The sequence below is a fragment of the Streptomyces sp. NPDC005393 genome, assembly GCF_040606675.1.
Lineage (GTDB): Bacteria > Actinomycetota > Actinomycetes > Streptomycetales > Streptomycetaceae > Streptomyces.
In genome coordinates this window covers 1-47,161 of record NZ_JBEXFG010000034.1, presented here as the reverse complement: position 1 = coordinate 47,161, position 47,161 = coordinate 1, and the positions used below count along the sequence as shown (strand labels likewise).

General features: G+C 71.3%; 40 protein-coding genes and 1 pseudogene. 27 read left to right on the top strand and 14 right to left on the bottom strand.

Translation table 11 applies throughout. The features are described 5' to 3' along the window. Positions 1-243: 243 nt before the first annotated feature. Positions 244-738: an inorganic diphosphatase gene (locus ABZS71_RS24990; RefSeq protein WP_355842129.1), complete on the bottom strand. Its 495-nt coding sequence runs from the start codon at positions 736-738 to the stop codon at positions 244-246. Between the two features lie 86 nt (positions 739-824). Between ABZS71_RS24990 and dacB the strand changes: the two genes are divergently transcribed. From dacB to folE, 6 genes are all read left to right on the top strand, one after another. Further along, positions 825-2,357: a D-alanyl-D-alanine carboxypeptidase/D-alanyl-D-alanine-endopeptidase gene (dacB, locus tag ABZS71_RS24985; protein WP_356213727.1), complete on the top strand. Its 1,533-nt coding sequence runs from the start codon at positions 825-827 to the stop codon at positions 2,355-2,357. A gap of 75 nt (positions 2,358-2,432) precedes the next feature. Further along, the gene (locus ABZS71_RS24980) at positions 2,433-3,569 is read left to right on the top strand and encodes a zinc-dependent metalloprotease (RefSeq protein WP_355841787.1); all 1,137 of its coding nucleotides are present in this window, start codon (positions 2,433-2,435) and stop codon (positions 3,567-3,569) included. Positions 3,570-3,753: 184 nt separating this feature from the next. Next, positions 3,754-4,842 carry a tRNA lysidine(34) synthetase TilS gene (tilS, locus tag ABZS71_RS24975; protein WP_356213725.1) on the top strand — a complete coding sequence of 363 codons (1,089 nt, stop codon included), beginning with the start codon at positions 3,754-3,756 and terminating at the stop codon, positions 4,840-4,842. A gap of 60 nt (positions 4,843-4,902) precedes the next feature. After that, on the top strand, positions 4,903-5,442 hold the full coding sequence (gene hpt / locus ABZS71_RS24970; protein WP_355842132.1) for a hypoxanthine phosphoribosyltransferase: 540 nt from the start codon (positions 4,903-4,905) through the stop codon (positions 5,440-5,442). Between the two features lie 258 nt (positions 5,443-5,700). Then, complete coding sequence (gene ftsH / locus ABZS71_RS24965; protein ID WP_356213723.1) at positions 5,701-7,743, top strand: ATP-dependent zinc metalloprotease FtsH; 2,043 nt, start codon at positions 5,701-5,703, stop codon at positions 7,741-7,743. A 124-nt stretch (positions 7,744-7,867) separates the two neighbouring features. Continuing rightward, positions 7,868-8,473, top strand: coding sequence for a GTP cyclohydrolase I FolE (gene folE, locus ABZS71_RS24960; protein WP_355841796.1), 606 nt, complete (start codon positions 7,868-7,870; stop codon positions 8,471-8,473). 38 nt (positions 8,474-8,511) lie between these two features. Here folE and ABZS71_RS24955 read toward each other — a convergent pair whose 3' ends face one another. The 6 genes from ABZS71_RS24955 to ABZS71_RS24930 form a co-directional block, all read right to left on the bottom strand. Next, positions 8,512-9,009 (bottom strand): DUF3180 domain-containing protein, encoded by a 498-nt coding sequence (locus ABZS71_RS24955; protein WP_355841799.1) that lies wholly within the window; start codon positions 9,007-9,009, stop codon positions 8,512-8,514. A 60-nt stretch (positions 9,010-9,069) separates the two neighbouring features. Next, the gene (folK, locus tag ABZS71_RS24950; RefSeq protein WP_355841802.1) at positions 9,070-9,663 is read right to left on the bottom strand and encodes a 2-amino-4-hydroxy-6-hydroxymethyldihydropteridine diphosphokinase; all 594 of its coding nucleotides are present in this window, start codon (positions 9,661-9,663) and stop codon (positions 9,070-9,072) included. Next, a complete protein-coding gene (gene folB, locus ABZS71_RS24945) occupies positions 9,660-10,019 on the bottom strand; it encodes a dihydroneopterin aldolase (RefSeq protein WP_356213721.1) in 360 nt (119 codons plus the stop codon). The genes folK and folB overlap by 4 nt, the downstream gene beginning before the upstream one ends. A gap of 204 nt (positions 10,020-10,223) precedes the next feature. Next, the gene (locus ABZS71_RS24940; protein ID WP_355841808.1) at positions 10,224-10,709 is read right to left on the bottom strand and encodes a nuclear transport factor 2 family protein; all 486 of its coding nucleotides are present in this window, start codon (positions 10,707-10,709) and stop codon (positions 10,224-10,226) included. Further along, entirely contained in the window at positions 10,706-11,584 is an 879-nt protein-coding gene (folP, locus tag ABZS71_RS24935; protein WP_356213719.1) for a dihydropteroate synthase, read from the bottom strand. Before folP ends, ABZS71_RS24940 begins: the two co-directional genes overlap by 4 nt. 52 nt (positions 11,585-11,636) lie before the next feature. Beyond that, positions 11,637-13,469, bottom strand: a complete 1,833-nt coding sequence (locus ABZS71_RS24930; protein WP_356213717.1) for a phosphatidylglycerol lysyltransferase domain-containing protein — start codon at positions 13,467-13,469, stop codon at positions 11,637-11,639. A 143-nt stretch (positions 13,470-13,612) separates the two neighbouring features. On the opposite strand from ABZS71_RS24930, the gene ABZS71_RS24925 reads away from it, so the two are divergent. Continuing rightward, positions 13,613-14,743 (top strand): alpha/beta hydrolase-fold protein, encoded by a 1,131-nt coding sequence (locus tag ABZS71_RS24925; protein ID WP_356213715.1) that lies wholly within the window; start codon positions 13,613-13,615, stop codon positions 14,741-14,743. 17 nt (positions 14,744-14,760) lie between these two features. On the opposite strand, the gene ABZS71_RS24920 is transcribed toward ABZS71_RS24925, so the two are convergent. Then, complete coding sequence (locus ABZS71_RS24920; protein ID WP_356213713.1) at positions 14,761-15,918, bottom strand: betaine/proline/choline family ABC transporter ATP-binding protein; 1,158 nt, start codon at positions 15,916-15,918, stop codon at positions 14,761-14,763. 141 nt (positions 15,919-16,059) lie between these two features. On the opposite strand from ABZS71_RS24920, the gene ABZS71_RS24915 reads away from it, so the two are divergent. The 4 genes from ABZS71_RS24915 to ABZS71_RS24900 all read left to right on the top strand — a co-directional run bounded on the left by ABZS71_RS24915 (position 16,060) and on the right by ABZS71_RS24900 (position 19,707). Then, a complete protein-coding gene (locus tag ABZS71_RS24915) occupies positions 16,060-16,740 on the top strand; it encodes an ABC transporter permease (protein WP_355841824.1) in 681 nt (226 codons plus the stop codon). Further along, complete coding sequence (locus tag ABZS71_RS24910; protein ID WP_356213767.1) at positions 16,740-17,477, top strand: ABC transporter permease subunit; 738 nt, start codon at positions 16,740-16,742, stop codon at positions 17,475-17,477. The genes ABZS71_RS24915 and ABZS71_RS24910 overlap by 1 nt, the downstream gene beginning before the upstream one ends. Before the next feature lie 85 nt (positions 17,478-17,562). Continuing rightward, positions 17,563-18,522 (top strand): ABC transporter substrate-binding protein, encoded by a 960-nt coding sequence (locus ABZS71_RS24905; protein ID WP_356213711.1) that lies wholly within the window; start codon positions 17,563-17,565, stop codon positions 18,520-18,522. A 120-nt stretch (positions 18,523-18,642) separates the two neighbouring features. Beyond that, positions 18,643-19,707 (top strand): hypothetical protein, encoded by a 1,065-nt coding sequence (locus tag ABZS71_RS24900; RefSeq protein ID WP_356213709.1) that lies wholly within the window; start codon positions 18,643-18,645, stop codon positions 19,705-19,707. Between the two features lie 49 nt (positions 19,708-19,756). Here the strand turns inward: ABZS71_RS24900 and ABZS71_RS24895 are convergent, their stop codons facing one another. Together ABZS71_RS24895 and ABZS71_RS24890 are read right to left on the bottom strand one after the other, a co-directional pair. Beyond that, positions 19,757-20,899 (bottom strand): NADH-quinone oxidoreductase subunit D, encoded by a 1,143-nt coding sequence (locus tag ABZS71_RS24895; RefSeq protein WP_355841833.1) that lies wholly within the window; start codon positions 20,897-20,899, stop codon positions 19,757-19,759. Positions 20,900-21,146: 247 nt separating this feature from the next. Continuing rightward, on the bottom strand, positions 21,147-22,196 hold the full coding sequence (locus ABZS71_RS24890) for an SAM-dependent methyltransferase (RefSeq protein WP_356213707.1): 1,050 nt from the start codon (positions 22,194-22,196) through the stop codon (positions 21,147-21,149). A 109-nt stretch (positions 22,197-22,305) separates the two neighbouring features. Here ABZS71_RS24890 and ABZS71_RS24885 point away from each other — a divergent pair, with 109 nt between their 5' ends. Both ABZS71_RS24885 and ABZS71_RS24880 read left to right on the top strand, forming a co-directional pair. Further along, on the top strand, positions 22,306-23,502 hold the full coding sequence (locus tag ABZS71_RS24885; RefSeq protein WP_356213706.1) for a sensor histidine kinase: 1,197 nt from the start codon (positions 22,306-22,308) through the stop codon (positions 23,500-23,502). Positions 23,503-23,570: 68 nt separating this feature from the next. Further along, the gene (locus ABZS71_RS24880) at positions 23,571-24,251 is read left to right on the top strand and encodes a response regulator transcription factor (protein WP_356213705.1); all 681 of its coding nucleotides are present in this window, start codon (positions 23,571-23,573) and stop codon (positions 24,249-24,251) included. Positions 24,252-24,423: 172 nt separating this feature from the next. Here the strand turns inward: ABZS71_RS24880 and ABZS71_RS24875 are convergent, their stop codons facing one another. Beyond that, positions 24,424-25,581, bottom strand: a complete 1,158-nt coding sequence (locus ABZS71_RS24875) for a beta-eliminating lyase-related protein (RefSeq protein WP_356213703.1) — start codon at positions 25,579-25,581, stop codon at positions 24,424-24,426. 148 nt (positions 25,582-25,729) lie between these two features. Between ABZS71_RS24875 and ABZS71_RS24870 the strand changes: the two genes are divergently transcribed. The 10 genes from ABZS71_RS24870 to ABZS71_RS24825 all read left to right on the top strand — a co-directional run bounded on the left by ABZS71_RS24870 (position 25,730) and on the right by ABZS71_RS24825 (position 34,239). Further along, a complete protein-coding gene (locus ABZS71_RS24870; protein WP_355841848.1) occupies positions 25,730-26,665 on the top strand; it encodes a DUF2520 domain-containing protein in 936 nt (311 codons plus the stop codon). 95 nt (positions 26,666-26,760) lie between these two features. Further along, positions 26,761-27,648: a pantoate--beta-alanine ligase gene (gene panC, locus ABZS71_RS24865; protein ID WP_356213765.1), complete on the top strand. Its 888-nt coding sequence runs from the start codon at positions 26,761-26,763 to the stop codon at positions 27,646-27,648. Then, positions 27,645-29,393, top strand: coding sequence for an L-aspartate oxidase (locus ABZS71_RS24860; protein WP_356213701.1), 1,749 nt, complete (start codon positions 27,645-27,647; stop codon positions 29,391-29,393). Before panC ends, ABZS71_RS24860 begins: the two co-directional genes overlap by 4 nt. Then, positions 29,390-30,433 carry a carboxylating nicotinate-nucleotide diphosphorylase gene (nadC, locus tag ABZS71_RS24855; RefSeq protein ID WP_355841854.1) on the top strand — a complete coding sequence of 348 codons (1,044 nt, stop codon included), beginning with the start codon at positions 29,390-29,392 and terminating at the stop codon, positions 30,431-30,433. The genes ABZS71_RS24860 and nadC overlap by 4 nt, the downstream gene beginning before the upstream one ends. A gap of 2 nt (positions 30,434-30,435) precedes the next feature. Further along, a complete protein-coding gene (locus ABZS71_RS24850) occupies positions 30,436-31,233 on the top strand; it encodes a type III pantothenate kinase (RefSeq protein ID WP_355841857.1) in 798 nt (265 codons plus the stop codon). Positions 31,234-31,656: 423 nt separating this feature from the next. Next, the gene (locus ABZS71_RS24845; RefSeq protein ID WP_356213699.1) at positions 31,657-32,400 is read left to right on the top strand and encodes a hypothetical protein; all 744 of its coding nucleotides are present in this window, start codon (positions 31,657-31,659) and stop codon (positions 32,398-32,400) included. Positions 32,401-32,451: 51 nt separating this feature from the next. Then, on the top strand, positions 32,452-32,631 hold the full coding sequence (locus ABZS71_RS24840; protein ID WP_356213697.1) for a hypothetical protein: 180 nt from the start codon (positions 32,452-32,454) through the stop codon (positions 32,629-32,631). 112 nt (positions 32,632-32,743) lie between these two features. Further along, positions 32,744-33,139 carry a BlaI/MecI/CopY family transcriptional regulator gene (locus tag ABZS71_RS24835; protein ID WP_355841863.1) on the top strand — a complete coding sequence of 132 codons (396 nt, stop codon included), beginning with the start codon at positions 32,744-32,746 and terminating at the stop codon, positions 33,137-33,139. Positions 33,140-33,161: 22 nt separating this feature from the next. Then, complete coding sequence (locus tag ABZS71_RS24830; protein WP_355841866.1) at positions 33,162-33,683, top strand: amino-acid N-acetyltransferase; 522 nt, start codon at positions 33,162-33,164, stop codon at positions 33,681-33,683. 220 nt (positions 33,684-33,903) lie between these two features. Continuing rightward, positions 33,904-34,239, top strand: a complete 336-nt coding sequence (locus tag ABZS71_RS24825) for an Lsr2 family protein (protein WP_355841869.1) — start codon at positions 33,904-33,906, stop codon at positions 34,237-34,239. A 5-nt stretch (positions 34,240-34,244) separates the two neighbouring features. Here ABZS71_RS24825 and ABZS71_RS24820 read toward each other — a convergent pair whose 3' ends face one another. Beyond that, positions 34,245-34,829, bottom strand: coding sequence for an SCO3374 family protein (locus ABZS71_RS24820; protein ID WP_356213695.1), 585 nt, complete (start codon positions 34,827-34,829; stop codon positions 34,245-34,247). A 463-nt stretch (positions 34,830-35,292) separates the two neighbouring features. Between ABZS71_RS24820 and ABZS71_RS24815 the strand changes: the two genes are divergently transcribed. After that, positions 35,293-37,818: an ATP-dependent Clp protease ATP-binding subunit gene (locus ABZS71_RS24815; RefSeq protein WP_356213693.1), complete on the top strand. Its 2,526-nt coding sequence runs from the start codon at positions 35,293-35,295 to the stop codon at positions 37,816-37,818. A gap of 197 nt (positions 37,819-38,015) precedes the next feature. Here the strand turns inward: ABZS71_RS24815 and ABZS71_RS24810 are convergent, their stop codons facing one another. Then, on the bottom strand, positions 38,016-40,496 hold the full coding sequence (locus ABZS71_RS24810; RefSeq protein WP_356213691.1) for an NACHT domain-containing protein: 2,481 nt from the start codon (positions 40,494-40,496) through the stop codon (positions 38,016-38,018). Positions 40,497-40,684: 188 nt separating this feature from the next. Continuing rightward, the gene (locus ABZS71_RS24805) at positions 40,685-42,526 is read right to left on the bottom strand and encodes a bifunctional metallophosphatase/5'-nucleotidase (RefSeq protein ID WP_356213688.1); all 1,842 of its coding nucleotides are present in this window, start codon (positions 42,524-42,526) and stop codon (positions 40,685-40,687) included. A 220-nt stretch (positions 42,527-42,746) separates the two neighbouring features. On the opposite strand from ABZS71_RS24805, the gene mshD reads away from it, so the two are divergent. The 3 genes and pseudogenes from mshD to ABZS71_RS24790 form a co-directional block, all read left to right on the top strand. Then, a complete protein-coding gene (mshD, locus tag ABZS71_RS24800; RefSeq protein ID WP_355841884.1) occupies positions 42,747-43,679 on the top strand; it encodes a mycothiol synthase in 933 nt (310 codons plus the stop codon). A 426-nt stretch (positions 43,680-44,105) separates the two neighbouring features. Continuing rightward, positions 44,106-46,358 carry an RNA degradosome polyphosphate kinase gene (locus ABZS71_RS24795; RefSeq protein ID WP_356213686.1) on the top strand — a complete coding sequence of 751 codons (2,253 nt, stop codon included), beginning with the start codon at positions 44,106-44,108 and terminating at the stop codon, positions 46,356-46,358. 88 nt (positions 46,359-46,446) lie between these two features. Next, a pseudogene (locus ABZS71_RS24790) lies at positions 46,447-46,758 on the top strand (CHAD domain-containing protein); the annotation flags it as partial. Positions 46,759-47,161 lie beyond the last annotated feature (403 nt).

Here is a 47,161-nt window from a genome sequence, read left to right as displayed (position 1 = left end):
GTCGTCCCACGGGCCGCCGCGCCGCCAAGCGCACGGCTTCTAGCGTCGTCCCGGGTCGGGGTTCACCGCCGGGTGCGGCTTTCGTCTCGCCTGATGTGTTGGAGCATCGGGCGGGCTGAGGGCCGGCCCACGGCCTCGCCGGATGACGGGCCGGTGGGGGTCCCGGTGGCGCGGCCCGGGGAAAACGGGGCGGGCGGGGCACCCGTGGGTGCCCCGCCCGCCATCGCGTCGCAGATCAGCAGATCAGTGGTGGCCGCCGGACGCCTCGAGTCGCTTGATGGAGGCCTCTACCTCGGCCTCGGCCTCGGCGCGGCCCACCCAGTCGGCCCCCTCGACCGACTTGCCCGGCTCCAGGTCCTTGTAGACCTCGAAGAAGTGCTGGATCTCCAGGCGGTCGAACTCCGAAACGTGGTGAATGTCACGCAGGTGCTCCACCCGGGGGTCGGAGGCCGGGACACAGAGCAGCTTGTCGTCGCCGCCCGCCTCGTCCGTCATCCTGAACATGCCGATGGCGCGGCACTTGATCAGGCAGCCGGGGAACGTCGGCTCGTCGAGAATGACCAGGGCGTCCAGCGGGTCACCGTCCTCGCCGAGGGTGTTCTCGACGAAGCCGTAGTCCGCGGGGTAGCTGGTCGAAGTGAAGAGTCGACGGTCAAGACGGATGCGGCCCGTCTCGTGGTCCACCTCGTACTTGTTCCGCGAACCCTTCGGGATCTCGATGGTGACGTCGAACTCCACGGGTGGCTCCTCCATGATCAACACATACGTCTGGTGATTAAGTGTCCCCCACGCAGGTGTGTGGTGGCGAAAGGGGCTGGTCTGTCGTGCCTGAAGCCAGATCGTGGCAGGTCAGGGAGTGGCTGAGCTGCGGGCGGAGCCGTGTGCGGAGCCAGTGGCGGCAGGCCACACGGGCGCAGCGGCAGACCTGGCAGCTGGTGGCGGTCTCCGCGGTGGTCGGCCTCGCGGTCGCGGCCGGAGCGGTGCTCGTGGCCGGGCCGTGGGACTCGGGTCAGCGTACGGCCGAACGCGCCCGCGCCGCCGGGAGAACGGCGACAGGTGGCGAGCGTCACGGCGGCTCGCGGAAGCCCGCGCCCGGCGCCGCGCCCGTACTGGCCGCCCTCGGCGCGGCGGCCGCCCCGCGGTCGCCGGACAGCGGTGAGGACGCGGTGCCGCCGCCCACCGGGCCGGGGCTCGCCGACACGCTGGAACCGCTGCTGGACGACCCGGCGTTGGGAAATGAGCGCTCGGTGTCCGTGATGGACGTGACGACCGGTCAGCAGGTGTTCGGGGCCAAGGCGGGCACGGCCGCGACCCCCGCGTCGACCGTCAAGCTCGCGACCGGCGCCGCCGCGCTCTCCGCCCTCGGCCCGGACTACCGGATCAAGACGACGGTGGTGCGGGGGACGGGCGAGAAGGACATCGTGCTGGTCGGCGGCGGCGACCCGACCCTCACCGCCCGCGCCGTCAAGGGCTCCGACCACCCGGCCGCGCTGCGCCAACTGGCCGACGACACCGCCCGTGCGCTCAAGAATCGCGGCACCGACACGGTCCGGCTCGGCTATGACACCTCGCTCTACTCGGGACCCGAGCTGCACCCGATCGGCCCCAACGAGAACATCTCGCCCGTCACCCCCCTGATGGCCGACGAGGGCCGGCTGGACAACAGCGACCACGGCCCGGCGCCGCGCGCCGAGGACCCGGCCGCCGATACGGCCCGTACGTTCGCGTCGATGCTGCGCGACCGCGGTGTGGACGTATCGGGCGAACCGCGGTCACGGGAGGCGGGGAAGCACCCCCGGGCGGTGGCCGCCGTCCGATCCCAGCCGCTGTCCGCGCTCGTCGAGCGGATGCTGACGACCAGCGACAACGACATCGCCGAGGCCCTGGCCCGGCAGACCGCCATCGCCGCCGCCGAGCCCGCGAGCTTCGACGGCGCGGCGAAGGCCGTGACCGCCCGGCTGCGGGGGCTCCGGCTGCCGCTGGACGGCGCGCGGATCGCGGACGGCAGCGGGCTGGACCGCGACGACCACGTGTCGGCCGCGCTGCTCTCCCAGGTGCTGGTGCGGGCCGCCGACCGCGGCCACCCCGAGCTGCGGCCGATCCTCACCGGGCTGCCGGTGGCCGGTTTCACCGGCACCCTGCGCACCCGCTACGCGCAGGACGGGGTCGGCCGGGGCGTGGTCCGCGCGAAGACCGGCACCCTCACCGGGATCAACACCCTCGCGGGCACCGTCGTGGACGCGGACGGCCGACTGCTGGTCTTCGCCTTCATGACCAACGGCACCACGGACGCCCTCGGCGCCCAACGCGCCCTGGACACGATGGCCTCGGCCCTCGCCAACTGCGGCTGCCGGTGACGGAGCACCAGGCGCCCGGGTGTGCGGTGACCTCGTCCGCTCCCGCATGACGCGCGGGCCACGTACCGTGAAGCCATGACGAGCATCGGTGGTGTGGAGATGGTCGACTGGAATCTCGCGGTCGCGACCGCGACACGGCTGGTGCGCCCGGGGCCCGACGTCAGCCGCGACGAGGCCCGGGCCGTCGTCGCGGAGCTGCGCCGGCACGCCAAGTCGTCCGAGGAGCACGTCCGCGCGTTCACCCATATGGCCGTCTCCGGCGGCCCGGCGTCCGACACTCCCGTCCTCGTCGTGGACCGCGCGGGCTGGATCAAGGCGAATGTCGCGGGCTTCCGCCAGATCCTCAAGCCGCTGCTCGGCAAGATGCAGGACCGGCGCGGCGGACTGCCCGGCGGGGCCGTGCTCGGCGCGGTCGGCGGCAAGGTGACCGGCGTCGAGCTGGGGATGCTGCTGTCGTTCCTCGCCTCCCGGGTGCTCGGCCAGTACGAGACCTTCGCGCCCGCGACGCGTGAGCTGCCCGCCGGCGCCCCGGGCGGCGGCAGGCTGCTGCTGGTGGCGCCGAACATCGTCCATGTGGAGCGCGAGCTCGATGTGGCCCCGCACGACTTCCGGCTGTGGGTGTCGCTGCACGAGGAGACGCACCGCACCCAGTTCACGGCCGTGCCATGGCTGCGCGACCACATCGAGTCGGAGATCCAGGCGTTCCTGGGCGAGACCGATGTGGATCCGGCGACCCTGCTGGAGCGGGTGCGCGAGGCCTTCCAGTCGCTGAGCGGCCACCGCCCGGAGGGCGAGGAGGCGGGGGAGCGCGGCGCGCCCAGCATCATCGAGCTCGTCCAGACCCCGGCCCAGCGCGAGATCCTGGCCCGGCTGACCGCCGTGATGTCGCTGCTGGAGGGGCATGCTGACTATGTGATGGACGGGGTCGGCCCCGAGGTCGTGCCGTCCGTCGCGGAGATCCGCGAGAAGTTCCAGAAGCGGCGGGCGAGCGGCGCCGGCCGGCTCGACCAGGCGCTGCGCAAGCTGCTGGGGCTCGACGCCAAGCTGCGGCAGTACCGTGACGGTGAGCGGTTCGTACGGGCCGTGGTGAACGAGGTCGGCATGGACGGCTTCAACCGGGTGTGGACCTCGCCGAACACCCTTCCGACCAAGTCGGAGATCAGCAAACCCACGGAGTGGGTCGCGCGGGTGCACCGTAAGGCGGAGTCGTAGAACCGGCTCACTCGGAGTCGGACGAACGCCCCCCTTAATCACTCGTCCGAGGGACCGTTAGCGACGGGTAGGCGTGCGATGCTCGGGGAACAGCTCGCTTCTGTCACCATCGACATACTCAGCGTGACGACATCTCGTACGCCCCCGAGGTACACCCCCCTCGCATGACAGATGGGAAACGGACATGGGTCCCCATCCAGCGGTCGCCGCGATACGCCTGGCGGTCCGCCGCGTCCTCCACGACGTCCTCGTCGCCTACTCGGCCTCGCCCCGCTCCCGCCCGGCCTCCGCCCCCCGCGGCTCCGTCCCGCGGGGCGGAAAGCTCCGGGGCGACGAGCCGCTCGTGCTCGCCGCCTGCTCGGGCGGCGCCGACTCCATGGCGCTCGCCTCCGCGCTCGCCTTCGAAGCCCCCCGGCTCGGGCTGCGCGCCGGCGGTGTCACCGTCGACCACGGTCTGCAGCAGGGATCCGACGCGCGCGCCTCCGAGGTCGCCGACCGCATGCGCGACCTGGGGCTGGAGCCCGTCGAGTCCATCGCCGTGTCCGTCGGCCGCGACGGCGGTCCAGAGGCCGCCGCCCGCGACGCCCGCTACGCCGCCCTCGACTCCGCCGCCGAGCGCCATGGCGCCGCCGCCGTCCTGCTCGGCCACACCCGTGACGACCAGGCGGAGACGGTTCTGCTGGGGCTCGCCCGAGGCTCCGGCACCCGCTCGCTGTCCGGCATGGCCGGGGTCTCCGGGGCCGGCGGCCGCTACCGCCGCCCCTTCCTGCAGCTCGACCGGCACACGGTCCGCAAGGCGTGTCTGGCCCAGTCGCTGCCCGTCTGGGAGGATCCGCACAACGCGGACCCGTCCTACACCCGCTCCCGCGTCCGCCACGAGGCGCTGCCGGTTCTGGAGAAGGCGCTCGGCAAGGGCGTGGTCGAGGCGCTCGCCCGCACCGCCCAGCTCTCCCGCGACGACGCGGACGCCCTCGACGCCTGGGCCGCCCGCGCCGAGGCGGATGTGATGACCACCGCACGGGCGGCGACCGGAGGCACCGAGGCCGTCCAGCTGGACACCGTCGGACTGCACGGGCTGCCCACCGCCGTCCGCCGCCGGGTGCTGCGCCGTGCCGCCATCGCCGCGGGCGCGCCCGCCGGTTCGCTCTTCGCCCGCCACATCGAAGAGGTGGACCGGCTGATCACCGGCTGGCGGGGTCAGCGGGCCATCAACCTCCCCGGTCGGGTCGAGGTCCGCCGAGAGGGTGGCAGACTGGTCATTCGGCAGGGCTGATCCGCCTGGGCCGATGAGCGGGATTGTCGAGCGAGAGTGGCGCGGGTGGACGACAAGGACATGGGCACCGACCTCAAGTCGGTCCTTATCACCGAGGAAGAGATCAAGGCGAAGCTGGCCGAGCTGGCCGCTGAGATCGACGCGGAGTACGCGGGCAAGGATCTGCTGATCATCGGAGTCCTCAAGGGCGCGGTGATGGTGATGGCGGACCTGGCGCGCGCGCTGTCCACCCCCGTCACCATGGACTGGATGGCCGTGTCGTCGTACGGCGCGGGCACCCAGTCCTCGGGCGTGGTGCGTATCCTCAAGGATCTGGACACCGACATCAAGGGCAAGCACGTCCTCATCGTCGAGGACATCATCGACTCCGGTCTGACACTGTCCTGGCTGCTGTCGAACCTGGGCTCGCGCGAGCCCGCCTCACTGAACGTGTGCACACTGTTGCGCAAGCCGGAGGCGGCCAAGGTCGCCATCGACGTGAAGTGGGTCGGCTTCGACATCCCGAACGAGTTCGTCGTCGGCTATGGCCTGGACTACGCGGAGAAGTACCGCAACCTGCCCTTTGTCGGCACCCTCGCACCGCACGTCTACGGCGGCTGAGGCATACCGCGGCCCCCTGGGCCCCGCGGGGGGAACCCGACAGGGTTTCCCGCCGTTGGAGCAGGGGAAGGCGGTTTTGTTAACAGTCCACGGCGGCGTCGGGTGACAATGCTGGGGTACCGTCCGAAGGTCAGTCTTTTTCGAGACTGAGGATTACACAGCTCATACACCGCAAATACACCGCACGCACAGGCGGCCCCTCCAGGGCTGCCGTGCCTCACTGTGGCAGGAGGGACGGGGCGCTTTCGCCCCGTATGGATGGACGTGAAGCGCTACTTCCGTGGGCCGGTCATGTGGATCGTGCTGGCCGTCCTCGCCGTGGTCGTGTTGATGCAGGTCGTCGGCTCGTCCGGCGGCTACAAGTCGGTGGACACCAGCCAGGTCGTCAAGGCGATCAATAGGAACCAGGTCCAGTCCGCCGAACTGACGACCGGCGACGAGCACAAGATCAAGATCAAGCTCAAGGACAATGTCGCCAAGGTCTCGGGCAGCGACAAGCTCCAGGCCACCTACATCGGTGACCAGGGCGTCGACCTCGCCCGGACCTTGCAGGCCAATGCCCAGAAGGACAACGGGATCCCCGACGGGTACAACGTCTCGACGTCGAAGCAGAACCCGTTCGTCGGGATTCTGCTCTCGCTGCTCCCGTTCGTGCTGATCGTCGTGGTCTTCCTGTTCCTGATGAACCAGATGCAGGGCGGCGGCTCCCGGGTGATGAACTTCGGGAAGTCGAAGGCCAAGCTGATCACCAAGGACACGCCGAAGACGACCTTCACCGATGTGGCGGGGGCGGACGAGGCGGTCGAGGAGCTCCAGGAGATCAAGGAGTTCCTGCAGGAGCCGGCGAAGTTCCAGGCCGTCGGCGCCAAGATCCCCAAGGGTGTGCTGCTCTACGGCCCGCCCGGTACGGGTAAGACGCTGCTCGCGCGCGCCGTCGCAGGCGAGGCGGGTGTCCCGTTCTACTCGATCTCCGGCTCCGACTTCGTCGAGATGTTCGTCGGTGTGGGTGCCTCCCGGGTCCGCGACCTGTTCGAGCAGGCCAAGGCCAACGCCCCGGCCATCGTCTTCGTCGACGAGATCGACGCCGTCGGCCGGCACCGCGGCGCGGGCATGGGCGGCGGCCATGACGAGCGCGAGCAGACGCTGAACCAGCTGCTCGTCGAGATGGACGGCTTCGACGTGAAGGGCGGCGTCATCCTGATCGCCGCCACCAACCGGCCCGACATCCTGGACCCGGCGCTGCTGCGCCCGGGCCGCTTCGACCGGCAGATCGCCGTCGACCGCCCGGACATGCAGGGCCGTCTGGAGATCCTCAAGGTCCACCAGAAGGGCAAGCCGGTCGCGCCGGACGTCGACCTGTCGGCCGTCGCCCGCCGTACCCCCGGCTTCACCGGTGCCGATCTGTCGAACGTGCTGAACGAGGCCGCCCTGCTGACGGCCCGCAGCAACGCGAAGCTGATCGACAACCACTTCCTGGACGAGGCGATCGACCGTGTCGTGGCCGGCCCGCAGAAGCGGACCCGGATCATGAGCGACAAGGAGAAGAAGATCACCGCGTACCACGAGGGCGGTCACGCCCTGGTCGCGGCGGCTTCTCCGAACAGCGACCCGGTGCACAAGGTCACAATCCTCTCCCGCGGCCGGGCCCTGGGCTACACCATGGTCCTGCCGGACGAGGACAAGTACTCGACCACGCGCAACGAGATGCTGGACCAGCTCGCCTACATGATGGGCGGCCGGGCGGCCGAGGAGCTCGTCTTCCACGACCCGACCACGGGTGCGTCCAACGACATCGAGAAGGCGACCGCCACGGCCCGCGCGATGGTCACGCAGTACGGCATGACCGAGCGGCTCGGTGCGATCAAGTTCGGCTCCGACAACGCCGAGCCCTTCCTGGGCCGTGAGATGGCTCACCAGCGCGACTACTCCGAAGAGGTCGCCGCGCTGGTCGACGAGGAGGTCAAGAAGCTCATCGAGACCGCGCACAACGAGGCGTGGGAGATCCTCGTCGAGAACCGCGACGTCCTGGACAACCTGGTCCTGGCGCTGCTGGAGAAGGAGACGCTCAACAAGGAGCAGATCGCCGAGATCTTCGCCCCGATCGTCAAGCGCCCGGCCCGCCCGGCGTGGACCGGCTCCTCGCGGCGTACGCCCTCGACCCGCCCGCCGGTGCTCTCCCCCAAGGAGCTGGCCCCGGCGAACGGCTCCCAGCCCACCTCGGCGGCTTCGCTCGCGAAGACCCCCGCCCCGGAGGACGGCGTGGAGCGGCCCGAGGAATCGGGCTCCGGCTCCGAGAGCTGACCGAGGTCACCGGGGGCGGATACGCCCCGGGTGGCCCCGGAATGAATGCCGCGTCCCCCAGGTTCTAGCCTGGGGGACGCGGCATTCCGCATTTGTGTGTGTACATGAGGAACGAGGCAGCTCCATGACCGACCCGGTGACTCTGGACGGTGAGGGCACCATTGGCGTGTTCGACGAGAAGCGCGCGGAGAACGCGATCCGCGAGCTGCTGATCGCCGTCGGCGAGGACCCGGACCGGGAGGGGCTGCGGGAGACGCCGGGGCGGGTGGCCCGTGCGTACAAGGAGATCTTCTCGGGGCTGTGGCAGCAGCCGGAAGACGTCCTGACCACCACGTTCGACCTGGGCCATGACGAGATGGTGCTGGTGAAGGACATCGAGGTGATGTCCTCCTGCGAGCACCATCTGGTGCCCTTCGTGGGCGTCGCCCACGTCGGCTACATCCCGTCCAATGACGGCAAGATCACTGGGCTGTCCAAGCTGGCCCGGCTGGTGGACGTCTTCGCCCGCCGCCCCCAGGTCCAGGAGCGGCTGACCACGCAGATAGCCGACTCCCTGATGCGGATACTGGAGCCGCGCGGGGTGATCGTCGTGGTCGAGTGCGAGCACATGTGCATGACGATGCGGGGCGTCCGTAAGCCCGGGGCCAAGACCCTCACCTCGGCCGTGCGCGGCCAGCTGCGGGATCCCGCCACCCGGGCCGAGGCGATGAGCCTCATCATGGCCCGCTGAGGCGGCGCCGAGCCCGCTGGGGCCGCGCCGAGGGCTCCTCAGGCGCGGGCCGCCGCGCTGGGCCCGTTCCCGTTCTTGTCGTCGTCCTCCGGGAGCTTGCAGACGCGCTCCAGGAAGAACGCGGCCGCGATCACGCCCGCGCCCGCCAGGACGGACGCCGCCGCGTAGATCGCCTGGTCACGGCGGATCGGCACATCCAGCTGCTCCATCGCCAGGAAGGCGCCCACTCCGCCGTACATCCCCGAGATCAGGGCCGCGACCAGTGCGCTCGCCTGTCCGAAGACCACCGCGCGGGCGGCCACCAGCGGGTCCACGCCCTTCGCGCCGGGCCTGCGCTCGCGCTGGGCGCGCAGCCGCGCCCGCAGTGAGAGCGCGGTCGCGGTCAGCACGACCGCGATCAGGGCCAGCACGATGGGCGCCGCCACCGGCACGCCCGGCAGCGACCCCACCGTGTCCCACAGCCGGGCCCCCGCCCACGACACCACACCGGCCACGGCGAACAGCCCGACCAGCACCCCGATCCGAAGTTGCTTCACCGAGCGGTCGCCCCTCAATTCGTACGTGCCAACGTCCCCGGAACCTACCGGGATCAACGTCTATTCGGGCAGTCGCAGTTCCAGGTCCGTCCGCACCTCTACGCCGTCCCGGCCCACCTCGGCCAGCAGCGCCGAGATCGCCCCGCGCCCCGGGAACTCGGCCTGCGGGTCCACGTCGAACCACGGCACCAGGACGAACGCGCGCTCATGGGCGCGCGGATGCGGCAGGGTCAGCTCCGGGTCGTCGGAGACCACGTCCTGATACGCGACGATATCCACGTCGATGGTGCGCGGGCCGAAGCGCTCGTCCCGCACCCGCTCGAACGCCTCTTCGATGGCGTGGCCGCGCTCCAGCAGCGAGGAGGGCGGCAGCGTGGTCTTGATCAGCACCACCGCGTTGAAGTACGTCGGCTGGCTGCCGGGCTCCACGCCCCACGGCTCCGTCTCGTACACCGGCGATACGGCCTTGACCCGCAGGCCCGGGGTGTCCCCCAGCGCGTCGATCGCGCCCTGCAGGATCTCCAGGCGGTTGCCCAGATTGCTGCCGAGCGAGATCACCGCCCGTTTGGGGTTGCTCAAGGTCACATCGGCGGCGTCCACCCGCTCCACCACGGAGGTGGGAACGGGCTGCACGGTCGGGTCGCTGCTGCTCATGCTCGGCTCCGGGTGATGGTGATGGTCACGTCGTCAAAGGGCACGGTGATCGGGGCCTGCGGCTTGTGCACCACCACCTCGACTTCCCGCACCACGTCGTGCTGGAGGCACCGGTCCGCGATCCGCTCGGCGAGCGTCTCGATCAGATCGACCGGCTCCCCCCGCACCACGTCCACGACCTCCTCCGCCACCACTCCGTAGTGGACGGTACGGGTGAGGTCGTCGGCGGCCGCGGCGGGCCGAGTGTCCAGGCCGAGCACGAGGTCCACGACGAAGTCCTGGCCCTCCTCGCGCTCATGGGGGAACACCCCGTGGTGCCCGCGAGCCTTCAGGCCGCGCAGCGCGACACGATCCACCTGAATCACTCCTGCTGGTCGTCGGTACGCGGGCACGTCCCGACGTGTCCGGAACGCACCACCGTCCCCTGCCTGCTGCGGGGGTACCTCCCTCGAATCTACCTGCGAGCCTCGGCGGCACTCGCCCACGGGGGCGCGGCGCTCCTGCCACGGCCCCGCGCCACAGTCCTCTACCCGCACTTCGCGAGGCTCGAACGGGGTCCGTCAGTCCGGCATCAGCCGGTCGTCGTCGTCCGGTCCCGTGGGGCCGTCCGGCCCGTCGTCACTCTCCGCGAGCACCGGGGAGCCGTGGTGTGACCACACCTTCCAGCCGTCGTCCGTGCGACGGAACACATTCGTGGCCACGACCAGCTGCCCCACCAGCGGGCCGAGCTGGCCCTCCTCCTCCGCCGGGGCGCCGCTGAGGATGTTCTCGGTGCAGGTCACCAGGGCGGTGTCGGCCATCACCGACACCTCGACGTCCGTCAGGAAGAACTGGATGTAGTCCGTATTCGCCATGATCAGCGCGTATGAGCGGAGCACCTCGCCCCGGCCGCGCAGCACCGGCCAGCCGGGGTGCACACAGGACACCTCGGTATCGCGTGAGTCCAGCCACAGCCGCTCCAGCGCCCCGTGGTCGCCCTGCTCCATGGCCTCGTACAGCGCGGTGTTCACCAGTGCCACCCGCTCGCTGTCCGTAAGGGAAGTCACAGTGCTCCCACCGGGTTCCCGGCGGCTTCGATGGCCCGTGCCACCCGCACCGCGTCCGCGCTCGCCCGCACCTCGTGCACCCGCACCGCCCATGCGCCCTCGCGCGCCGCGATGGCGGTGACCGCCGCCGTCGCGGCGTCCCGCTCCCGGGCGGGCGGCGGGCTGCCGCCGTCCCCGGCCAGCACCCGCCCCAGGAACCGCTTGCGGGATGCCGCCACCAGCAGCGGCCGGCCCAGCTCCCGCAGCGCGGAAAGATGGGCGAGCAGCGTCAGGTCGTGCCCGGCGTCCTTGGCGAAGCCGAGGCCCGGGTCGATCACCATCCGCTCCGGGTCGATACCGCCCGCGACCGCCCGCTCCACGCCGGTGCGCAGCTCGGCGACGACCTCGCCGACGACGTCCTCGTACACCGCCCGGTTGTTCATGTCGATCGACTGGCCGCGCCAGTGCATCACCACGAAGGGCACCCCGGCCGCGGCCACCACCGGCACCATCGCGGGGTCGGCGCAGCCGCCGCTCACATCGTTGACCAGCCGGGCGCCGGCCTCCACGGCCCGCTCGGCGACCGAGGCCCGCATGGTGTCCACGCTCACCTGTGCTCCGGCCGCGACCAGCTCCCGTACGACCGGGACCACGCGGCGCAGCTCCTCGGCCTCGTCGACGCGCGCGGCGCCCGGCCGGGTCGACTCGCCTCCGACGTCCACCAGGTCGGCCCCGGCCGCGACCAGGTCGAGCCCGTGCTTGACGGCCAATTCGGTGTCGAACCACTGGCCGCCGTCGGAGAAGGAGTCGGGCGTGACGTTCACCACGCCCATGACCGCACACCGGTCCCATTCCGGCAGTCCGGCCACCCGGCCCCGCTCACGCAACGTCCTCATGCCCCCAGCCTAGGCGTACCCGGGCCGACGACGGGGGACGCGGGGGGCGGGCTCAGGCGGCCTGCTCGAGCTCGCGGCGCCGGGCGGTGTGCTGATGGGCACAGGGCTTGGGCTCGTGGCGCCGCCCGCGGCGCAGCAGCCGGGGCAGGGCCAGCGAGACGAAGCCCTCGGCCTGCATCGCCGCCAGGCCGATGCGCGGCAGATCGCGGGTGTTGCGGAAGACCACGAAACGCGGCTCCCAGCGCGGCTGGAACTTCGCGTTGAACTTGTACAGCGACTCGATCTGGAACCAGCGGGAGAGGAAGACCAGCAGCGCCCGCCAGCCGCGCAGCACCGGTCCCGCGCCCAGCTTCTCGCCGCGCGCCAGCGCCGAGCGGAACATCGCGAAGTTCAGCGACACCCGCTCCACGCCGAGGGTCGGGGCGGCCTGCAGCGAGGCGACGATCAGCAGCTCGTTCATGCCCGGGTCGGCGCCGCGGTCGCGCCGCATGAGGTCCAGCGACATGCCGTCCGCGCCCCACGGCACGAAGTGCAGTACGGCCTTGAGGTCCCCGTACGGGCCCTCGTCGGCGCCGTCCTCGGCGGCCTTGTGGGCGGTGGCGATGACCGAGTCCCCGTCCGCCGGGTCGCCGATCCGGCCGAGCGCCATGGAGAAGCCGCGCTCGGTGTCGGTGCCCCGCCAGTCGGCGGCGGCGCGGCGGATGGTCTCCAGCTCCTCCGGCTCCAGATCGGCGGCGCGCCGCACCCGGGTCTCGTAGCCGGCCCGTTCGATGCGCTTGACCATCTGGCGCACATTGCGCATGGCGCGCCCCGAGAGGGTGAAGTCCGCGACGTCGACGATCGCCTCGTCGCCCAGCTCCAGCGCGTCCAGGCCGGTCTCCCGGGTCCACACCTCACCGCCGGTCTCGCTGCACCCCATCACCGCGGGGGTCCAGGAGTGCGCCCGCGCCTCGTCCATGAAGCACGCGATGGCGCCCGGCCAGGCCTCGACGTCGCCGACCGGGTCACCGCTGGCGAGCATCACCCCGGAGACCACGCGGTAGCAGACGGCGGCCTTGCCGCTGGGGGAGAAGACGACGCCCTTGTCGCGGCGGAGCGCGAAGTGGCCGAGTGAGTCGCGGCGTCCGTGGGCGGCGAGCAGGGCGCGCAGCCGCTCCTCGTCCGCAGGGGTGAGCCGGGCGGCGGGGTGCTCGGGGCGGAAGGCGAGATAGGCGGTGGTCGCGACGGTCAGCAGGCCGAGCGCGCCGAGCGAGTAGCCGACGGTGTAGTCCGCGCCCTCGCGGTAGCCGACCGGGCCCTCGAAGCCGAAGAGCCCCCACAGCACATGCTCCAGCTGCTCGCTGAGCGACGGGTTTCCTTCGATGGTGTCCGGATGCGAACGGACGATGAGCAGTCCGAGACCGACGCTGACCCCGCCCATGATGACGAGGTTGGCCAGCGCCCACCAGCGGCTGCGCGGGTCCGGCAGCGCCGCGAACTCGTCGCGGTAGCGCAGCAACACCGCCATGAGCACGAGCGAGAGGGCCATCCCGACGATCGAGTGACGGTAGAGCAGCTGTGCGGCCGCGCCGACGGGCAGCAGCCCCACCGCCGCCACCCAGGCCCGCCGCTTACGCCGCTTCAGACCGTGGGCCAGCATGAGCAGAAGCAAACCCACGACGATCGACGCGGCGGCGGCCAGCGAGCTCACCGCGCCCGGCAGCAGCTCCGCGAGCGCGTGCACCCTGCTGTAGCGCAGCCGGGGGAAGACGATGTCCAGCAGCCCGATCAGCGTGCAGGCGGTGCCGACCGCGGTGGGCACCGCCTCCGGCCTCGGCCCGCGCAGCAGGCGCCGTATCCGGCTGGGAACCCCTCCGGACTTTTCGGCATCTTGACTGTCAGACATTTGCATTCCCGTCGCTTCGGTCAAGAGGATCTTTGGTTCTCTGACGCAGCATCTGCACGATTTGCGCCCATCAAGACGGCGTTTGAGGGGGCGGGGTTCCATCCGCGGCACGGGGGAGCCGGCCGCCCGGCAGAAAGATAGTGATGGGTCTCACGAGCAACAACATCGTCATCGTGGCTGTCGTCGCGGCGGTGCTGGTGTTCGCAGCCACGATATGGCTGTGGCCGCGGCTGGCCGGGCGCGGGGTGACCCTCGTTCTCGGCCGGGTCGGCATGCTACTGGCAACCCAGCTCACCGTGTTCGCTGCGTTCGGATTGTTCGCCAATCAGTCGTTCGGCTTCTACGGCTCGTGGTCCGACCTGTTCGGTACCGAGAACGAGCCGGGCGTGGTGGTGGACCACGACACCCCCGGTACCCGGGTGCGGGTCACCGACACCCGCCATATGACCATGGATGGGGGCTCCGCGCCCAGGGTCGCCGGGCGAATCGAGAAGGTGAACATTCAGGGACCGGTCTCGGGGATCGCCAGCCCGGCGTACATCTATCTGCCGCCGGAGTACTTCCAGCCCGAGTACGCCAAGCGGGCCTTCCCGGCCGCGCTGGTGCTGACCGGCTATCCGGGCACCACCGAAGCCCTGATCAATGGCCTGAAATACCCTCAGAACTCGCATAAGTTGGTCAAAGAGGCGAAGATGCAGCCGATCATCCTCGTGATGATGCGGCCGACGGTCGCGCCGCCGCGCGACACCGAGTGCATGGACGTCCCCGGAGGGCCGCGGACCGAGACGTTCTTCACCAAGGACCTGCCGAAGGCCGTGTCCGAGCACTACCGGGTGGGGAAGCAGGCCCGTAACTGGGGCGTCATCGGCAATTCCACCGGCGGCTACTGTGCCTTGAAGATGGCGATGCGCCACCCCGACGCCTTCTCGGTGGCCGTCGGCCTCTCGCCCTCGTACAAGGCCCCGGCCGACGCGACCACGGGCGACCTCTTCGGCGGCAGCACGCGGCTGGAACGTGAGAACGATCTGATGTGGCGCCTGGACCACAAGCCGGCCCCGCCGGTGTCGCTGCTGGTGTCCAGCAGCGAGCACGGCGAGAAGAACTACCGGGACACGGTGCGGTTCGTGAACAAGGTGAAGCGACTGAACCGGCGGGGGGAGCCGACCAGGATCTCGTCGATGATCCTGGGCACGGGCGGCCACAACTTCAACACCTGGAAGCGGGAGGTCCCGGGGGCGCTGGAGTGGCTGGGCAGCCGCCTGAGCGACCGCTGACCCGCTCGGCCGTATCGCTACGCGTCGGCGACCGTCTGGAGTTCGACGTCTCCCCGCGCGATACCGCCCGCGTCCGCGTCGATCGACTTCCGCAGCGCCTCATGGAGGCGGGCCGGGGTGAGGACGCCGAGGAAGCGGTCGCCGTCGAGGACCGCGATCCAGCCCGCGTCGTGCTGCAGCATCGTGGAGAACGCCTGCTTGAGCGGCGCCCCGACCGGCAGCCACGCCTCCATCCGCCGTGCGTGGTCCCGTACGGTCCCGGTGGAGCCGTCGGCCGCTTCCGCCGGGATCCAGCCGTGCAGTCGCTCCGCGTCGTCCAGGACGACGGCCCAGCGCGCCCCGTCCGACGACAGCCGGGCGGCCGCCTTGGGGAGCGGGTCGTCGAGGTGGACGACCGGCGGCTGTTCGAGATCGCCGGGCTCGATGGGGGTGATGGACAGCCGCTTCAGCCCCCGGTCCGCGCCGACGAAGTCGGCGACGTACGGCGTGGCGGGGGCGCCCAGCACCGAGGCCGGGGTGTCGAACTGTTCGATCCGGCCCGAGCCGTAGACCGCGATGCGGTCACCGAGCCGGACCGCCTCCTCGATGTCATGCGTCACAAAGAGCACTGTTTTACGCACCTGCGACTGAAGCCGCAGGAATTCGGTCTGCAGATGTTCCCGTACGACCGGGTCGACGGCGCCGAACGGCTCGTCCATCAGCAGCACTGGCGGATCCGCCGCCAACGCGCGGGCCACGCCGACCCGCTGGCGCTGGCCGCCGGAGAGCTGATCCGGGTAGCGGTCGCCGTAGACGGTCGGGTCGAGCCCCACGAGGTCGAGCAGCGCGGCGGCGCGCTCGCGCCCCTTCTTCCGCTGCCAGCCCAGCAGATGCGGCACGGTGGCGGTGTTCTCCAGCACGGTTTTGTGCGGGAAGAGACCGACCTGCTGAATGACATAGCCGATACGGCGGCGCAGCTTGACCGGGTCCGCCCGGGCGATGTCCTGGCCCTCCACCAGAATCCGGCCGGAGGTCGGTTCGATGAGCCGGTTCACCATTTTCATGGTGGTCGTCTTGCCGCAGCCCGAGGGCCCGACGAGCGTGACCAGCTCACCCTCCGCCACCTCGAAGGACAGGCCGTCCACGGCCGTCGTGCCATCGGCGTAGCGCTTGGTGACATCCTCGAAACGGATCATGGCTCCCCATTGTTGCCGCATTCGTGGCAGACATTGTTGCTGTTGTGTGGCGATCGGACGAGATTGTCATCGTCCGGGGTTAGGGTCACCCAGGAATTGCGACGACCGGATGGCCCGCGGCCCGACGGGGGAGGTGAGCGTGTGGCGGACCGGAACTGCCTGATCAGTAACGAGTGGATATGCGGCGAGTATGTGCGCACCCGCGGCCAGGAGCTGACAGACGCAACGCTTCAGCATGTGGGGATCACACTCGCTTCGGTCGCGATCGGCCTGGTGGTCGCCTTCCCGCTCGCGCTGCTGGCCCGCAGATGGCGGGCGGTGGCGGGGCCGGTGCTGGGGCTGACCACGATCCTCTACACGGTGCCGTCGCTGGCGATGTTCTCGCTGCTGCTGCCCGTCTTCGGGGTGTCGATGGCGGTGGTGATCACCGGACTGGTGCTCTACTCGCTGACGATCCTGGTGCGCAACATCATGGCCGGACTCGCCTCGGTGCCCGAGGAGGCGCGGGAGGCGGCGCGGGGCATGGGATACGGGCCGCTGCGGCTGCTCTTCGGCGTCGAGCTGCCCCTCGCGCTGCCCGCGCTGATGGCCGGTCTGCGGATCACCACCGTCTCCACGGTCTCGCTCACCACGGTCGGCGCGATCATCGGCTACGGCGGTCTCGGCAATCTCATCTACGAGGGCATGCGCAGCTTCTTCAAGGCGGAGGTGCTCACCGCTTCGGTGCTGTGCGTGGCGCTGGCGGTGGTGGCGGATCTGCTGCTGCTCGGGGTCCAGCGGCTGCTGACGCCGTGGGCGCGCAAGAGGAGGAAGACCGTCTGATGGGCGTCCTCGGCAAGGCGTGGACCTGGCTGGCCACCGGATCGCACTGGTCGGGCACCGACGGGGTGTGGCACCGGCTCGGCCAGCATCTGTTTCTGACGTTCGTCTGCCTGGTGATCTCCTGCGCGGTGGCGCTGCCGATCGCCGTGCTGCTCGGCCATATCGGCAAGGGCGGCGCCATCGCGATCAACATCTCCAACGCGGGGCGCGCCGTGCCCACGTTCGCCGTGCTGGTGCTGTTGCTGCTCAGCCCGCTGGGGACGCATGGCCAGTGGCCGACGATCATCGCGCTGGTGCTGTTCGCCGTCCCGCCGGTGCTCACCAACGCGTATGTGGGGGTCAGCGAGGCGGACCGGGAGGTCGTCGAGGCGGCCCGCGGGATGGGGATGACGGGCGGCCAGCTGATCCGCAGGGTTGAGCTGCCGCTCGCCTTTCCACTGATCATGACGGGCGTACGGACCGCCGCGGTGCAGGTCGTGGCCACCGCGACGCTCGCGGCGCTGCCCGGCGGCGGCGGTCTCGGCCGGATCATCACGGCGGGCTTCCGGATCACCGACACCCCTCAGGTGGTGGCCGGGGCGGTGCTGGTCGCGGCCCTCGCGCTGCTGGTGGAAGGCGTGTTCGTCGTCCTCGGGCTGGTGCTCGACCCGATGCGGCGCAGGACGGGACGGCCGTCGGCCGCGGCCCGCCGCCCGCCCGCCGACCAGGCGCCGAAGTCACCGGCGCTGACGACGTAGAAGCTGCGGATATCGCGGATACCGGGGATCACCGCGGACAACACCCCGCGGACAACACCCGCGGACAACTATGGATGGGGAACCCATGAGCAAGATCTATCGGGTGGCGGGAGCCGCGGCGGGTGTCGCGGCGCTGGCGATCGGTCTGACCGCCTGTGGCGGCGACAGCCTGGAGAAGTCCGGCGGCGGCGACAGCTCCGGCAAACCCGGCAATGGCTCGCTGGTGATCGGGTCCGCCTCCTTCGCCGAGTCGAAGATCCTCGCGGAGCTGTACGCGGGACTCCTGAAGGACGCGGGCTATTCCACCTCCATCAAGACGGTCGACACCCGTGAGCTGTACGAACCGGCCCTGGAGAAGGGCCAGATGGATGTCGTACCGGAGTACGCGGCGACGCTCGCCGAATTCCTCAACCAGAAGAAGAACGGGCCGAATGCCTCCCCCGTGGCCTCGTCGGACGTCGACGACACGGTGAAGGCGCTGAAGAAGCTTGCCGAACCGCGCGGGCTGAAGGTGCTGGACCCCGGCAAGGCCGTGGACCAGAACGCCTTCGCGGTGAGCCGGAAGTTCGCCGGCAAGCATGACCTCACGACGCTCTCCGACCTCGGAAAGTCACAGCAGAAGGTCACGCTGGCGGCGGGCGACGAATGCCCCAAGCGGCCCTTCTGCCGGCCGGGTCTGGAGAAGCGGTACGGCATCGACGTCGCCGGTATCGACCCGCTGGACATCGGCAGCGTCCAGGCCAAGCAGGCGGTCAAGGACGGCAAGGACCAGATGGTCCTGACCACGACGACGGACGCGACCCTCGATCAGTTCGGGCTGGTGCTGCTCGCCGACGACAAAAATCTACAGAATGCCGACAACGTACTTCCCGTGGTGAATGCGAAGTCCGCCGGCTCGCAGAAGATCGCCGACACGCTGAACAAGCTCAACGCCGTGTTGACGACGGCCGATCTCACCAAACTCAACAAGAAAGTTGACGCGGAGCGACTCAAGCCCGCCGATGTGGCCGCCGACTACCTGAAGGACAAGGGGCTGGTGAAGTAGGATCGAAGCCGCAGGCGGGAGGGCATAGCCCGGGATCGCGGCCGCATTTGCCAACGGATTGACAACAGATCTGGCCTGGCGGGCACCCAAGCGACCCCTTTGCACGGTAAGTTTCGGGCCATGCCACGTGGACGCCACCGCCAATCCCCACCCCTGCACAGGCTCCTTCCCCCTGCGTCGGTCGCAGCCGCGTCAATAACCTGCGCCGCCGGTGCCTGGCTGGTCGGCGATACGGTCGTGATTCGCGGGCTCGCCGCGACCGCGGCCGCCGCCGCGGTCGTCGGCGCCGTCCTGATGCGCCGTTGGGACCGGGCGGCGGGCCGCCGGGTCGCGGAGGCCGCGAGCGAGACCGCACGCCAGGAGCTGAAGTACGAGGAGCGGATTGCGGAGCTCGAGGCGGACGCCGAGAAGGCGGCCGAGCTCCGCACCGCGCTCAACACCCGGCTGCGCGCCAAGCGGGCCGAGCTCGCCCGGCTCCGTAACGAGCACGCCGAACTGCTGCGCCGCTACGCCACGGCCGAGACCGAGCGGGCCAGCGCGCTGGAGGGCCGTCGTCGGCTCGCGCTGGAGGCCGCGGCCCCGGCGAAGGAGCTGGAGGCGACCGCCGGGACCGCCGAGGGCACCGAGGCGGGCGATTCGTCCGAACCGGGCGAGCCCGCCGGCCCGGCCGGCACCGCGCCCATCACCGTCGCGTACGCCAAGGCCGACGAGGCGCTGCGCAGGCTCAAGGAGAGCGCGCGGCGGCAGCAGAAGCGGCGGGAGCGGCCCGCCGAGCCGGAAGCAGTAGCCCAGAAGAAGGACGCGGACCGGGGCGACCGGAGTGAGAACCGGGACAAGGACGGTGCCGCCGCGCTGGGGAAGCGCCCGGCGGCCGACGAGCGTGACGGCCCCCAGGAGCCGCGCAACCACGCCCGTACGGCCGCCTCGGCGGTGGTGCCGTATGCCGCGGCACGCCGGGCCGCCTCTCGTTCCGAGAGCGGCTTCGACTACTTCGGCACCCAGAAGAAGCACCCGAAGAAGCAGAAGCGGGAGCCTGAGCCCGCCGAGGAGGACCTCGCCGATGTGATCGGCGCGGAGACGCTCGCCGAGGCCGGCAAGGGCGCCGTGGGCGAGGTCATCGACCTGACCGCGCACGACGAGACCGAGCAGATCGACATCGCGGGGCTGCGCAGCGCGATCTCGTAGCCGCGCCGCTTCCGCGGCGCGCTGTGCTGTGCTGGTTATTTCTCGTCGGTTATTTGTCGATGTCGCCGACGACGAAGAAGAGCGATCCCAGGATCGCCACCATGTCGGCGACGAGCGTGCCCGGCAGGAGCTCCGTGAGCGCCTGAATGTTGTTGTACGAGGCCGAGCGGAGCTTCAGCCGGTACGGCGTCTTCTCGCCCTTCGAGACGAGGTAGTAGCCGTTGAGGCCCAGCGGGTTCTCGGTCCAGGCGTAGGTGTGGCCCTCGGGCGCCTTGAGCACCTTCGGCAGCCGCTGGTTGATCGGCCCCGGCGGGAGCTCGGCGAGCCGGTCCAGACAGGCGTCCGCCAGCTCCAGGGAGTTGTGCGTCTGCTCCAGCAGGCATTCGAAGCGGGCCAGACAGTCGCCCTCCTCGCGCACGACGACCTCAAGGGTGTCCTGAAGCTCTCCGTACGCCAGATACGGCTCGTCGCGCCGCAGATCGAAGTCGACCCCCGAGGCGCGCGCGATGGGGCCGCTGACCCCGTACGCGTGCACCGTCTCCCGAGTGAGTACGCCGATCCCGCGGGTGCGGCCCCGGAAGATCTCATTGCCGAGCACCAGCCGGTCGTACACGTCCATCCGCGACCGCACCTCGGCCACCGCCTGCCGCGCCCGGCCGAGCCAGCCCGCCGGGAGGTCCTCCTTGAGGCCGCCGACCCGGTTGAACATGTAGTGCATCCGGCCGCCGGAGATCTCCTCCATGACGTGCTGGAGATCCTCGCGCTCCCGGAAGGCGTGGAAGATCGGCGTGATGCCGCCGAGCTCCAGGGGGTAGGAGCCGAGGAACATCAGATGGTTGAGGACCCGGTTCAGCTCGGCGAGCAGCGTACGCGTCCATACGGCGCGCTCCGGGACCTCCATCCCCAGCATCCGCTCGACGGCCAGGACGACGCCCAGCTCGTTGGAGAAGGCGGAGAGCCAGTCGTGGCGGTTGGCCAGCATGATGATCTGGCGGTAGTCGCGCGCCTCGAAGAGCTTCTCGGCGCCGCGGTGCATATAGCCGATCACCGGCTCGGCGTGCTGGATGCGCTCGCCGTCGAGGACGAGCCGCAACCGGAGCACTCCGTGGGTGGAGGGGTGCTGTGGGCCGATGTTGAGCACCATGTCGGTGCTCTCCGCGGCGCCGCCGATGCCGACTGTCGTCTCCGTCATGGGTCCAGTCTGTCAGCTCCCCCACGACCACCTGCCGGGGCTCCGCCCTGAAGCCGGGTGGGGCTCCGCCCCGGCCCCGTCGTGCGGCGCGTGAGGGCTCGCCGGAAGGCATCCGGAGCCCGGGGGCGAAGCCTCCGATCGGGCTCTGCGGGGCCGCAGTCCGCACGCGGCGGAGCCGGCCGCGTATCGGCCGGACCGGGAAGGGCGGGAAGGGAGGGGCGGCGGGGGACGGAGCCCGCTACGGGCGCTACAGGCGGCGCAGGCCCTCGCACGCGGCCCCCACCGGCTGGAGGAGCCAGGTGAAGGCGCCCAGGCCCGTGGGGTCCGTCAGCTCGGCCGCCTCGCCCGCCGCGCTCAGCGCCCGTACGTAGCCGGCCGGGTCGCTGGAGGCCAGGGCGAGCGGGGGGCGGCGGGCGTCGAGGCCGAGCGCGCGCAGGGCGTCGCGCTGGGTCAGCAGGGCCGGGGCGGCGTCCACGGGGCCGGCCGCGGCGCACGCGTCCATCGCCACATGCGCCGTCAGATCGCACGAGCCGTCCGGTACGGGCCGCACCTCGCGCCCGTCGCGGAAGCCGGTCAGTGTGCCGAAGGGCGGCCGGGTGGCGCGCTCGTGGGCGTAGTCGACGGCCACCGCCAGCCCCGCCCGCAGGGAGCGCACGGCGTGCGCCCACGCCGTGTCGCGCGAGTGGCCGATCTCGGCCCGCAGCCCCGGTTCGGCGCCCGCCAGGGGCCACCAGCGGGCCAGCCAGTCGGCGTCCTCGCCGGTCACCTCGGCGCCGAGCCGCTCGGTGCCGTCCCCCGCCGCGATGTCGACCTGGACCTGGCGCGGGACGCCGTCCGCGTCGGTCTCGGCGACGTCCACAGGGACGTTGTCCAGCCACTCATTGGCGAACAGCAGCCCGGTCAGCCCACTCGGCGGGGTGTCGAGCCAGTCGATCCGGCCGTCCAGACCCGTCGGCCGCGGTGCCCGCTCCACCGCGTACGGGCGCAGCCGCGCGCCCAGCCCGTGCGGAAGGCCGGGCGCCAGGCCGAGCACCCCGGTGAGCAGCTCGCCGCGGCCCGCGCCCATGTCCACGAGCGCCAGCTCCGCCGGGCGTCCCAGCGCCTCGTCGACCCGGCCCAGCAGCTCCGCGACCGCCCGTGCGTACAGCGGCGAGGCATGGACCGACGTGCGGAAATGCCCGGCCGGCCCGCCCGTGCCGCCCGGACCTTCCGTACGCCGGAAGAAACCGTCCGTACCGTAAAGCGCCCGTTCGGCGGCCATGCGCCACCCGCACCACTCCTGCTTCTCATTCGCCACATGGCCACGCTAAGCGGAGCGGCATCCACCTTGGGGAGTAGGGCGGGGCGATACGGATCGCCCCTCGGGCTGACCCATGCGGGTATCCGCCATGCCTACGCTGGGTGACGTGCAGCGCCTCTACGACCTCCTCCGCAGGCACCCGACAGGGGTGGACACCTTCTGGGCCGTCCTCCTCTTCGGTTTCGGGATGCTGTGGGTCGTACGGGCACCCATGGGCAGCGCGTCGCGGATCGCCGCCGTGCCGATCATCCTGGCGCTGGCCACGACGATCGCGCTGCGCCGCCGCGCCCCCGAGAAGATGCTGGCGCTGGCCACCGTGTGCGGCATCGCCCAGCTCGTGCTGAACGTCAAGGCGAACCCCACCGACTTCGCGATGCTGGTGGTCGTCTATACGGCGGCCGCCACCGCCTCCCGCCCGGCCTCGCGGTTCGCGCTCGCCGCCGCGCTGAGCGCGACCGCCATATCGAGCCTGCGCTGGCCCAATGAGCACCAGACGCAGTGGCAGGCCGTCGTCTCGGCGATCTTTGTCACCATCCCCTTCGTCCTGGCCTGGGTGCTCGGCGACTCCATCCGCACCCGCCGCGCCTACTATGCCCAGCTGGAGGAGCGTGCCGCCCGGCTGGAGAAGGAGCGCGAGGCGCAGGCGAAGGTGGCGGTGGCCGCCGAGCGGGCCCGGATCGCCCGCGAGCTGCACGATGTCGTCGCCCATAATGTGTCGGTGATGGTGGTCCAGGCGGACGGCGCCGCGTATGTCATGGACGCCTCGCCCGAGCAGGCCCGGCAGGCGCTGGAGACGATCTCGGGCACGGGCCGCCAGGCGCTCGCCGAGATGCGGCGGCTGCTGGGCGTGCTGCGCACGGGGGAGCCGGGCGAGGAGAGCGACTATGTCCCGCAGCCGGACGTCGAGCAGATCGACGACCTGGTGGAGCAGGTGCGCGGCGCCGGGCTGCCGGTGGACTTCAAGGTCGTGGGCAGCCCGCGCCAGCTGCCCAGCGGGGTCGAGCTGACCGCGTACCGCATCGTGCAGGAGGCCCTCACCAACACCCGTAAGCACGGCGGCCCGGACGTCGGCGTGAGCGTCCGCCTCACCTACTTCGACGACGGGCTCGGCCTGCTGGTCGAGGACGACGGGCGGGGTGCGCAGCGTGAGATGTACGAGGACGGCGGCGCCGACGGCAAGGGGCACGGGCTGATCGGGATGCGGGAGCGCGTCGGCATGGTGGGGGGCACGCTCGACGCGGGGCCGCGGCCGGGCGGCGGCTTCCGGATCAGCGCGCTGCTGCCGTTGAAGCCGGCCGGTTGAGCCGTCGGCACACCATGGCCCGTCGTCACGCACAGGTGCCGAAGGCCCGAGGGAAGGGACCCGACCGGATGTCGATCCGCGTCATGCTCGTCGATGACCAAGTACTGCTGCGCACCGGTTTCCGGATGGTGCTCGCGGCCCAGCCCGATATGGACGTCGTGGCCGAGGCGGGCGACGGCGTGGAGGCGCTGGAGGTACTGCGCTCCACACAGGTGGATGTCGTCCTTATGGACGTCCGGATGCCGAAGCTGGACGGAGTAGAGGCGACTCGGCGCATCTGTGAGCGGGAGGGGGCGCCGAAGGTCATCATCCTGACCACCTTCGATCTCGACGAGTACGCCTTCTCCGCGCTCAAGGCCGGGGCCGGCGGCTTCATGCTCAAGGACGTGCCGCCGGGCGAGCTGCTCGCGGCGATCCGCGCGGTGCACAGCGGTGACGCCGTCGTCGCGCCCAGCACGACGCGCCGGCTGCTGGACCGCTTCGCGCCGATGCTGCCGGGCGGGAGCGGAGGCAGGGGCGGCGGCCGGCCCGAACTGGAGCGGCTCACCGAGCGCGAGCGCGAGGTCATGCTGCTGGTCGCGCAGGGCCTGTCGAACGGCGAGATAGCGGCGCGGCTGGTGCTCTCCGAGGCGACCGTGAAGACCCATGTGGGCCGCATCCTCACCAAGCTGGAGCTGCGCGACCGGGTGCAGGTGGTGGTGATGGCCTACGAGACGGGGCTGGTCAGGGCCGGGGGCTCACCCCGCTGAGGCGTCCTTCATCCACGAGGGGCGACGGCGCGCAGATCGGAGCGGGCGGAGCGCCACAGGAAGCCGCCTCGTGGAGCCGGTCCGCGTCCGGGCCGTGTCCGAGGAGCGCCCGGCCCGGCGCCGGGGTGTCCTGCGGACCGTACGGGGGTGGCTGGCCGGTGCGTACGGCCGCTCAGCCGTCCCCGGCCGTGATCTCCCGGACCCGCACAAGGAAGGCGTCGACCGCGGCTGTGACATCGTCGGCCGTCCAGTCCAGTGCGGGTGAGGCGACCGTCACCTCCGTCATGGCCAGACCCGGCGGCCCCGGTTCCTGCCAGCGCCGGAACAGCGTCGTCCGCGTCTCCTCCGCCAGCCGCACCCCCGCCTCGTCCAGCGCCGCCGCCGGATACGGCAGCCACACCTGGAACTGGTGGGTGTGCGGCACCTCCGGATGCACCCGGAACCACCCCACCCCCGCGGCCGTGAACGCCGCGCGCAGCGCCTCCGCCACGATCGGCGCGTGCGCCACGTACGACGGCAGCCTCGGCAGCTCGCGCTCCAGGCCAGCCAGCGCGGCGAGCGCCGCCGGCCACTGCTGGAACAGCTGCCCGCCGTACCGGTGCCGCCACGCCTTCGCCTCCGCCACCAGGGTCTCGGGCCCGGCCAGCGCGGCCCCCGAGATGCCGTCGAGCGACTTGTAGAACGACACGTACACGGAGTCCGCGAGGGCCGCGATCTCCGGCAGCCCGCGGCCGAAGTGCAGTGTGCACTCCCACAGCCGGGCCCCGTCGACGTGCACCACCGCCTCCCGCTCGCGCGCGGCTTCCACGACCGCCACGAGCTCGTCCCACGCGGGCAGCACGAAGCCCGCGTCGCGCAGCGGCAGTTCGAGGGCGAGCGTGCCGAAGGGCTCGTCGAGGTCGCGGATCTCCTCGGCGGTGGGCAGCCGCGGCTCGCTCGTCGGGCGCACCGCGCGCAGCCCGCTCACCGTCAGATACGCGTCCCGCTCATGCACCTCCAGATGCGCGAGCGGATGGACCGCCACCACCGGGTTCCCGGTGCGCCCCGCCCAGCAGCGCAGCGCGATCTGCTGGGCCATGGTGCCGGTGGGGAAGAAGGCCGCGGCCTCCATGCCGAGCTCCTCGGCGACCCGCCGCTCCAGCTCCTCGACGACGCCGTCCCCGTAGAAGTCCACCCAGCCGTCCGGGTCGTACGCGGAGGCGGCGGCCGTGAGCCCGGCCAGCCGTTCGCCGATCCGCGTCTCCACCGATCCGCGCGCGAGCGTCCGCTTCGAGCCGTGCCATGCCGCGAGCCTGCGGGACCGCGGGTCCTGCTCCGTATCGTCCGCCATGGCCCGATCATGTCGTACGCGCGTACGTCGGACCACAGAGTTATCCACAGGGTTGGGGGCGCGACCGGGGCCCCCTCGAAACACTCGCGTAGCATGGCGGGGAATCGTCCGGTACCCCCTGAGGACTGGAACGGAAGGCCGTTGTCGCGTGAACGCACATCCACTTCCCGAGCCGCAGGACCGACCTGCCAGGCTCACCGTAGGGGTCGTCGGCGCGGGTCGCGTCGGCCCCGCGCTCGCCGCCTCGCTGCGGCTGGCCGGGCACCGCCCCGTCGCCGCCTCCGGCGTCTCCGACGCCTCGGTGCGCCGGGCCGCCACTCTGCTCCCCGAAGTCCCCATCGTCCCGCCCGCCGAGGTGCTGGCCCGCGCCGAGCTGGTCCTGCTCACCGTCCCCGACGACGCCCTGCCCGAGCTGGTGAGCGGTCTCGCCGAGACCGGTGCGGTGCGCCCGGGCCAGCTGCTGGTGCACACCTCCGGCCGCTATGGCATCAGCGTGCTGGAGCCCGCCCTGCGGGCCGGCGCGCTGCCGCTGGCGCTGCACCCCGTCATGACCTTCACCGGCACCTCGGTCGACGTCCAGCGACTCGCGGGCTGCTCCTTCGGCGTCACCGCCCCGGGCGAGCTGCGGCTGGCGGCCGAGGCGCTGGTCATCGAGATGGGCGGCGAGCCCGAGTGGATCGAAGAGGAGGCCCGCCCGCTCTACCACGCGGCCCTCGCCATCGGCGCCAACCACCTCATGACCCTGGTCGCCCAGTCCATGGAGCTGCTGCGCGAGGCCGGGGTCGAGGCCCCCGACCGGATGCTCGGCCCGCTGCTCGGTGCCGCGCTGGACAACGCGCTGCGCAGCGGCGACGCCGCGCTGACCGGCCCGGTCGCGCGCGGTGACGCGGGCACGGTGGCCGCGCATGTCGCCGAGTTGCGGCGGCGCGCGCCGCAGGCCGTCGCCGGATATCTGGCGATGGCCCGTACGACGGCGGACCGGGCGCTCGCGCACGGGCTGCTCAAGCCGGAGCTCGCGGAAGACCTGCTGGGCGTGCTCTCGGATGTCTCTGACGCACGGGGCCGGGGAGGGACGGAAACATGAGCCCGAAGCTGTGGACCAAGGCGTGCCCCGGCGAGCCGGATGCCGAGCTGTTCCCGAGCCGCTCGGAATTCGACACCGCGCTCGCGCACTTCGCCATGCCGGGGCGTACGGCGGTCGTCATGACGATGGGCGCGCTGCACGACGGGCACGCGTCGCTCATCCGCGCCGCCCGCGGGCGGGTCGGCGCCAAGGGTCTGGTGACCGTCACGGTCTTTGTGAACCCGCTGCAGTTCGGCGCGGGCGAGGATCTCGACCGCTATCCGCGCACGCTCGACGCCGACCTCAAGGTCGCGGCCGAGGCGGGCGCGGACATCGTGTTCGCCCCGTCGGCCGAGGAGGTGTATCCGGGCGGCGAGCCGCGGATCCGGATCGCCGCCGGGCCCATGGGCGAGGGGTACGAGGGCGCCTTCCGGCCCGGCCACTTCGACGGGATGCTCACCGTCGTCGCCAAGCTGCTCCATCTCACCCGGCCGGACATCGCCTTCTTCGGCGAGAAGGACGCACAGCAGCTGGCGCTGGTCCGGCGCATGGTGCGCGATCTGAACTTCCCGGTCGAGGTCGTCGGCGTCCCGACCATCCGGGAGGGCGACGGGCTCGCCCTCTCCAGCCGTAACCGTTATCTGCTGGCGCCGGAGCGGTCCACCGCGCTGGCCCTGTCCCGGGCGCTGTTCGCGGGGCGCGACGCGGGGGCGCTCGCGGCCCAGGGCGCCGGGTCCGCGCCGCCCGCGGCTGTGGAGGAGCAGGACGGGCTGATACGGGTCGCCTCCCCGAAGGCGGTGCGGTCCGCGGCGCGCGCGGTGCTCGCCGAGGCGGCCCTCCTCGAACCACCGCTCACCCTCGACTATGTGGCCCTGGTCGACCCGGCCGACTTCACCGAGGTCCCCGACGACCACACCGGTGAGGCCGTTCTCGCCGTCGCCGCCAAGGTCGGCGCCACCCGCCTGATAGACAACATCCGGCTGTGGTTCGGAGCCGCCCGATGACGCGACGGTCGACCGAGGTGGCCCCCGCCACCGCCCTGCGCGCCCCCGCCCCCGGCTGGGCCATCGCCGCCGATGTGGTGGTCGTCGGCTCCGGCGTCGCGGGCCTGACCGTCGCGCTGCGCTGCGCCGCCGCCGGGGCGAAGGTCACCGTGGTCACCAAGGCCCGGCTCGACGACGGCTCCACGCGCTGGGCCCAGGGCGGCATAGCCGCCGCCCTCGGCGAGGGCGACACCCCCGCACAGCACCTGGACGACACGCTCGTCGCGGGCGCCGGGCTCTGTGACGAGCGGGCCGTACGGACGCTGGTCACCGAGGGGCCCGACGCCGTGCGCCGGCTCATCGCCACCGGCGCCCGCTTCGACGCCGACGACATCACCGGCGAGATCCTGCTGACCCGTGAGGGCGGCCACCACCGCCGCCGGATCGCCCACGCGGGCGGCGACGCGACCGGTGCGGAGATCTCGCGCGCCCTGGTCGACGCGGTGCGCGCGGCCGGGATCGACACCGTTGAGAACGCGCTCGCGCTGGATCTGCTGAGGGACACGTCCGGCCGGGCGTCCGGCGTCACCCTCCACGTCATGGGCGAGGGTCAGCACGACGGCGTGGGCGCGGTGCGCGCGGGCGCGGTCGTCCTCGCGACCGGCGGCATGGGCCAGGTCTTCTCCGCGACCACCAACCCCGCCGTCTCGACCGGCGACGGCGTCGCGCTCGCGCTGCGCGCGGGGGCGGAGGTCAGCGACCTCGAATTCGTCCAGTTCCACCCCACGGTGCTGTGGCTCGGCCCGGAGGCGGAGGGCCAGCAGCCGCTGGTCTCCGAGGCGGTGCGGGGCGAGGGCGCGTATCTCGTCGACGGGGACGGCGTGCGCTTCATGCGGGGGCAGCATGAACTGGCCGAGCTGGCGCCCCGCGACATCGTCGCCAAGGGCATCATGCGGCGGATGCTGGAGCAGGGCGCCGCGCATATGTACCTGGACGCCCGCCACTTCGGGGCGCGGATGTGGGAGCGGCGCTTCCCGACCATCCTCGCCGCCTGCCGTGCGCACGGCATCGACCCGGTGACCGATCCCATTCCGGTTGGCCCCGCCGCCCACTACGCGAGCGGTGGCGTGCGCACCGATCTGCACGGCCGTACGACGGTCCCCGGCCTCTACGCGTGCGGCGAGGTCGCCTGCACCGGCGTCCACGGCGCCAACCGCCTGGCCTCCAACTCCCTTCTGGAGGGCCTGGTCTTCGCGGAGCGCATCGCCGATGACATCACCGCCCACCCGCTCCCTGAGACGGCGGCGCCGACGGCCCCCCCGGCCGCCGGCCGGGCCGCGGGGCCGCTGCTGGCCCCCGAGGCCCGCTACGCGATTCAGCGGATCATGACCGGCGGCGCCGGCGTGCTGCGGTCCGCCGAGAGCCTGGCCCGCGCCGCCGCCGAGCTCGACACGGTGCGGTACGACGCCGTCGAAGCACTGCGGCGGGACGGAAAGGCCGCCGAGCCCGGTGTCGAGACCTGGGAGGCGGCCAACCTCCTGCTCGTCGCCCGGGTCCTGGTCGCCGCCGCGCTGCGCCGTGAGGAGACCCGCGGCTGCCACTGGCGCGAGGACCGCCCCGACCGCGACGACACCGGCTGGCGCCGCCACCTCCTGACCACCCTTTGCCCCGACGGCTCCCTCGACATCCGTACGACGGGCTCCGAAGCGTTCCCCTCACCCGCACCCAAGCCCACCCCCCGACCCGAGACGGAGCCGCACCAGTGAGCAGCACCTCCGACGACCGCAAGCAGCCAGTGGCCCTTCCGCTGCTGCAGATCGGCAGCTACCCCGGCGAGGGGGCGGGCTGCGGTGACGCATGCGGCTGCGGCGGCGACGACGCCGACGACGCGTACGGGCTCGATCCGATGGAGTGCGGCCTCGACCCCGACCTCGCCGAGCTGCTGACCCTCGCCGGGCTCGACCCCGTCCAGGTCGAGGACATCGCCCATATGGCGATCGAGGAGGACCTCGACCAGGGCGTGGATGTCACGACCGTGGCCACCGTCCCCGAGGACGCCTTCGCCACCGGCGACTTCACGGCCCGTGAGGCGGGCACCGTCGCCGGGCTGCGGATCGCCGAGGCGATCCTGTCCGTCGTCTGCACCGACGAGTTCGAGGTCGAGCGGCATGTCGAGGACGGCGACCGGGTCGTCGCCGGCCAGAAGCTGCTCAGCGTCCGCACCCGCACCCGTGATCTGCTGACCGGCGAGCGCAGCGCGCTCAACCTGCTGTGCCGCCTCTCCGGTATCGCGACCGCGACCCGCGCCTGGGCGGACGCCCTGGAGGGTACGGAGACGAAGGTCCGCGACACCCGCAAGACCACCCCGGGGCTGCGCGCGCTGGAGAAGTACGCGGTGCGCTGCGGCGGCGGGGTCAACCACCGTATGTCGCTGTCGGACGCCGCGCTCGTCAAGGACAACCATGTGATCGCGGCGGGCGGCGTGGCGGAGGCGTTCCGCGCGGTGCGGGCCGAGTTCCCGGATGTGCCGATCGAGGTGGAGGTCGACACCCTCGAGCAGATTCCGCCGGTGCTGGAGGCGGGCGCGGATCTGATCCTGCTCGACAACCTCACCCCGGAGCTGACCCGGAAGGCGGTCGAGCTGGTCGCGGGGCGCGCCGCCCTGGAGTCCTCGGGCCGGCTGACGCTCGCCAATGCCCGTACGTACGCAGAGGCGGGCGTCGACTATGTGGCGGTCGGCGCGCTCACCCACTCCTCCCCGATCCTGGACATCGGCCTGGACCTGCGCGAGGCCGAGGTGAGCTGACCATGCTGCTGACCATCGACGTAGGCAATACCCACACCGTGCTGGGGCTGTTCGACGGCGACGAGATCGTCGAGCACTGGCGGATCTCCACCGACGCCCGCCGCACCGCCGACGAACTGGCCGTGCTGCTGCAGGGGCTGATGGGGACGCATCCGCTGCTCGGCGAGGAGCTGGGCGACGGCATCGAGGGCATCTCGATCTGCGCCACCGTCCCCTCCGTCCTGCACGAGCTGCGCGAGGTGACCCGCCGCTACTACGGCGATGTGCCGTCGGTGCTGGTCGAGCCGGGGGTGAAGACCGGTGTGCCGATCCTGATGGACAACCCGAAGGAGGTCGGCGCGGACCGGATCATCAACGCGCTGGCCGCCGTCGAGCTCTACGAAGGCCCGTGTGTGGTCGTCGACTTCGGCACCGCGACGACCTTCGACGCGGTCAGCTCGCGCGGTGAGTACGTGGGCGGGGTGATCGCGCCGGGCATCGAGATCTCGGTCGAGGCGCTCGGCGTGCGCGGCGCCCAGCTGCGCAAGATCGAGCTGGCCCGTCCGCGCAGTGTGATCGGGAAGAACACCGTGGAGGCCATGCAGTCCGGCATCCTCTACGGCTTCGCGGGCCAGGTCGACGGGATCGTCCGGCGCATGGCGCGCGAGCTCGCCCAGGACCCGGAGGACGTCACGGTCATCGCCACCGGCGGGCTGGCCCCCATGGTGCTGGGGGAGTCCTCGGTGATCGATGAGCATGAGCCCTGGCTGACTCTGATCGGCCTCCGGCTGGTCTACGAGCGGAACATCTCGCGCGGCTGAGAGCCGCCACCGGCCCGCCGGCCCTGCCCCGGGGCGGGGGCGGCGGAAAGCCCGGGTCTTCACCTGCGCACTCGGCCCCATTCGGAATTCCCGGCCCCGTTCCGTACCGGATCGACGAATTCGCCGCGGATGTCGTCGGCTCCGGGCCATCGGCCGAGGAGTTGGTCAAGAGAAACACAACTCTTCGAATTCCGTATTGACAGGCGGAACGCGAGCGGCTCAGAGCCGGCCCGAGCGCGGTCCCGCCCCGCGCCGGCCGGGATCCGGGCCGGAACGCACCCCAGCACCCAGCACCCCAGCGCCCCTGGCTTCCGCGGACGGGAGCCACGGGGAGAGGGCGGCGACGGCGGCGCCACCACCCGCAACGCGCCGCACCGTCCGGCGCTCAGCGAAAATTGTCCGCTTAGCACTTAAAGTCGCCCCATGCCCACGCCATATGGATCCCGCGGCGGAATGGCGTTCAGTGCGGATGAGCTGCGTGTGCTCCGACGCGCCCTCGCCATCGCCCTCCAACCCGACCCCGTCACTCCCTCTCCCGGCCCCCTCGGCCCGGACCGGGCGGAGGAGGTCCAGGACTGTCTCCGGCTCGCCGAGGCGGTGGACGAAGCGGTCCGCGAGGGCGGGCGGCTGCGAGCGTTCCTGCTCGACGAGCTCGCCCGCTACCGCGCCGCCCTCCCCGGCGCCGCCGTCGGCTATCTCGAGCAGCTCCAGGGCGCCCTCGCGGCCGGTTACGAGCCGCTCCCGGAGGACCTGGCCGCGCTCCGTACGCTCTGCGGGTCCCCCACTGGGGGCGGCGAGGCGGCGCGCCGGCGCGCGCTGCTGAGCCACTGCGAGCGCCTTGCCGAGCGGGGCGTACGCGCCCGGCTCGCGGAGCGCGCCGGCCTGACCCTGCTGCCCCGCTCGCGCCCCGTGGCGGCTCGGCTGCGCGCCCTGCCGGGCGGCGCGGCGGCCACGCGGATGGCCGACGATCCGAAGCGGGAGCCGCACAAGAAGCCCGCGGCGCCGGACCGCGAGGAGCCGAAACGGGGGGAGCCGGGCCGTGGACCGCGCCCCGGGCGCCCGGTGCCGACGCCGGCGGAGGTCTTCCCGCCCAAGCGCCGCCGCCCCGCGCCGCCGCAGGATCACGAGGCGCGGCGCGGCTCCGGCGCGGGGGCGCGTTCCGCCTGACCCCGCGCGCCGCGTAATCTGGGGGCCTCGAGCATGAGGAGGCCGAGAGCCATGGAATACGTCTCCGCGCTGGTCCCGCCCGTCGTGATGGCCGTGGCCTTCATCGCGTTGATCGTGACGATGGTGAAGAGCCAGGGCGGTGCCAACAAGGCCAAGGAGGACGCCGCGGTGGACGCGGCGCTCGCCCGCGCCGAGGCGGACCGCCAGGCGACGCCGCGCGACGCGACCTGATCGCGCGCCGTCCTTCACCGCACGTCCCGGGATGCACCGCATCCCGGGACGTGCGGCCTTTTGCCGGGCAAATCTCCCGACATTCGGGACATCTCCCACTATTATTCACGGTGTGCCCCGGCCATTGGGAGAGCTCGAAGACGCGGTCATGACGCGGGTGTGGAAGTGGAACCGCTCGGTCACGGTCCGGGAAGTCCTGGAAGACCTTCAGCGGGAACGCTCGATCGCCTACACCACCGTCATGACCGTAATGGACAACCTCCATCAGAAGGGCTGGCTCCGCAGGGAGGTGGAAGGCCGCGCCTATCGATATGCCGCGGTCTCCACGCGCGCCGCCTACTCGGCCGCACTGATGAACGAAGCGTGGTCGGCCAGTGACAACCCGGCTGCCGCCCTCGTCGCGTTCTTCGGGATGATGTCCGAAGAGCAGCGAGATGCGCTGCGGGATGCCATGCGCGTCGCGCAAGTCGGCGAGCCCCGCGAGAGCCCCGGTGAGTCGGGGCGATGACACGGGGCGATAGCGTCCGGTCATGTCCTCCCCACTATCAAAAGTAGTCACCGTCCGCCGTGCCCGGACCAGCGATGTGCGGGCGGTGCGCCGCCTCATCGACTCCTACGTGGGCGATCGCATCCTGCTCGACAAAGCGACTGTGACGCTTTACGAGGACATCCAGGAGTTCTGGGTCGCGGAGCGGGACGAGGACGCGGAGGTCATTGGCTGCGGTGCGCTCCACGTCATGTGGGAAGACCTCGCGGAGGTTCGCACTCTCGCCGTCCATCCGGCACTCAAGGGCAGTGGTGTAGGCCACCTCGTGCTCGACAAGCTGTTGCAGACCGCGCGCTGGCTGGGCGTGCGGCGCATTTTCTGCCTCACCTTCGAAGTCGACTTCTTCACCAAGCACGGCTTCGTGGAGATCGGCGAGACCCCGGTCGACGGGGATGTCTACAGCGAGCTCCTGCGTTCCTATGACGAGGGCGTCGCCGAGTTCCTGGGTCTCGAACGGGTGAAGCCGAACACCCTTGGCAACAGCCGGATGCTTCTGCAACTGTGATCGCGGGCCCTATGTCCGAATCGCTCCCCTATCACATAGCTCCGGAACATCGCCTTCCCGCAGGCTTCCCGCTTGGTCGATCGGTCGAACCTTCCCAGGGGGTTTGTGTTTTTTCGGGAAAGGCGGTTTGCTATTCCCCCGTAGTGTAATTACCTGGGGGGTGAGACATCAGCGGCTAACACCGCGCCCCGAACCCCCCGTTTTCCCTGAAAGGAGCCCCATGGCACAGAAGGTTCAGGTCCTTCTTGTCGACGACCTCGACGGCGGCGAGGCGAACGAGACCGTGACGTTCGCGCTGGACGGCAAGAGCTACGAGATCGACCTCACCACTGCCAACGCGGACAAGCTCCGGGATGCCCTGGAGCCGTACACCAAGGGCGGCCGGCGCACCGGTGGCCGGGCCTCCGGCGGCCGCGGCAAGGCGCGCGCGGCGGCGGGCGGCAGCCAGGACACCGCGAAGATCCGCGCCTGGGCGAAGGAGAACGGCTACGAGGTCAACGACCGCGGCCGTGTTCCGGCGACCGTTCGTGAGGCGTACGAGAAGGCCAACGGCTGAGCGCGTCACCCTTTCCCTGCTCGCCGCTGCCTGGGCAGCGGCCGGGCGCGCAGCAACCGGGCTCGGTGGCACTCCGTGGCCGCCGCGGCCACGAGTCGCACGAGATCGGGGGCGCCCCCATCGCCCCCGAAGCCTGTCACCGGCAGCGTCGGCTCCAGCCCGCCCCCCGGCTCGGGAGGTCGCAGCCACACAGCGGCCTCCTGCGGGCCCCGCACTGCGGGCGCCGCGGGAGGAGGCCAGGAGGAGGCGGGGCACGGTGCGGTGATCCGGCCGCCGACGCCGATCGCGGCCAGGTCCAGGGGCACGCCGCCCCACTCCAGCCAGTCGAGCAGCTCCGGCAGCTCGTCGGCGCCGCCAGGGGCCACCAGGAGCCGCATCCAGGGCCCCTCCACCGCGACCGGACCGGTCCGCGGCACCCGCCGCAGCATCGCGAAACCGGCGACGGCCGGCAGTTCGATGACGTCGAAGGCCACCCCCGTGAGCAGTTCGACGGGATCGCTGCCGGCCGTCGGCCAGCCCAGCTCCCGCTCGTACCAGCGTGACCGGGCGGCCGGGGCGGACCGCCTCGCGCCGTGGGCACTGGAGATCATGCCCGGAGAAACTCCCCGCCTCCCCTGGGGGTTACGCTCCGTGTGCTCGTGCGTGCGCTGCGTGCCGACCGGGGGTGGTGCAGGGGTGATGAACGGGCGCAAGGTTGTTCGCCCGTAGCGGATGGAACCGGCCCGTGCGGCATGGACTGTCTCTCCTAGCGGGTAAGACATCCCTAGTGGGAGGGGCGGTCCGCATGTCGACAGGGAGTGGCGTTCGCCATCGGCGTAGTGACGGTGGGCGTAGAGGCTTGGCCTGCGGGAACATCGTCTCGCACCATCGGGTTGAGACAGTTGTCGGCCGTTCGGGCAGGAGGCCAGTGGCTGTCTGCCCCGCGCGAGCGGGGGTCATCCGGACGGTTGTCGGCAGTTGGAATGAGCTGTCCCGGGTTGCGGGACTAGCATGCGGAAGGACAGGGAGGGGATCGTCCCCGATCTTTCTGACCGCTCTGAGGAGCGATTAACGATGTTCGAGAGGTTCACCGACCGTGCGCGGCGGGTTGTCGTCCTGGCTCAGGAAGAAGCCCGGATGCTCAACCACAACTACATCGGCACTGAGCACATCCTCCTGGGCCTGATCCACGAGGGTGAGGGTGTCGCCGCTAAGGCCCTGGAGAGCCTCGGGATTTCGCTCGAGGCGGTCCGCCAGCAGGTGGAGGAGATCATCGGCCAGGGCCAGCAGGCCCCGTCCGGTCACATCCCCTTCACCCCCCGTGCCAAGAAGGTTCTGGAGCTGTCGCTCCGCGAGGCCCTTCAGCTCGGTCACAACTACATCGGTACGGAGCACATCCTGCTCGGCCTGATCCGCGAGGGCGAGGGCGTCGCCGCCCAGGTCCTCGTGAAGCTGGGCGCCGATCTGAACCGGGTGCGGCAGCAGGTCATCCAGCTGCTCTCCGGTTACCAGGGCAAGGAGGCCGCCACCGCCGGCGGCCCGGCGGAGGGCACTCCCTCCACCTCGCTCGTCCTGGACCAGTTCGGCCGCAATCTCACGCAGGCCGCCCGCGAATCCAAGCTCGACCCGGTCATCGGGCGCGAGAAGGAGATCGAGCGGGTCATGCAGGTGCTGTCGCGCCGTACCAAGAACAACCCGGTCCTCATCGGCGAGCCCGGCGTCGGCAAGACGGCGGTCGTCGAGGGGCTGGCCCAGGCCATCGTCAAGGGCGAGGTGCCCGAGACCCTCAAGGACAAGCACCTCTACACCCTGGACCTGGGCGCCCTGGTCGCGGGCTCCCGCTACCGCGGTGACTTCGAGGAGCGCCTGAAGAAGGTGCTCAAGGAGATCCGCACCCGCGGCGACATCATCCTGTTCATCGACGAGCTCCACACCCTGGTGGGTGCGGGTGCCGCCGAGGGCGCGATCGACGCCGCGAGCATCCTCAAGCCCATGCTGGCGCGAGGCGAGCTGCAGACCATCGGCGCGACGACCCTCGACGAGTACCGCAAGTACCTGGAGAAGGACGCGGCGCTGGAGCGCCGCTTCCAGCCCATCCAGGTCGCCGAGCCGTCGCTGCCCCACACCATCGAGATCCTCAAGGGCCTGCGGGACCGTTACGAGGCGCACCACCGCGTCTCGATCACGGACTCGGCCCTGGTCGCGGCCGCCACCCTGGCCGACCGCTACATCTCGGACCGCTTCCTGCCGGACAAGGCGATCGACCTGATCGACGAGGCCGGCTCCCGGATGCGGATCCGCCGGATGACCGCGCCGCCGGACCTGCGCGAGTTCGACGAGAAGATCGCCGATGTGCGCCGGGAGAAGGAGTCCGCGATCGACTCGCAGGACTTCGAGATGGCCGCGGGCCTGCGCGACAAGGAGAAGCAGCTCCTGGCCGCGAAGGCGAAGCGGGAGAAGGAGTGGAAGGCCGGCGACATGGACGTCGTCGCCGAGGTCGACGAGGAGCTGATCGCCGAGGTCCTGGCCACGGCCACCGGCATCCCGGTCTTCAAGCTCACCGAGGAGGAGTCCTCCCGGCTGCTGCGCATGGAGGACGAGCTGCACAAGCGCGTCATCGGCCAGAAGGACGCCATCAAGGCGCTCTCCCAGGCCATCCGGCGTACGCGTGCGGGCCTCAAGGACCCCAAGCGCCCCGGCGGCTCCTTCATCTTCGCGGGCCCGTCCGGTGTCGGTAAGACCGAGCTCAGCAAGACTCTCGCCGAGTTCCTCTTCGGCGACGAGGACGCGATGATCTCGCTCGACATGTCGGAGTTCAGCGAGAAGCACACCGTCTCGCGGCTCTTCGGCTCTCCGCCCGGATACGTGGGCTACGAGGAGGGCGGCCAGCTCACCGAGAAGGTGCGCCGCAAGCCGTTCTCCGTGGTCCTCTTCGACGAGGTCGAGAAGGCCCACCCGGACATCTTCAACTCGCTGCTGCAGATCCTGGAGGACGGTCGGCTGACCGACTCCCAGGGCCGGGTCGTGGACTTCAAGAACACGGTGATCATCATGACCACCAACCTCGGCACCCGGGACATCTCCAAGGGCTTCAACCTGGGCTTCGCCGCCCAGGGCGATGCGAAGACCGGCTACGAGCGGATGAAGAACAAGGTCAACGAGGAGCTCAAGCAGCACTTCCGGCCCGAGTTCCTCAACCGTGTCGACGACACCGTCGTCTTCCACCAGCTCACCGAGGAAGACATCATCCAGATCGTCGACCTCATGATCACCAAGGTGGACGAGCGGCTCAAGGACCGCGACATGGGCATCGAGCTCAGCGGCGAGGCCAAGAAGCTGCTCGCCAAGAAGGGCTACGACCCGGTCCTGGGCGCCCGGCCGCTGCGCCGGACGATCCAGCGCGAGATCGAGGACATCCTGTCGGAGAAGATCCTCTTCGGCGAGCTGCGTCCGGGCCACATCGTGGTCGTGGACAGCGAGGGCGAGGGTGAGGAGAAGAAGTTCACCTTCCGCGGCGAGGAGAAGTCGCCGCTGCCCGACACCCCGCCGATCGAGTCCGCCGCCGGTGGCGCGGGCCCGAACCTGAGCAAGGAAGCCTAAGCGCCGCGCCGGCTGCGCTGAGGGGCCGCCCCGGACCGTGCACGGTCCGGGGCGGCCCCTTTTTCTGGCTCGCCCCTGCGCGGGCCCTGACGCGGCTCCTGGGGCTCCCGCCCGGTCTCCCCGGCCTGGGCCCCTGCGGGACGACCGGCGGCGGCGCCCCCAGCGCTGTTGTGCGGGGCCCTCAGCCGCCCGCGGGCTCAGCTGCCCGCCACGATGACCTGGACGCCCTCCGGTACGCCGGTCACCTCGGCATTGCGGGCGCTCACCCGCAGCGTGTGCAGCCGGGGGAAGGCGCTCAGCCACCGCAGATTCCGCTGCTCGCCCAGGTCGTACGCGAGCCACAGCTCGGTCAGCCGCTCGGCGACCAGCCCCTCGGTCAGCTGGCGCGGGGTGAAAGCGCCCGCGATCTGTACGCAGGGACGCCCGCCGAGCCGGCGCAGCGCCCGTAGCTCATCCGGGTCCGTCACCGGAAAGTCGAGTTCGCGCTCATCGAGATGGGCGATGATTTCCTCGGCGTAGCGGTCGGTGTCATAACGCCGCCAGGCACCGGCCAGCTGGGACCGCACCGCCCATGAGGTGCGGTCCCGCAGCCGGGCCAGATAGTCGATGGCGCGGTCGTCGGCTATCGAGCCGGCGGTCACGGCCAGCCGATGGGCCTCCTCATCGGATACGCCCGTCGGATCGGGCAGCATTTCCAGCACGATAGGCCCGATCCAGCCGAGTGCGCGGGCGCCTTCCAGGGTGGTCGGACGGACCAGATCCCGGGTATAGCGGTGCACCCGGGAACGTACCTCGGGGGCCAGCTCCGTCGCGTGTTCCAGGCACGCGGCCGCGAGCAGTTTGCGATGGCGGGCATGGACCGGCCGGGCGTCTTTACGGGCGGCCAGCAGCCCCTCCAGGAGGTAGACGCATTCATCGGGGCGGGCGAGCGCGACGGACATTCTGATCACTTCTTCCCAGTCGTCCAGGTGTGCGTGGTCGATCAGGAAGTCGAAATCGTGCCGTTCCACGACCGCTCTGGCACTCAGATAGTCCTGGAACGTTCGGTGTACGAAATCGACCGATCCGGGTGCGGGCTCGCGCAATAGACCGGTCCGGTTGAGCAGATGGCGGTAAATCTCCTCGGGCCCGCCCTGCCGTGCCGCGTGCGGAATGGCCGGAAGATGCCGGGCGAGGGTCTCGATCGCGGTGGCGCGGTCCATTTCGGACCTGCCGTTGAGGAGCATCCAGTGCGCGAGCTTCTGCAGCAGCCGGATCTTCGGTTCCTGCGGAAGGTCGATTCCATCCGGCGGCGGCATGGCGCGCTCGCGGTCGCGCCGTTCCAGCAGCATGGAAAGCGCCGCGTCATAGAGGGCTTTCCGGCCGCGCGGCAGATAGCCCCGGCGGTCCCGGTGCAGCGCGCAGATGAGGCCGCACATCAGCGGATTGGTGGCCAGCCGCCCCAGGTCCCGGGTAATCCGTACGGCATCCAGCAGCGTTTCCTCGTAACCGTCCAGCAGGTCGAGATCCGTGCCGCCCGCTCCGTCCTGGCGGGCCGCCGTGTGCCAGCGCCGAATGAATGCGGTGACGCCCTCGCGGCTCATCGGGGCCAGCTTCAGCTCGGCGAAGCGGTCGGAGGCCAGCCAGTTCTCCCGTACCGCCGAGGGGCGCGAGGTGACCAGCCAGACATTTCCCGGATAGCGCGCCGGGAGCTCGCGCAGCGCCTGCCGCAGCTGCTCGCGGTCCTCCTCGGGCGCCTCGTCGATCCCGTCGACCAGCAGCAGCCCGCGCCCGTCGGACAGCACCCGCTCGGCCCAGCCGGGCGGCTGGGCGCCGGCCTGGGGATGGCGGACGGCGGACAGAAAGGCGGCCGGCGCCGGAAAGCCGTCGCGGCGGAATCTGCGCACCGGCAGCACGAACGGCACCCGCCCGCGCAGCCCCTCCAGCGGGGCGGGCAGATCGCCGCGCGCCACGGACACCGCGAGCCACTGCACCAGCGTGGTCTTGCCCGACCCCGCCACGCCCCACAGCAGCACCCGGTCCCGCCCGGTCAGCGCCTGCTCGGCGGGGGCGGAGGGGCCCGCGTCGGTCTCGGTCTCCAGGCTGAGATACGCGGCGTCCAGGGGCCAGGTGTCGGGGGAGTCGGCCAGATCGATGCCGTAGATCGTCAGATGGTCGTGGCCGGCCACGATGTCCCGGGCGTAACGCTCCTCGAAGACGGCGTCCTCGGCGGCCGTGACAAACGCGGACCGCCCGGTGAGGAAGCGCAGGATATGCGGGCAGACGGCCCGCGACAGCGCGGAGTGCAGCCGGGCGGCCTCCGCCGACAACTCCCGGTCGGCGTCCGGCGCCGCGACCGCCAGATGCCGCGCGAACCCCTCGGGCCCCAGCCGCACCGCCTGCAGGTCGTCCATGTCCACCGTGCCGAGCGCGTGCAGCGTCCGCGCCAGCGCGTCGGTCACCGCCCGCCTCTCCGCGAGAGGCACTCCGCACAGCGCCTCCTCCGCCAACGCCCCGGCCACCCGCGTCAGATCGCGCTCGGTCAGTGTGCGCCGATCCCCCTGGAAGGACACCAACGCCGAAATCCGCACCGGGCGATCCCCCGGCAGTCCCCCGGGCCCCTCCGTCACGAAGAGCTGCGCGATCAGCGGTACGACGACACCCGGCGCGAGCCGGGCGCTGATGACTGCGGGATCCATGCGCCCCGGTCCCCCCGTGGCTGTGTCGGCCGTTCCGAAGACCTCCAGGGTAGGGCGATCCGGGGCCCGCCGCCGGGGATTCACGGGGGGCGGGCGGGGGCACGGCACGGGCTGTACGTCAGGCTCTGACGCACCGCGGCCCGGCGCCCCTGTGGGGGAAGCCGGGCCGCGGTGGTGCGTGTGGCGGGTTACTTCTTGATCGTGATGCGGTCCGCCGGTGGCGGGGACAAGGGGGAGGACGCCGATGAGTGGGCGCCCAGGTAGGCGGTGAAGGCGTCCAGGTCGGAGGCGCCGACGAGCTTGTTCTTGCCGTCCTTGAAGACGGGGAAGCCGTCGCCGCCGCCCGCGAGGAATTCGTTCATCGCGACGCGGTAGGTCTTGGCCGGGTCGATCGGCTCACCGTTCAGCTTGACCGAGTCGGTGACGACGCGGTCCTTGCCGGACTGGGTGAGGTCGAGGGTGTAGGTGAAGCCCCTGGAGACCTGGAGGATCTTCGGGCTGGCCTCGTTCGAGCCGCTGACCTGCTGCTGGAGCGCGGTGATGAGCTGGGCGCCGGTCAGGTCGACGACGTTCATCATGTTGGTGAAGGGCTGGACGGTGAAGGCCTCGCCGTAGGTGACGACTCCGTCCCCCTCGCTGCCCGACGCCTTGTAGGCGAGGTCGGAGCGGATGCCGCCGGGGTTCATGAGGGCGAGTTGGGCGCCGCCCTTGTCGGTGGGGGAGAGCGCTTCGAGCTGGCCGTCGGAGATGACGTCACCGAGCGGCGACTCGTAGGCGCCGGAGCCGCGGCCGGGGATCTCGGCGGAGACGTGGCCGACCGGCTTGCCGGCGACCGGGGCGGCCAGCTTGTTCCAGCGGGCGATCAGCGAGGTCATGTCCGGGGCCTTGGGCTGGTCGCGGTTGACCACGTGGTTCGCCGCGTTCGCGCCCTTCACGCTCGTCCGCACGATGTCGCCGGTGCGGCGGTCGTAGGTGAGCGTGGTGTCGGTGTAGAGACGGCCGAAGGAGGCGGCGGAGGTGACGGTGCGTGGGGTGCCGGACGGGTCCGGGACGGTGCACGCGTACGCCTGGTGGGTGTGGCCGGTGACCAGGGCGTCGACCTTCGGGGTGACGTGCTTGGCGATGTCCACGATGGGGCCGGAGAGGCCGTTGCCCGCGCCGGGGCTGTCGCAGTCGTAGTTGTACGAGGAGGAGGCGGGCAGCCCGCCCTCGTGGATGAGCGCGACGATCGACTTGACGCCCTTGCGCTGCAGCTCCTTGGCGTACTTGTTGATCGTCTCGACCTCGTCATGGAACTTCAGGCCCTTGACGCCCTCGGCGGTGACGATGTCCGGGGTGCCCTCGAGCGTGACTCCGATGAAGCCGATCCTCACGCCCTTGTGGGTCCACACGGTGTAGGGCTTGAGGAGGGGCTTGCCGGTCTTCTCGTCGGTGACGTTCGCGGCCAAGTAGGGGAAGTCGGCGCCCTGGAAGGTCTTGCCCTTCTCGTAGCAGCCGTCCTTCGGGTGGCAGCCGCCGTTCTGCATCCGGGCGAGCTCGGTCGCGCCCTCGTCGAACTCGTGGTTGCCGACCGACGTCACATCGAGGTCGAGCTTGTTGAGCGCCTCGATGGTCGGCTCGTCGTGGAAGAGCCCGGACAGCAGCGGGCTCGCGCCGATCATGTCGCCGCCGGCGGCGGTGACGGAGTACTGATGACCCGCGCGGGCCTTGCGGAGGGAGGTGGCGAGGTATTCGACGCCGCCCGCCGGGACGGACTTGGTGGTGCCGTCGGCCTGGGTCTCGGTGACGGTGCCCGAGGAGCCCTGCGGGGGCTCCAGGTTTCCGTGCAGATCGTTGAAGGACAGCAGCTGCACATCGACGGTGCGGGCCGGGCGGTGCTTGTCCGCGGCGCTGACCGGGCGGTGCTTGTCCGCGGTGCCGGCCTGCGCGTCCGGGTTGGCGGCGGACAGGATGCCGGCCGTGGCCGCCAGCACCGCGACGCCCGTGGCCAACCGGCGGGCCGCCCCGCGCCGTTGAGGTCTCGCTGGCATGTCGTCCCCTTTGTGCCCCGTGGTGGTTGGTGGGCGGCAGCTTACGGTCAACGCGCGTAGCGGGGCAGGGGGATGAGGTTACGAGCTGGTTGCGCGGGGGCGGCCATGATCCGGAGCTCGCCCATTCGGGGGGTATGTCCCGTCCCGGGGGGCCGAGACGCGCCAGGGTCGCCGGGTGCGGCAGCCTGCCGCGCCGGGGCCGAGTCGTAGGCTCGGCCCCATGAATGACGTGGTGAACGAGGCGGCCGGGGCCCGCCGCATCGAGGTCCTCGAGGAGCTGACGCCCGCCGTGGCCCAGGAGGTGCTGCGGCTGATCACGGAATCCGCGCGCGCCGACGGGCAACAGGCCGTGTCCGAACAGGGGCGGCTACAGCTGCGGGGGCAGCGGCAGGGGGTACGCCATCTGGTGCTGCGCGAACCGAGCGGCGGGCTGGTCGGATACGCGCAACTGGAGGACACCGACCCGGTGGAGGCCCCGGCCGCCGAACTGGTCGTGCATCCGGCGCACCGCGGGCGGGGGCACGGCCGGGCGCTGGGGGTGACCCTGCTGAAGGAGTCCGGTAAGCGGCTGCGGGTGTGGGCGCACGGCGGCCACGCCTCCGCGCGCCATCTCGCGCAGGTGCTGGGGCTGACCCTGTTCCGCGAGCTGCGCCAGATGCGGCGGCCGCTCGGATCGCTCGCGGAGCTCGGCATCGACGAGCCCACGCTGCCGGAAGGGGTGACCGTACGGACCTTCCGGCCGGGCGAGGACGACGCCGGCTGGCTGGCCGCCAACGCCGCGGCCTTCGCCCACCACCCCGAGCAGGGTTCGCTCACCCAGCGCGATCTGGATGACCGTATGGGGGAGGACTGGTTCGACCCCGAAGGGTTCTTTCTCGCCGAACGCGAGGGTGAGATCGTCGGATTCCACTGGACGAAGGTGCACGGTGAGGAGCGGCTGGGCGAGGTGTATGTGGTGGGGGTGCGGCCGGACGCCCAGGGCGGCGGGCTCGGCCGGGCGCTGACCGCGATCGGGCTGCGGCATCTGGCCGCCCAGGGGTTGCCGACCGCGATGCTCTACGTGGACGCCGACAACCTCGCCGCCGTCGCTGTCTACGATCGGCTCGGCTTTGTCACGCATGAGGCGGACCTGATGTACCGCACCGAGACCTGAGGCGCCCGGGTGCGGTGATCCGGCGGGGTCGGGACAGTCGGGGCAGTGGGGACCGTCGGGACGCCTGCGGGATGGATCCAGTGAGGTGGCGAGCGAGGACGACGCGGTCAGGACCGTCGGGACCCCTGCGGGATGGATCCAGTGAGGTGGCGAGCGAGGGCGACGGGGTCAGGACCGTCGGGACGCCTGCGGGATGGATCCAGTGAGGTGGCGAGCGAGGACGACGCGGTCAGGATCGTCGGGACCCCTGCGGGATGGATCCCGATTTCCTACGCGCCATGTCTCCGTTACCGGCGATTCAATCTCGGTTGCAAGCATCACTGAATGCAGTCCGCTGTGCCGAATTCGTCGAACCGGAGGCTCCGTGCCGCTCCCGCACCCGCTCCGGTCACGCCGCATTCCGTCCCGGCGCGGAACAATAAGGTCATGAGCACTTCCAGCGGTCAGGCATCGGTTACCCCCCAGCCCCAGCCCCAGCCTCAGCCCTCGGTCGGCTCGATCGCGGCCCACCGGCCGCATGCGGTCGCCGCCCCGGCGGTGCGGTCGCTGGACCCTGACCTCGACGCCGATCTGGATTCGTACGAGGACGGTACCGGGCCCGATCTGGAGGGCGAGCTGCCCCAGGGGCGGTTCCTGGACCGCGAGCGCAGCTGGCTGGCGTTCAACGAGCGGGTGCTGGAACTCGCCGAGGACCCGGCGACCCCGCTGCTGGAGCGGGCGAACTTCCTCGCGATCTTCGCCAGCAACCTGGACGAGTTCTTCATGGTGCGGGTCGCGGGTCTCAAGCGGCGCATCGCGACCGGCGTCGCCACCCGCTCCGCCTCCGGGCTGCAGCCCCGTGAGGTGCTGGAGCTGATATGGACCCGGTCCCGTGAGCTCATGGCCCGGCACGCCGCCTGCTATCAGCAGGACATCGCCCCGGCGCTCGCCGAGGAGGGCATCCATCTGATCCGCTGGCCGGATCTCACCGAGAAGGAACAGTCCCGCCTCTTCACCCTCTTCCGCCAGCAGATCTTCCCCGTGCTGACCCCGCTGGCGGTGGACCCGGCGCACCCCTTCCCCTATATCTCGGGGCTCTCGCTCAATCTCGCGGTCGTCGTGCGCAACCCGGTGAGCGGCCACGATCATTTCGCACGGGTGAAGGTTCCGCCGCTGCTCTCGCGGTTCCTGGAGGCGTCGCCGCAGCGGTATGTGCCGCTGGAGGACGTGATCGCGGCGCATCTGGAGGAGCTGTTCCCCGGCATGGAGGTGCTCGCGCACCATATGTTCCGGGTGACCCGCAACGAGGACCTGGAGGTCGAGGAGGACGACGCGGAGAATCTCCTCCAGGCCCTGGAGAAGGAGCTGCTGCGGCGCCGCTTCGGGCCTCCGGTGCGGCTGGAGGTCGAGGAGTCCATCGACCCGTACGTCCTGGACCTGCTGGTGCGCGAGCTGAAGGTCTCCGAGGCCGAGGTCTATCCGCTCCCCGGGCCGCTCGACCTGACCGCGCTCTTCGACATAGCCGCGTCCGACCGGCCCGAGCTGAAGTACCCGAAGTTCGTCGCGGGCACCCACCGTGATCTCGCCGAGGTGGAGTCCGCCTCCGCGCCCGACATCTTCGCCGCGCTGCGCGAGCGGGACGTCCTGCTGCACCATCCGTACGACTCCTTCTCCACCTCCGTCCAGGCGTTCCTGGAGCAGGCCGCCGCCGACCCGGACGTTCTCGCGATCAAGCAGACGCTCTACCGGACCTCCGGCAAGTCGCCGATCGTCGACGCGCTCATCGACGCCGCCGAGTCCGGTAAGCAGGTGCTGGTGCTCGTCGAGATCAAGGCCCGCTTCGACGAGCAGGCCAACATCAAGTGGGCGCGCAAGCTGGAGGAGGCCGGCTGCCATGTGGTCTACGGCCTGGTGGGCCTGAAGACCCACTGCAAGCTGTCGCTGGTGGTCCGCCAGGAAGGCGATACGCTGCGCCGCTACTCGCATGTCGGCACCGGCAACTACCACCCGAAGACGGCCCGGCTGTACGAGGATCTGGGGCTGCTGACGGCCGATCCGAAGGTCGGCGCGGACCTCTCCGACCTCTTCAACCGGCTCAGCGGCTACTCCCGGCGCGAGACCTATCGGCGGCTGCTGGTCGCTCCCAAGTCGCTGCGCGACGGGCTGATCACGCGGATCAACAAGGAGATCACGCACCATCGTGCGGGGCGCCCCGCGTATATCCGGATCAAGGTCAATTCGATGGTCGACGAGGCCGTCATCGACGCCCTCTACGGCGCGGCGCGGGCCGGGGTGCCGGTCGATGTGTGGGTGCGCGGCATCTGCGCGCTCCGGCCGGGCGTCCCCGGGCTCTCGGAGAACATCCGGGTCCGCTCCATCCTGGGGCGGTTCCTTGAGCACTCGCGGGTGTTCGCGTTCGGGAACGGTGGCGAGCCGGAGGTATGGATCGGCAGCGCCGACATGATGCACCGGAATCTGGACCGCCGGATAGAGGCGCTGGTACGGGTCACCGACCCCGCCCACCGCGCCGCGCTCAACCGTCTGCTGGAAACCGGTATGTCCGACTCCACCTCCTCCTGGCATCTGGGCCCGGACGGCGAATGGACGCGGCATGCGACGGACGCGGACGGTCAGCCGCTGCGGAATGTTCAGGAGATGCTCATAGACGCCCGGAGGCGACGGCGTGGTTCAACGACATGACCTGCCGCTCTTCGGGATTACGGGGGCCGGGCAGGCGCCAGGTACCCCGCCCCGCCCCACCGCGCCGGGGCCCGGGGGGTACGACGACATGACGGAGCGCACGACCGAGCTGCTGCCGGAGGGATCGGCGGCGGGCCGGGCGACGGCGGGGGAGGTGCTGTCGGCGTATCTGCACGCCCAGGCCGGGGACTTCCTGCGCAGTCTGCGGCTGCACCGCGAGAGCGGATCCGATGTCGAGGAGGCGGCCGAGGCCGCCCGGCTGCTGCGCCGGGCCGCCCGGCGGATCAGCGGCGCGCTGTACGTCTACCGCCCGCTCACCGATACGGCCTGGTCCGACCAGCTCCGCGCCGAGCTGGCGTGGCTGTCGGGCACATTGGCGCTGGAGCACGCGTACGCCGAGCGGCTGGCCCGGCTGCGCTGCGCCCTGCACCGGCTCTCGGGCGTGGGCGGCCAGCCGGACCGCTCGCCCCTGGGGGACACGGCGACCGGTGAGGGCACGGCGTCCACCGACCCGGCCGGCGGCGCCGCGAGCCCCGCGCGCGCCTCGCGCGGCGGAGTCACGGTCGGTATCGACGGCGCGCCGGCCGGTCCGTCCGGCTCATCCGGTTCCGCCGCTGGTTCCGCCACGCCCCGTTCCGCCCGCGCCGCGCGCCGCAGCGTCTCGCTCGCGACCCGCGCGCCGGGCGCCGGAGCCGCGGACCCTGCCGGCCCCGGAAGACGACCCGGCGGAAGGTGGGGGCGGTGGCGTTGTAGAGGTGCACGGTGGCCCGGTGCGCGCCGCGCAGCGATTCGACGGTGCGCTC

Coding starts and splice junctions, on each gene's coding strand:
- ABZS71_RS24980 (WP_355841787.1), top strand. CDS start 2,433: ATGACGAGCATCGGTGGTGTGGAGATGGTCGACTGGAATCTCGCGGTC.
- tilS (WP_356213725.1), top strand. CDS start 3,754: ATGGGTCCCCATCCAGCGGTCGCCGCGATACGCCTGGCGGTCCGCCGC.
- hpt (WP_355842132.1), top strand. CDS start 4,903: ATGGGCACCGACCTCAAGTCGGTCCTTATCACCGAGGAAGAGATCAAG.
- ftsH (WP_356213723.1), top strand. CDS start 5,701: ATGGACGTGAAGCGCTACTTCCGTGGGCCGGTCATGTGGATCGTGCTG.
- folE (WP_355841796.1), top strand. CDS start 7,868: ATGACCGACCCGGTGACTCTGGACGGTGAGGGCACCATTGGCGTGTTC.
- folK (WP_355841802.1), bottom strand. CDS start 9,663: ATGAGCAGCAGCGACCCGACCGTGCAGCCCGTTCCCACCTCCGTGGTG.
- folP (WP_356213719.1), bottom strand. CDS start 11,584: ATGAGGACGTTGCGTGAGCGGGGCCGGGTGGCCGGACTGCCGGAATGG.
- ABZS71_RS24930 (WP_356213717.1), bottom strand. CDS start 13,469: ATGTCTGACAGTCAAGATGCCGAAAAGTCCGGAGGGGTTCCCAGCCGG.
- ABZS71_RS24925 (WP_356213715.1), top strand. CDS start 13,613: ATGGGTCTCACGAGCAACAACATCGTCATCGTGGCTGTCGTCGCGGCG.
- ABZS71_RS24920 (WP_356213713.1), bottom strand. CDS start 15,918: ATGATCCGTTTCGAGGATGTCACCAAGCGCTACGCCGATGGCACGACG.
- ABZS71_RS24910 (WP_356213767.1), top strand. CDS start 16,740: ATGGGCGTCCTCGGCAAGGCGTGGACCTGGCTGGCCACCGGATCGCAC.
- ABZS71_RS24905 (WP_356213711.1), top strand. CDS start 17,563: ATGAGCAAGATCTATCGGGTGGCGGGAGCCGCGGCGGGTGTCGCGGCG.
- ABZS71_RS24900 (WP_356213709.1), top strand. CDS start 18,643: ATGCCACGTGGACGCCACCGCCAATCCCCACCCCTGCACAGGCTCCTT.
- ABZS71_RS24895 (WP_355841833.1), bottom strand. CDS start 20,899: ATGACGGAGACGACAGTCGGCATCGGCGGCGCCGCGGAGAGCACCGAC.
- ABZS71_RS24880 (WP_356213705.1), top strand. CDS start 23,571: ATGTCGATCCGCGTCATGCTCGTCGATGACCAAGTACTGCTGCGCACC.
- ABZS71_RS24875 (WP_356213703.1), bottom strand. CDS start 25,581: ATGGCGGACGATACGGAGCAGGACCCGCGGTCCCGCAGGCTCGCGGCA.
- panC (WP_356213765.1), top strand. CDS start 26,761: ATGCCGGGGCGTACGGCGGTCGTCATGACGATGGGCGCGCTGCACGAC.
- ABZS71_RS24860 (WP_356213701.1), top strand. CDS start 27,645: ATGACGCGACGGTCGACCGAGGTGGCCCCCGCCACCGCCCTGCGCGCC.
- ABZS71_RS24850 (WP_355841857.1), top strand. CDS start 30,436: ATGCTGCTGACCATCGACGTAGGCAATACCCACACCGTGCTGGGGCTG.
- ABZS71_RS24845 (WP_356213699.1), top strand. CDS start 31,657: ATGCCCACGCCATATGGATCCCGCGGCGGAATGGCGTTCAGTGCGGAT.
- ABZS71_RS24840 (WP_356213697.1), top strand. CDS start 32,452: ATGGAATACGTCTCCGCGCTGGTCCCGCCCGTCGTGATGGCCGTGGCC.
- ABZS71_RS24830 (WP_355841866.1), top strand. CDS start 33,162: ATGTCCTCCCCACTATCAAAAGTAGTCACCGTCCGCCGTGCCCGGACC.
- ABZS71_RS24825 (WP_355841869.1), top strand. CDS start 33,904: ATGGCACAGAAGGTTCAGGTCCTTCTTGTCGACGACCTCGACGGCGGC.
- ABZS71_RS24820 (WP_356213695.1), bottom strand. CDS start 34,829: ATGATCTCCAGTGCCCACGGCGCGAGGCGGTCCGCCCCGGCCGCCCGG.
- ABZS71_RS24815 (WP_356213693.1), top strand. CDS start 35,293: ATGTTCGAGAGGTTCACCGACCGTGCGCGGCGGGTTGTCGTCCTGGCT.
- ABZS71_RS24810 (WP_356213691.1), bottom strand. CDS start 40,496: ATGGATCCCGCAGTCATCAGCGCCCGGCTCGCGCCGGGTGTCGTCGTA.
- ABZS71_RS24805 (WP_356213688.1), bottom strand. CDS start 42,526: ATGCCAGCGAGACCTCAACGGCGCGGGGCGGCCCGCCGGTTGGCCACG.
- mshD (WP_355841884.1), top strand. CDS start 42,747: ATGAATGACGTGGTGAACGAGGCGGCCGGGGCCCGCCGCATCGAGGTC.
- ABZS71_RS24795 (WP_356213686.1), top strand. CDS start 44,106: ATGAGCACTTCCAGCGGTCAGGCATCGGTTACCCCCCAGCCCCAGCCC.